The sequence below is a fragment of the Martinezella tropici genome (assembly GCF_003287875.1).
GTDB classification, from domain to species: domain Bacteria; phylum Pseudomonadota; class Alphaproteobacteria; order Rhizobiales; family Rhizobiaceae; genus Rhizobium; species Rhizobium tropici_C.
In genome coordinates, this window is sequence record NZ_QMKK01000048.1 from 1 (window position 1) to 56,154 (window position 56,154).

General features: G+C 60.1%; 51 protein-coding genes, 1 other RNA gene and 1 pseudogene (1 of these 53 only partly in view). 26 read left to right on the forward strand and 27 right to left on the reverse strand.

The genetic code is table 11. The features are described from left to right. Window positions 1-73: 73 nt before the first annotated feature. Both tnpA and DQ393_RS33515 read right to left on the reverse strand, forming a co-directional pair. Window positions 74-508 (reverse strand): IS200/IS605 family transposase, encoded by a 435-nt coding sequence (gene tnpA, locus DQ393_RS22095; protein ID WP_112340015.1) that lies wholly within the window; start codon window positions 506-508, stop codon window positions 74-76. Window positions 509-791: 283 nt separating this feature from the next. Next, entirely contained in the window at window positions 792-932 is a 141-nt protein-coding gene (locus DQ393_RS33515; RefSeq protein WP_169644998.1) for a hypothetical protein, read from the reverse strand. 344 nt (window positions 933-1,276) lie between these two features. On the opposite strand from DQ393_RS33515, the gene DQ393_RS22100 reads away from it, so the two are divergent. Further along, window positions 1,277-3,112, forward strand: a complete 1,836-nt coding sequence (locus DQ393_RS22100; RefSeq protein WP_112343866.1) for an aminopeptidase P family protein — start codon at window positions 1,277-1,279, stop codon at window positions 3,110-3,112. 45 nt (window positions 3,113-3,157) lie between these two features. Here DQ393_RS22100 and DQ393_RS22105 read toward each other — a convergent pair whose 3' ends face one another. Further along, window positions 3,158-3,469, reverse strand: a complete 312-nt coding sequence (locus DQ393_RS22105) for an AzlD family protein (RefSeq protein WP_112343867.1) — start codon at window positions 3,467-3,469, stop codon at window positions 3,158-3,160. A gap of 2 nt (window positions 3,470-3,471) precedes the next feature. Then, on the reverse strand, window positions 3,472-4,194 hold the full coding sequence (locus DQ393_RS22110) for an AzlC family ABC transporter permease (protein WP_112343868.1): 723 nt from the start codon (window positions 4,192-4,194) through the stop codon (window positions 3,472-3,474). A gap of 231 nt (window positions 4,195-4,425) precedes the next feature. Here DQ393_RS22110 and DQ393_RS22115 point away from each other — a divergent pair, with 231 nt between their 5' ends. Then, entirely contained in the window at window positions 4,426-4,677 is a 252-nt protein-coding gene (locus DQ393_RS22115) for a DUF2164 domain-containing protein (protein ID WP_112344054.1), read from the forward strand. Between the two features lie 6 nt (window positions 4,678-4,683). Here DQ393_RS22115 and panB read toward each other — a convergent pair whose 3' ends face one another. The 3 genes from panB to DQ393_RS22130 all read right to left on the reverse strand — a co-directional run bounded on the left by panB (window position 4,684) and on the right by DQ393_RS22130 (window position 7,304). Further along, the gene (gene panB, locus DQ393_RS22120) at window positions 4,684-5,505 is read right to left on the reverse strand and encodes a 3-methyl-2-oxobutanoate hydroxymethyltransferase (RefSeq protein ID WP_112343869.1); all 822 of its coding nucleotides are present in this window, start codon (window positions 5,503-5,505) and stop codon (window positions 4,684-4,686) included. A gap of 1 nt (window position 5,506) precedes the next feature. After that, on the reverse strand, window positions 5,507-6,382 hold the full coding sequence (gene panC, locus DQ393_RS22125; protein ID WP_112343870.1) for a pantoate--beta-alanine ligase: 876 nt from the start codon (window positions 6,380-6,382) through the stop codon (window positions 5,507-5,509). A gap of 217 nt (window positions 6,383-6,599) precedes the next feature. Then, window positions 6,600-7,304 carry an SDR family oxidoreductase gene (locus DQ393_RS22130; RefSeq protein ID WP_112343871.1) on the reverse strand — a complete coding sequence of 235 codons (705 nt, stop codon included), beginning with the start codon at window positions 7,302-7,304 and terminating at the stop codon, window positions 6,600-6,602. A gap of 124 nt (window positions 7,305-7,428) precedes the next feature. Between DQ393_RS22130 and gcvA the strand changes: the two genes are divergently transcribed. Beyond that, entirely contained in the window at window positions 7,429-8,319 is an 891-nt protein-coding gene (gene gcvA, locus DQ393_RS22135; protein WP_112343872.1) for a transcriptional regulator GcvA, read from the forward strand. Window positions 8,320-8,488: 169 nt separating this feature from the next. After that, a complete protein-coding gene (locus DQ393_RS22140) occupies window positions 8,489-9,874 on the forward strand; it encodes a hypothetical protein (protein WP_245430427.1) in 1,386 nt (461 codons plus the stop codon). A 6-nt stretch (window positions 9,875-9,880) separates the two neighbouring features. On the opposite strand, the gene DQ393_RS22145 is transcribed toward DQ393_RS22140, so the two are convergent. The 4 genes from DQ393_RS22145 to DQ393_RS22160 form a co-directional block, all read right to left on the reverse strand. Beyond that, complete coding sequence (locus DQ393_RS22145; protein ID WP_112343873.1) at window positions 9,881-10,966, reverse strand: glycosyltransferase family 4 protein; 1,086 nt, start codon at window positions 10,964-10,966, stop codon at window positions 9,881-9,883. Between the two features lie 81 nt (window positions 10,967-11,047). Further along, window positions 11,048-11,671: a bifunctional nicotinamidase/pyrazinamidase gene (gene pncA / locus DQ393_RS22150; RefSeq protein WP_112343874.1), complete on the reverse strand. Its 624-nt coding sequence runs from the start codon at window positions 11,669-11,671 to the stop codon at window positions 11,048-11,050. A gap of 111 nt (window positions 11,672-11,782) precedes the next feature. After that, window positions 11,783-13,066, reverse strand: coding sequence for a sugar MFS transporter (locus DQ393_RS22155; protein WP_112343875.1), 1,284 nt, complete (start codon window positions 13,064-13,066; stop codon window positions 11,783-11,785). Between the two features lie 270 nt (window positions 13,067-13,336). Then, a complete protein-coding gene (locus DQ393_RS22160; protein WP_112343876.1) occupies window positions 13,337-13,948 on the reverse strand; it encodes a TetR/AcrR family transcriptional regulator in 612 nt (203 codons plus the stop codon). Window positions 13,949-14,120: 172 nt separating this feature from the next. Here DQ393_RS22160 and DQ393_RS22165 point away from each other — a divergent pair, with 172 nt between their 5' ends. Next, the gene (locus tag DQ393_RS22165) at window positions 14,121-14,858 is read left to right on the forward strand and encodes an SDR family oxidoreductase (RefSeq protein WP_112343877.1); all 738 of its coding nucleotides are present in this window, start codon (window positions 14,121-14,123) and stop codon (window positions 14,856-14,858) included. A 30-nt stretch (window positions 14,859-14,888) separates the two neighbouring features. Here the strand turns inward: DQ393_RS22165 and DQ393_RS22170 are convergent, their stop codons facing one another. Further along, a complete protein-coding gene (locus DQ393_RS22170; RefSeq protein WP_112343878.1) occupies window positions 14,889-15,818 on the reverse strand; it encodes a LysR substrate-binding domain-containing protein in 930 nt (309 codons plus the stop codon). A gap of 106 nt (window positions 15,819-15,924) precedes the next feature. On the opposite strand from DQ393_RS22170, the gene DQ393_RS22175 reads away from it, so the two are divergent. Further along, window positions 15,925-16,650, forward strand: a complete 726-nt coding sequence (locus DQ393_RS22175; RefSeq protein ID WP_112343879.1) for an SDR family oxidoreductase — start codon at window positions 15,925-15,927, stop codon at window positions 16,648-16,650. Window positions 16,651-16,737: 87 nt separating this feature from the next. After that, on the forward strand, window positions 16,738-17,010 hold the full coding sequence (locus tag DQ393_RS22180) for an Atu4866 domain-containing protein (RefSeq protein WP_112344056.1): 273 nt from the start codon (window positions 16,738-16,740) through the stop codon (window positions 17,008-17,010). Window positions 17,011-17,172: 162 nt separating this feature from the next. On the opposite strand, the pseudogene DQ393_RS22185 reads toward DQ393_RS22180, so the two are convergent. Then, window positions 17,173-17,455 (reverse strand): annotated as a pseudogene (locus DQ393_RS22185) (GIY-YIG nuclease family protein). Window positions 17,456-17,934: 479 nt separating this feature from the next. On the opposite strand from DQ393_RS22185, the gene DQ393_RS22190 reads away from it, so the two are divergent. Beyond that, window positions 17,935-19,005, forward strand: a complete 1,071-nt coding sequence (locus DQ393_RS22190; RefSeq protein WP_112343880.1) for a type I restriction endonuclease — start codon at window positions 17,935-17,937, stop codon at window positions 19,003-19,005. Here DQ393_RS22190 and DQ393_RS22195 read toward each other — a convergent pair whose 3' ends face one another. Continuing rightward, the gene (locus tag DQ393_RS22195; RefSeq protein ID WP_112344057.1) at window positions 19,006-21,471 is read right to left on the reverse strand and encodes an ATP-dependent helicase; all 2,466 of its coding nucleotides are present in this window, start codon (window positions 21,469-21,471) and stop codon (window positions 19,006-19,008) included. Window positions 21,472-21,833: 362 nt separating this feature from the next. Between DQ393_RS22195 and DQ393_RS22200 the strand changes: the two genes are divergently transcribed. The 4 genes from DQ393_RS22200 to DQ393_RS22215 all read left to right on the forward strand — a co-directional run bounded on the left by DQ393_RS22200 (window position 21,834) and on the right by DQ393_RS22215 (window position 28,249). After that, window positions 21,834-23,000, forward strand: a complete 1,167-nt coding sequence (locus tag DQ393_RS22200; protein WP_112343881.1) for an efflux RND transporter periplasmic adaptor subunit — start codon at window positions 21,834-21,836, stop codon at window positions 22,998-23,000. Further along, the gene (locus DQ393_RS22205) at window positions 22,997-26,152 is read left to right on the forward strand and encodes an efflux RND transporter permease subunit (protein WP_112343882.1); all 3,156 of its coding nucleotides are present in this window, start codon (window positions 22,997-22,999) and stop codon (window positions 26,150-26,152) included. The genes DQ393_RS22200 and DQ393_RS22205 overlap by 4 nt, the downstream gene beginning before the upstream one ends. Before the next feature lie 227 nt (window positions 26,153-26,379). Further along, the gene (locus DQ393_RS22210; RefSeq protein WP_112343883.1) at window positions 26,380-27,393 is read left to right on the forward strand and encodes a flagellin; all 1,014 of its coding nucleotides are present in this window, start codon (window positions 26,380-26,382) and stop codon (window positions 27,391-27,393) included. Window positions 27,394-27,580: 187 nt separating this feature from the next. After that, entirely contained in the window at window positions 27,581-28,249 is a 669-nt protein-coding gene (locus DQ393_RS22215; RefSeq protein WP_112343884.1) for an OmpA family protein, read from the forward strand. Between the two features lie 57 nt (window positions 28,250-28,306). Here DQ393_RS22215 and DQ393_RS22220 read toward each other — a convergent pair whose 3' ends face one another. Further along, window positions 28,307-28,714 (reverse strand): DUF2000 family protein, encoded by a 408-nt coding sequence (locus tag DQ393_RS22220; protein ID WP_112343885.1) that lies wholly within the window; start codon window positions 28,712-28,714, stop codon window positions 28,307-28,309. Window positions 28,715-28,728: 14 nt separating this feature from the next. On the opposite strand from DQ393_RS22220, the gene DQ393_RS22225 reads away from it, so the two are divergent. Next, a complete protein-coding gene (locus DQ393_RS22225; protein WP_432422019.1) occupies window positions 28,729-29,616 on the forward strand; it encodes an AraC family transcriptional regulator in 888 nt (295 codons plus the stop codon). Between the two features lie 16 nt (window positions 29,617-29,632). Here the strand turns inward: DQ393_RS22225 and DQ393_RS22230 are convergent, their stop codons facing one another. The 4 genes from DQ393_RS22230 to DQ393_RS22245 form a co-directional block, all read right to left on the reverse strand. Next, window positions 29,633-30,358: an amino acid ABC transporter ATP-binding protein gene (locus DQ393_RS22230; RefSeq protein ID WP_112343887.1), complete on the reverse strand. Its 726-nt coding sequence runs from the start codon at window positions 30,356-30,358 to the stop codon at window positions 29,633-29,635. After that, window positions 30,336-30,995, reverse strand: a complete 660-nt coding sequence (locus tag DQ393_RS22235) for an amino acid ABC transporter permease (RefSeq protein ID WP_112343888.1) — start codon at window positions 30,993-30,995, stop codon at window positions 30,336-30,338. Before DQ393_RS22235 ends, DQ393_RS22230 begins: the two co-directional genes overlap by 23 nt. Further along, window positions 30,992-31,663 carry an amino acid ABC transporter permease gene (locus tag DQ393_RS22240; protein ID WP_112343889.1) on the reverse strand — a complete coding sequence of 224 codons (672 nt, stop codon included), beginning with the start codon at window positions 31,661-31,663 and terminating at the stop codon, window positions 30,992-30,994. The genes DQ393_RS22235 and DQ393_RS22240 overlap by 4 nt, the downstream gene beginning before the upstream one ends. A 63-nt stretch (window positions 31,664-31,726) precedes the next feature. After that, the gene (locus tag DQ393_RS22245; protein WP_245430431.1) at window positions 31,727-32,500 is read right to left on the reverse strand and encodes a transporter substrate-binding domain-containing protein; all 774 of its coding nucleotides are present in this window, start codon (window positions 32,498-32,500) and stop codon (window positions 31,727-31,729) included. A gap of 315 nt (window positions 32,501-32,815) precedes the next feature. Here DQ393_RS22245 and DQ393_RS22250 point away from each other — a divergent pair, with 315 nt between their 5' ends. Then, the gene (locus tag DQ393_RS22250; protein ID WP_112343891.1) at window positions 32,816-34,228 is read left to right on the forward strand and encodes an FAD-binding oxidoreductase; all 1,413 of its coding nucleotides are present in this window, start codon (window positions 32,816-32,818) and stop codon (window positions 34,226-34,228) included. A gap of 247 nt (window positions 34,229-34,475) precedes the next feature. Next, window positions 34,476-38,213, forward strand: a complete 3,738-nt coding sequence (locus DQ393_RS22255; RefSeq protein ID WP_112343892.1) for an AsmA family protein — start codon at window positions 34,476-34,478, stop codon at window positions 38,211-38,213. Window positions 38,214-38,387: 174 nt separating this feature from the next. On the opposite strand, the gene DQ393_RS22260 is transcribed toward DQ393_RS22255, so the two are convergent. The 4 genes from DQ393_RS22260 to ssrA form a co-directional block, all read right to left on the reverse strand. Further along, complete coding sequence (locus DQ393_RS22260) at window positions 38,388-38,600, reverse strand: ribbon-helix-helix domain-containing protein (protein WP_112344058.1); 213 nt, start codon at window positions 38,598-38,600, stop codon at window positions 38,388-38,390. Window positions 38,601-38,705: 105 nt separating this feature from the next. Beyond that, window positions 38,706-38,900, reverse strand: a complete 195-nt coding sequence (locus DQ393_RS22265; RefSeq protein ID WP_112343893.1) for a DUF4169 family protein — start codon at window positions 38,898-38,900, stop codon at window positions 38,706-38,708. A gap of 49 nt (window positions 38,901-38,949) precedes the next feature. After that, window positions 38,950-39,462: an SspB family protein gene (locus DQ393_RS22270; RefSeq protein ID WP_112343894.1), complete on the reverse strand. Its 513-nt coding sequence runs from the start codon at window positions 39,460-39,462 to the stop codon at window positions 38,950-38,952. Window positions 39,463-39,580: 118 nt separating this feature from the next. Further along, window positions 39,581-39,951, reverse strand: a transfer-messenger RNA (tmRNA) gene (gene ssrA, locus DQ393_RS22275). A gap of 181 nt (window positions 39,952-40,132) precedes the next feature. Between ssrA and thyA the strand changes: the two genes are divergently transcribed. Continuing rightward, entirely contained in the window at window positions 40,133-41,053 is a 921-nt protein-coding gene (gene thyA / locus DQ393_RS22280) for a thymidylate synthase (protein ID WP_112343895.1), read from the forward strand. On the opposite strand, the gene DQ393_RS22285 is transcribed toward thyA, so the two are convergent. Continuing rightward, entirely contained in the window at window positions 41,050-41,577 is a 528-nt protein-coding gene (locus DQ393_RS22285; RefSeq protein ID WP_112343896.1) for a GNAT family N-acetyltransferase, read from the reverse strand. The two genes, thyA and DQ393_RS22285, sit on opposite strands and share 4 nt — an antisense overlap. A 199-nt stretch (window positions 41,578-41,776) precedes the next feature. On the opposite strand from DQ393_RS22285, the gene DQ393_RS22290 reads away from it, so the two are divergent. The 6 genes from DQ393_RS22290 (at window position 41,777) to DQ393_RS22315 (ending at window position 48,044) form a co-directional block, all read left to right on the forward strand. Next, window positions 41,777-42,343, forward strand: a complete 567-nt coding sequence (locus DQ393_RS22290) for a helix-turn-helix domain-containing protein (protein ID WP_112343897.1) — start codon at window positions 41,777-41,779, stop codon at window positions 42,341-42,343. 101 nt (window positions 42,344-42,444) lie between these two features. Further along, window positions 42,445-43,281: an NAD(P)-dependent oxidoreductase gene (locus DQ393_RS22295; RefSeq protein WP_112343898.1), complete on the forward strand. Its 837-nt coding sequence runs from the start codon at window positions 42,445-42,447 to the stop codon at window positions 43,279-43,281. 89 nt (window positions 43,282-43,370) lie between these two features. Next, a complete protein-coding gene (locus DQ393_RS22300; protein WP_112343899.1) occupies window positions 43,371-43,889 on the forward strand; it encodes a dihydrofolate reductase in 519 nt (172 codons plus the stop codon). Window positions 43,890-44,065: 176 nt separating this feature from the next. Further along, window positions 44,066-45,190 (forward strand): FtsH protease activity modulator HflK, encoded by a 1,125-nt coding sequence (gene hflK / locus DQ393_RS22305; RefSeq protein WP_112343900.1) that lies wholly within the window; start codon window positions 44,066-44,068, stop codon window positions 45,188-45,190. After that, complete coding sequence (hflC, locus tag DQ393_RS22310; RefSeq protein WP_112343901.1) at window positions 45,190-46,128, forward strand: protease modulator HflC; 939 nt, start codon at window positions 45,190-45,192, stop codon at window positions 46,126-46,128. The genes hflK and hflC overlap by 1 nt, the downstream gene beginning before the upstream one ends. Window positions 46,129-46,319: 191 nt before the next feature. Then, the gene (locus tag DQ393_RS22315; RefSeq protein WP_112343902.1) at window positions 46,320-48,044 is read left to right on the forward strand and encodes a Do family serine endopeptidase; all 1,725 of its coding nucleotides are present in this window, start codon (window positions 46,320-46,322) and stop codon (window positions 48,042-48,044) included. 4 nt (window positions 48,045-48,048) lie between these two features. Here DQ393_RS22315 and DQ393_RS22320 read toward each other — a convergent pair whose 3' ends face one another. Together DQ393_RS22320 and serB are read right to left on the reverse strand one after the other, a co-directional pair. Beyond that, window positions 48,049-48,630 carry a GNAT family N-acetyltransferase gene (locus tag DQ393_RS22320; protein WP_112343903.1) on the reverse strand — a complete coding sequence of 194 codons (582 nt, stop codon included), beginning with the start codon at window positions 48,628-48,630 and terminating at the stop codon, window positions 48,049-48,051. Between the two features lie 31 nt (window positions 48,631-48,661). Continuing rightward, the gene (serB, locus tag DQ393_RS22325; RefSeq protein ID WP_112344059.1) at window positions 48,662-49,552 is read right to left on the reverse strand and encodes a phosphoserine phosphatase SerB; all 891 of its coding nucleotides are present in this window, start codon (window positions 49,550-49,552) and stop codon (window positions 48,662-48,664) included. On the opposite strand from serB, the gene miaA reads away from it, so the two are divergent. Further along, window positions 49,551-50,447: a tRNA (adenosine(37)-N6)-dimethylallyltransferase MiaA gene (miaA, locus tag DQ393_RS22330; protein WP_181592406.1), complete on the forward strand. Its 897-nt coding sequence runs from the start codon at window positions 49,551-49,553 to the stop codon at window positions 50,445-50,447. The two genes, serB and miaA, sit on opposite strands and share 2 nt — an antisense overlap. A gap of 10 nt (window positions 50,448-50,457) precedes the next feature. Here miaA and DQ393_RS22335 read toward each other — a convergent pair whose 3' ends face one another. Further along, the gene (locus tag DQ393_RS22335; protein WP_112343905.1) at window positions 50,458-52,488 is read right to left on the reverse strand and encodes a helicase HerA domain-containing protein; all 2,031 of its coding nucleotides are present in this window, start codon (window positions 52,486-52,488) and stop codon (window positions 50,458-50,460) included. Between the two features lie 342 nt (window positions 52,489-52,830). Between DQ393_RS22335 and DQ393_RS22340 the strand changes: the two genes are divergently transcribed. The 3 genes from DQ393_RS22340 to DQ393_RS22350 all read left to right on the forward strand — a co-directional run. Then, window positions 52,831-54,624 (forward strand): acetolactate synthase 3 large subunit, encoded by a 1,794-nt coding sequence (locus tag DQ393_RS22340; RefSeq protein ID WP_112343906.1) that lies wholly within the window; start codon window positions 52,831-52,833, stop codon window positions 54,622-54,624. A gap of 85 nt (window positions 54,625-54,709) precedes the next feature. Then, window positions 54,710-55,282, forward strand: a complete 573-nt coding sequence (gene ilvN, locus DQ393_RS22345; RefSeq protein ID WP_112343907.1) for an acetolactate synthase small subunit — start codon at window positions 54,710-54,712, stop codon at window positions 55,280-55,282. A gap of 91 nt (window positions 55,283-55,373) precedes the next feature. Next, a protein-coding gene (locus DQ393_RS22350) for a capsular biosynthesis protein (RefSeq protein ID WP_245430428.1) crosses the window boundary here: on the forward strand, window positions 55,374-56,154 show its 5' portion. Its footprint extends 227 nt past the window's final position; the window shows 781 of its 1,008 coding nt (coding positions 1-781); the start codon lies at window positions 55,374-55,376; the stop codon falls past the right edge of the window.

The window sequence follows — 56,154 nt, forward strand, 5'->3', positions numbered from 1 at the left end:
AAGTCATGACCTCCACCAGAGGTGGAGGTTTGAAACGCTGCGCTTGAACCGCTAGAAGCGGTATTGTTAGCGCTTAGTAGCTACGATTGAAGAGGTCGGCAAAGTCGGAAGCTTTGTCGGCCTTTTCCTGATTACGGATATATTGTCTGACGACCTGCTCGTTATAGCCCGTCGTCGATACGAAATACCCGCGTGCCCAAAAGTGATACCCTTTGTAGCGGCGCTTGCGCGCATATTTGTTCGCTACGTAAAGGGCCGTCTTGCCCTTCAAGAAGCCGACAATATGCGAAACCGAGTATTTCGGCGGGATCGAGATCAACATATGCACATGGTCGGGCATCAGATGACCCTCCTCGATCTGGCAGCCTTTCTGCTGTGCCAGCCGACGCAAGAGTTCTCCCAACTCACGCCGCACGTCCCCGTAAAGTCTTTTCGTGCGGTATTTGCTGCCAAAAACAATGTGATACTTGCAGTCCCACGTCGCATGCGAGAGCGTTTGCTCATCCATAAAACCTCCTTGTTCGAAGTCTGGGCCACCCCAGCGGTTCAAGCAGGAGGTCTCTCAACTACCGTGTAGAACTCGTCCAGTCCTCCACCGTAGGTGGAGGTTTATTTATCGATATAAAAAAGGCGGTGCCGAAGCACCGCCTTGAGATCAGCTTTCACCGATCTTGCCCGCGAGCGTGTGGAGGAGGAGTGCTCAAGCGGGCTCTAAGCGTTCCGACTGCGATCCGGGAGGGAGGAGGAGAACCGGATTGCGATCGATATAGAACGCGTAGCTCTTAAACTTCTTAGCGGCGACCGCCGCGGCTTGCGCCGATTGCCTTTGCGGTTTCGACTTCGAGCTGACGAAGCGAGCCGACGGAATGGCGTACGGTGCGACGCTCGCCAGCCAGCGCCGGGCTAACATATGCTGAGCGGGTGATAGGCATTGTCTTCAAGTCCTTGGTTCGTTCGGGTTCCTCGTGAACCCCGTTTGATGCGGCGGATATAGCGACTCGCTCGCCGGAGTGGCAGGGGGGCAGCTTCATGGGAGCTATGCACGATATGCATATTTCCTGCCGTGAAGTTGTCATATTCAAACGCCGATGCTCATGAAATGGGCGGATTCGTTAACGGGCAGAGGTGGGATAAACTGCTCTCATGTGGTGCGAGGTTGCGGTAATCGCGCATATCGTCTCAGGGATCGAAAATCACATCGCACTTCCGATCGTGATGCTCTAACATACTGGCAATATTCAGTTTCACGGAATCTCCACCAGTCTCGGATCTGCTCATGTTTCAGTCTTTCGACGTCACTTCCACCCCGCAATTCGGTCGCGAGCGTGTTGCCGGTTTGCGCGCTGCCTTCAGCGATCTCGGCATTGATGGCTTCCTCGTGCCACGTGCCGACGAGTATCAAGGCGAGTACGTACCCAAATGCTCGGAGCGTCTCGCATGGCTCACCGGCTTCACAGGATCGGCAGGTGTTGCGCTTATCACACACTCCCACGCCGTGATCTTTGTGGATGGCCGGTATGTGACGCAGCTTGCCGAACAGGTGGACCGCAGCGTCTTTACCGGAGGCGATCTGGTGAACGAGCCGCCGCATGTCTGGCTGCCGCGTCATGCAAAGAAAGGTTTCCGGCTCGGTATCGATCCGTGGCTGCATACGGGTGCCGAAGTACGCCGTCTGGAAAAGGCGCTGGCCGAGATCGACGGCAAGCTCGTCTTCCTGCCCCACAATCCGCTCGACAGGCTCTGGACGGACCGGCCACCCGAGCCGTTGGGCAATGTTATCATTCAGAACATCGCTCAGGCCGGTATCCTCGCCAAGGACAAGCTTGCGACGATTGCAAACGGCCTCAAGGAAAAGAATCTCAAGGCGGCGCTGATTACCGATCCGTCTTCTGTCGCCTGGATCTTAAATATCCGCGGCAGCGACGTGCCGCACACGCCACATCCCCTGGCGCGCGCCATCATCTATGCGGCGGGTGAGGCCGAACTCTTCCTCGACAAGCGCAAGACCAAGGTGGAAGCGGAAGCTTATCTCACACAGATCTGCAAGCAGCTGCCGCCGTCCGGACTTACAAAGCGTCTCGCCGCTGCGGCAGCGAATGGTGGGCGAATCCTGGTCGATCCGGATCTTGCCTCCTACGCTCTGACCGACATCATCCGTCGTGAAGGTGGAGAGGTCGTGGAGGGCAATGATCCCGCCAAGCTGCCGCGCGCCTGCAAGAATGCTGCCGAAATCAACGGCTCTGCGGCTGCCCACCTGCAGGATGGCGCCGCCATGGTCGAGTTCCTTTACTGGCTGGAGACAAGCAAGCCTGGAACGGTGACGGAAATCGCCGCGGCGGAACGGCTGGAAGCCTGCCGCGCCCGCATCGGCGAAAGCATGCAGAACCCGCTGAAGGACATCTCCTTCGACACGATCTCGGGTGCCGGCGAGCACGCGGCCATCATGCATTACCGCGTGACCACGGCGAGCGACCGGCGGATCCAGGCAGGCGAGCTGTTCCTGATCGATTCGGGCGCGCAATATATCAACGGCACGACCGACATTACGCGCACTGTCGGTATTGGCGCGGTTTCCGAAGAGCAGAAGCGCCTCTTCACGCTTGTCCTGAAGGGGATGATCGCCATCAGCACGGCGCGCTTCCCGAAGGGCACGCGCGGCTGCGATCTCGATCCGCTGGCGCGCATCGCGCTCTGGAAGGCGGGCGTTGATTTCGCGCATGGCACGGGCCACGGCGTCGGCTCCTATCTCTCCGTCCATGAAGGCCCGCAGCGCATTGCGCGCCTTGCCGTGCAGGAACTGCTTCCCGGGATGATTCTTTCCAACGAACCCGGCTATTACCGTCCGGGTCATTTCGGCATCCGCATCGAAAATCTGATCTACATCCGCGATCCGGAGGAGATCGAGGGCGGTGACATGCCGATGTTGGGCTTTGAGACGCTCACTTTCTGCCCTATCGATCGCAGCCTGGTGCTTGTCGAGCTGCTGACGCATGAAGAGCTAAACTGGTTGAACGATTATCACGCTAGGACGCGCGAGGCGCTGATGCCGCTGATTCATGATCACGACATACGGGCGTGGCTGGAAAATGCCACGCTCGAGCTCAGCCATTGAGAAATACGGACCTCATCCCAACTGGAAAAAGGGATGGGGTCCCTCTCAAGCGCCTATGGAATGGCGCCACGCCATGACGACCACCCATCCTGCGACCAGCATATAGGTCGACGGATAGCGCAGTCCGACGAGAAGGGCGGCAAGCATCGCCACCTTTGTGTCCCAGCCGCCGATGAAGAAGGCGGGTGCGACGAGGGTTGTCAGCACGGCGGCGGGTACGGCATTCAGCGCCGCCTCGACGTGTGGCGGAATGCGGGTCATCTTGACGATCAGGATATAGCCGCCGATGCGCGTCAGGAAGGTCACCACGGCTGCGGCCAGAATGAGCAAAACCATATGCGAATTGAAATCGAACATGGTCAGACCTCGTGGCTTTCGTGCGCGATATCAGGCTTGCGATTCGCCTTTACCGGCGGCAGCATTGCCGCAAGCGCGACGCCCGCCAATGCGCCGATGCTGACATGCCAGGGCGAGCCGACATAGCGATAGGCGATGGTTGATGCGACTGCGCTGACGGCGACAACAGGCAGGAAATTGTCTCGCGTGCGAAAGCCCATGACGATGCCGAGGAAATAGACCGGCAGCAGGATATCGAGACCGATGGCTTTGGGATCGCCGATCAGGCTGCCGAGCAGGCCGCCGATCAGGCTCACCACCACCCAGGGAACATAGATCACTGCGGCAAAGCCGATGTACCAGGCGAAGGTCACCGGCTTGCCGCTTTCATGGCGCTTGATCGTCTCGGCAAATTGCGGATCGACCAGCAGGAAGAAGGTGAAGAACTTCTCCACCGCAGAAAAGTGCCTGATATAGCGGGCGATCGCCGCCGAGTAGAGCACATGGCGGAAGTTCACGGCGAGGATCGACAGCACGATGAGCCAGGCCTGAACATTGTGGCCGAAGAGATCAATTCCCACCATCTGGCTGGCGCCGGCATAGACGGTCCCGCTCATCAGGGTCAGTTCGCCAAGGGACATGCCCTGGTCGCGCGCCAGCGCGCCGAACAGAGCACCGAAGGGCACTGCGGCAAGACCGACGGGAATGCCGCCCTTCAACCCGTCAAGAAATTCCGCGCGACTCATGGTCCGCTCTATCCTTTATGGAAAACCGGTTTTGCTCCGGATGCGGTGTCGAGGGCACGGATCCTGCAAGAGGTACGACGACGTTGCACCCTTGCGCATTTGCTTCCGCGCTATTCAATAGCGGGACGTGTAAGCTGTGTGCCCCGAACCAGCAATTGAATTTCCTTGATGGATCAATTGATTTCCTTGATCCAGCGTTTTGAGACCGCTCGCAAAATGAGAGATGGAAAGATGAAGAAGATCACCTTTTCGAAGGAGGAGAAGGCAGCGATGGTTGCACGCCTTCAGCGCTATTTCGCCGACGAGCTGGATCAGACGCTCGGCACCTTGCCCGCTGAATTCCTGCTCGATTTCTTCACCGCCGAGATCGGGCCGTATTATTACAATCAGGGTCTGCGGGATGCTCATGCTGCGCTGATGAGCAAGATGGAGGATTTCGGCGAGGCGATCTATCTGCTGGAGAAGGAACCCGCCAAGAGCTGATGCGCCTCATTTCTTCGGCTGGAACGTATGTTCCAGCGCGGGGAATGTGCGGGCCTTCACTTCCTCGGCATAGGCTTCGGCCGCCTTCGAGACCATGGGCGCCAGCTCCGCGAAATGCTTGACGAAGCGCGGCTTGAAATCGTTGAACAGGCCGAGCATGTCGTCGGAAACGAGGATCTGCCCATCGCAGGCGGCGGATGCGCCGATGCCGATGGTGGGAATGGCAACTGCGGCGGTGATCTCGCGGGCGAGCGGCTCGATCGTGCCTTCGATCACCATGGCGAAAGCGCCGGCCGCCGAGATCGCCTTGGCATCGCGCCGGATCTTGTCGGCTTCCTTGTCCGAGCGGCCGAGAGAGCGGTAGCCGCCGGTCGTGTTCACCTGCTGCGGCATCAGTCCGACATGGCCGAAGACCGGAATACCCCGAGAGGTAAGGAACGCCACGGTTTCAGCCATTTCCTCGCCGCCCTCCAGCTTCACGCCATCGCAGCCGGTTTCCTTCAGGATGCGTGCAGCACTGCGGAAGGCCTGTTCCTTCGATTCCTGGTAGGAGCCGAAGGGCAGATCGACGATGACGCAGGCATGCTTGGTGCCGCGTATGACGGCTTGGCCATGGGCGATCATCATATCAAGCGTGACGCCGACGGTCGTGTCCATGCCGTAGAGCACCATGCCAAGGGAATCACCGACCAGCAGCAGGTCGCAATGCGGATCGAGCAGGCGGGCAATCGGCGTCGTATAGGCCGTCAGGCTGACGATCGGACGCTGGCCCTTCATCGCTTCGATCGCAGCGGGCGTGATGCGCTTGGTGTGTCCGACAGTGCTCATCTCAGGCAGCCTTTTCGTTGTTTGACGGCTTGCGGCCGATGACCCGGTTGTCGAGCAGGCGGGTGGTGCCGATGCGCACGAAAAGCGCGATGAGGATAGGTTGTCCCTGCAAGGTCGTTAGCGGCTCCAATGTATCGGGATGACGAACGGCGGCGACTTCCACTGTCGCCAGCGGCTCTTTTTCCATGAAGGTGCGCAGGGCTTCCTCGAGCGCTGCGGGGTTATCCGCCCCGAGATCGTAGAGCCTTTCGGCCTCCGCCAATGCTTGAGGGACGATGGTGGCTGCGGCGCGTTCCTCTTTCGAGAGATAGACGTTGCGCGAGGAGAGGGCCAGGCCATCCACGTCGCGGACAGTCGGCACCGGCACGATACGAACGGGCTGCGCCAGGTCCTCGACCATGCGGCGGATGATCGCTACCTGTTGGTAGTCCTTCTCGCCGAAATAGGCGCTGTCGGGCTGGACGATGTTGAAGAGCTTGGTGACGACTGTGGCAACGCCGGCGAAGTGGCCCGGGCGAACCGCGCCCTCCAGCTCCGCACCGAGCTTCGGCACGTCGACGACGGTTTCCATCGGACGCGGATACATATCCGTCACGCCAGGTGCGAAGAGATAATCGACGCCGGCGTCGCGCAGCATGGCGCTGTCGCGTTCGAGATCGCGCGGATATTTCGCCAGATCCTCATTGGCGCCGAACTGTAGCGGGTTGACGAAAATGGAGGTGACGACGACGTCGTTCTCGGCCTTTGCACGGGAGACAAGCTCCATATGGCCGGCATGCAGATAGCCCATGGTCGGCACAAGGCCGATGCGCCTGCCAGCCCTAAGGTGTTCGGCAAGCCTTTCGCGCAGGGCCGCTATCGTGTTGATGACGTCCATCGTGGCACTCCTCCCGAGGCAGCGCCGCCTTACACTGCCCGTTTCATCCCTTTTTGCGGGCCCTTCTAACGTGTGCGGTGCAAAAAGGCAATTCAAGGGCAGCAGGCACCGCCGGGAGGATACCGTTGCTTGAGGCTGGCTCGATCTGATTTCATTGCCGTTCTCGGGAACATCATCCGAGGGAACGAACGCGGCATGAGCTCGATTTAGCCAGAATTCAGACCGAACGGGTCAGGCCGCCGTCAACCTTGAGGTTCTGGCCGGTGATGTAGCCAGCGCCATCGGAGGCCAGGAAGGCGACGGTGGCGGCGATCTCGGCGCTGGTGCCATAACGCCGCATCGGCACGCTGTCGCGGCGTTCTTCGGTCGCCGGCAGGCTGTCGATCCAGCCGGGCAGGACGTTATTCATCCGCACATTGTCGGCGGCGTAGGTGTCGGCGAAAATCTTCGTATAGGAGGCAAGGCCAGCCCGGAATACCCCCGAAGTGGGGAACATTGGCGACGGCTCGAATGCCCATGCCGTGGAAATGTTGATGATCGCGCCGGATTTCTGCTTCTGCATGATGGGGGCTATGAGGCGTGTCGGACGGATGACGTTCATGAGATAGACGTCGAGGCCGGTGTGCCATTGCTCGTCGGTGACCTCGAGGATCGGGGCGCGCGGACCGTGGCCGGCGCTGTTGACCAGCACATCGATGCGCCGCCATTTTTCCATCGTCGCATCGACCAGGCGCTTGAGATCGTCGTTGGACTGGTTGGAGCCGGTAACGCCGATGCCTCCAAGTTCCTGAGCCAACGCCTCACCCTTTCCGGAGGAGGAAAGGATGGCGACACGGAAGCCATCGGCCGCAAGCCGTCTGGCGCTTTCGGCGCCCATACCGCTGCCGCCCGCCGTGATTACGGCCACTTTTTCTATCGACATAGGTGCTTCCTCCTTCATCTCGTTCCACTGGAACCGATTGCTTCGAAATTACCGATGAAATATCATCATCGCCGCGCGAGAGCGAAGCAGATAAATTCCCATTTGCCAGTAGAAAAACTATCGCATGAACGGCTCGCCCGGTAAACTTCCCTCTCTGAACGGCCTGAAGGCATTCGAAGTGGCTGCACGCCATCGCAGCTTCAGGCTGGCGGCCGAGGAGCTCGGGGTTACGCAGGGTGCCGTTGCGCAGCAGGTTCGCGGGCTGGAAGCCGAGCTGGGCGTAAAGCTGTTCGAGCGGATGCCGCGGTCTTTGTTGCTGACGGGCGAAGGGCGGGGCTACATCGCCGATATCAGGCGCGCCTTTGAAATTATCGCTCAGGCAACCGGCAATCTCGAGCCGCAACCCGTCAGGCTCACCATCAGCACCACGCCGACATTCGCTTCGAAATGGCTGATTCCGCGCCTGCCGGATTTTACGGCTCGTCATCCCGATCTCGATCTTCATATCCTGGCGACGGAACGCATGTCGGGCTTTCAGGCGGACGGAGTGGATCTTGCAGTGCGCTACGGGCGACCACCTTTCGGGCCGGGATTGGCGACCGAACTGCTCTTCGAACAAGAGATCATCGCCGTTTGCAGCCCGGCGTTGCTGCAGGACCGAAAGCTGCCGAGGACTGCAGAGGAGCTCGCCGACTACGCGCTTCTCCATGACGCCCATAATTCCTGGCCCGAATTCATCGACAAGCATTTCGGGCGGGCGGCTCACGCCTCCTATAAAGGGATCAGCTTCAACCAGACATCGCATGCCATCGAAGCGGCGATCGCAGGGCAGGGAATCGTCCTCGCCAACCGTGATTTCGTGGCGCGAGATATGGTGGAAGGTCGTTTGACGCAGGTTATCCAGGGGTCGCTAAGCGGTCCATCCGATTTCTACCTCGTCTGGCCTCGTTATCGCAAATCCGCAGCCCTCGAGAAGGTCATTGCCTGGATGAGGGAAGAGGCGAGCAGGAGATAGCCCGTACCGTTCGCCTGATGTTGCGAGCAGGTTTTTCAGGAATGAAATGCCCGCCTGTTTTCAGAAGCGGCCCATCACGCGCGGTCGCGCTATCGAATGCTGCAATTGCCCCTTCGGGATTAGCGCTTTCCTCAATCTTTTTCTGTTAGCTGCAGTCATGGCGAAGATCGTGGCATTGGCTGCATATTTCTATCAGGCGGCGGTTGCCTTCGGGCTGCTGATCGTGGTGGCGCATCTGCTGGCTCCGGCGGACTACGCGGCCTATTCGCTGTTCATCTCGATCAGCCAGTTCGCGGCGATTTTCTGTTTCGAATGGGTTCGCTTTGCCTGCAGCCGCTTCTATCCGGGGCAGGGTCCGGGAAACGAGGCATTGGAGCGCAAGGCGCTGACCGTGGAATTTGCGGCCTGCTCGGCGATCTGCCTGATTGCTGCTTGTGCTTCGATCTTCTTTTCCGTCTCGGCGGAGATTGCCGTGCTTGGCGGTCTGGTCGCGATCTTCCAGGGCGGCAGCGACCTGCACCTCACCATGCTGCGCTTCCGCCAGGAATTTCGCGCCTTTTCGCGGCTGCAGGGCTCGCGCGCCACCATTCTCGCAGCCGGCACGCTCGCAGGTGCCGCCGTTGCCCCGACCTTCACATGTACTGTCATCGGCCTGATGGCGGGCTACGGCGCTTACGGTCTTCTGGCGCTCTTTCTGACCCGCAGCAGCTTGCGCGAGGCAGCACCATTCCAGCCATCGCTGCTTCGCAAGCACTTCGTCTATGGCAGCGTTGCGGCCAGTGCCTCCGTTATCGGCATGCTGACGCCGTTGGGATTGAAATCTATTCTCACGGCCACGTTGGGAGCGGGAGCTGCGGCCGGTGCGCTGCTGGCGCTCGATCTGTTGCAGCGGCCCTTCGTACTCATCGTCTCCGCCCTGCAGGCCATTCAATATCCCGATGTCGTCAATACCTTTGATCGCGACGGGGCAACGCCTGCCTTTGCCAGGCAACTCGGGGAATATTATTCGCTGCTTACCGGCCTTACGCTCATGACTGCCGCGGGTATCTTCGCGGTGCTGCAGCCCGTCGGCCAATTGGTCATTGCCTCCGGTTTGCGCCATGAATTTCTTGCCGTTGCTCCCTTCGTCATCGGTCTTGCGACATGCCGCGCCTTGACCGCCAACATGATGCCGACGCCAGCGCATCTGCAGCACCGGCTGCTGATGATCTTCCTTCTCGCGGTGCTGGACTGCGTGCTGCTGAATGCCGGCACGCTGGCCGGCGGTTACCTCGGTTCCCACAGCGATGCCGCGCTCATGGCCGGCGGCATGATCGGCGCCGTGTGCGCCATGGCGATTGGCGTGAAGGTGATGGCGTCTCTTTCCTTTGATTTTGTCTGGCCGCCGGTCGTCTTCTCCGCCATCGGGCTGGCGGTGCCGGTGCTGGCGACGGCTGGCTTTGGTTATTCGCTCTGGATATCGGTGTCGCTTGGCGTGGTCGGCGGCACGCTCTTTTGCCTGCTCGGCCTCTATAGCTACTTCGTTACCATGTTCCGGCCGCAGAACCGATCCTGAAGTCTCTCAGAGATCTTCGAGAATAGAGAGCACGCGGTCGGCGCTGGCATCCCAGGAGAAGCGGGTGACATTCTCATGGCCGCGCCGGCGCAGATCCTGGCGCAATACATTGTCCGTCGCGATCCGCCTCATGCCGGCAACGAGTTCATCCTGTCGGAATGGGTCGAAGTAGAGCGCGGCGTCGCCCGATGCCTCGCGCACGGCGGGGATATCAGCAGCGAGCACCGGACAACCCTGCGTCATCGCTTCCAGTGGCGGTATGCCGAAACCTTCATAGAGGCTCGGGAAGACGAAGGCAGTGGCATGTCGCTCCAGAGCGGCGATCTCAGCGTCCGTAAGCCTGCCTGGAAAGAGCATGCTGCCGTTTGACTGCTGGTCATCCGATTTGAAGACGGTCGGCGCGGAGCCGCCGACGACCACGAGCTTCTGGTTGTCATCTTTCAGCGCCTCGAAAGCGCGGATGGCGAAATCGAGGTTCTTGTTGGGTTTCATTGTTCCCACAAGAAGGAAGAAGCCGTTCGTCTTCAGACCAAGCCGCTGCATCACGGCCTCGTCCGGCTCGATCGTGGCATAATGATCGACGGCATTATAGACGACGTCGATGCCGCCTGAGGGAACACGGAATACGGAGGCGAGCTCCTGCCGCGAGAATTCGGAAACGGTACCGATCTTGGCGGTGCGCGTCAGCACTGTGCCGAGCGCACCATGCAGCAGGCGGTAGCTGCGCTTGAAGGATTGTGGATGGCGGAAGATCGTCACGTCATGGATGACGACCGCCTGGCGGCGATGAAGGAGCGGGCCGCTGCCGCCGAAGCCGATGAGCCGGCTGCCGCGCGAGTGTGAAAGCAGCGATGTCTGCTCCCATATATGCCCAGGGCCGGAGCCGAAGCGATCGATTTCTATTGCCGAGAGCCTGATATCGATGGGCGTGTTGCGCGGTACGGCCAGACGCCAGCGCGTGCCTTTCAGCGAGGCGGGCAGAGCACCCGAGGAGATCTTGCGATCGAGTGACAGCGTCAGTTCGCGCGCGAAGCGTTGCACGCCGGACAAAGGCTGGCCGAGGAAGCGCCCGTTGATGACAATAGACTGCACGCTAAGAGTCCCGATATCCTATTGATCGGTATTAGCTTGCACCATTTTGTTTAGAGAAGGTTTAGCTGGGCTCGCGCGATTTTACGCAAGCGCATCCTTGCTGCTGATCACGGCAACGCCGCGGGCTCGCATGTCGTCGATTGCCGCAGCGACGCCGGCAGGATCGATGCCGCGGCTCGCATCCTCAATGAAGCGGACGGTGACATTGGGTAGCATCTCGACGGCGTCGACCGCGGAGAACTTCACGCAATAATCCGTTGCCAGCCCGCAAAGATCGAGATCGGTGACGCCTTTGTCGCGCAGGTAAGCCGCCAGTCCGGTAAGGGCTGCCTGATCATTGTCACGGAAGGCGGAATAGCTGTCGACTGCGGGATTCTGGCCCTTCTGCTGGATGAAATCGACGTCATCGAGATGGAGGCCAGGGTGGAACTCGGCATCCTTGGTGTTCTGGATGCAATGGTCTGGCCACATCATCTGCGGTTTGCCCGAAAGCGTGCCGATTTCGAAGGGTTTCTTGCCGGGATGGGAGGAGGCGAAGCTGCCGTGGCCGGCCGGATGCCAGTCCTGCGAAGCGACGATCAGATCGTATTTGCCGCTGTCGATGAGTTTGTTGGCGATGGGCACGACTTGATCCCCATCCGGCACGGGGAGATTTCCGCCGGGGCAGAAGCCATTCTGGATGTCGATGAGCAGCAGCGCTTTCATGAGGCCTGTCCTTCCCGTTTTGTTGCGCCGCACGATGCCAAGCGGTGTGCCTCGGATCAAGCCCCTTGCGCTCCGCTTGGAAAACCGGCGGAGCGCAAGGCTCAGTCAGTTTCAGGCCGGCTTGTGGCCCTTGAGCCCGTAAAAGGCGATGTAGACGTAGCAGATGATCGGCATCAGGAAGGCGAGGTGAATACCGATCGTATCGGCAAGGCCGCCCTGGATAACAGGCAGGATCGCGCCGCCGACGATGGCAAGGCACAGAATGCCCGAGCCCCGGCTCGTATATTTGCCGAGGCCGTGCAGTGCCAGGCTGAAGATCGTCGGGAACATGATCGAGTTGAACAGGCCGATCGCCAATACCGACCACATGGCGACATGGCCCGTTGTCAGCACGGTGACCACGAGCAGGATGATGACCGCGGCAGCGTTGAACGCCAGCGCCTTGCCGTCATCGATATGACGCATGATCAGCGAACCGATGAAGCGTCCTACCATTGCGCCGCCCCAGAAGTAGGAGACGTAGTGCGCGGCATCGGCCTCGGAGAGATGGGCGATATCCGGCTGACTCAGGAAGTTGACCAGGAAACTGCCGACGCTGACTTCGGCGCCGACATAGAGAAAGATGCCGACAGCGCCGAGCACGAGATGGCGGTACTGCCAGGCGGAGCCGCCGCCGCGCATCGGCTCGATGGTCTCCTCATCTTCGACTTCGGGCAGCTTCAATGCGGCAAAGACGGCGGCGAGCACCAGGAAGGCTGCGGCAAGAAGCAGGTAGGGGAATTTGACCGCGCCGGCTTCGGCAAGCCGCATGGCGTCGAGCTGTTCCGGCGTAGCGTTGGTGGCTGCAACAGTCGCGGCAGACAGGATCAACATCGCGCCGAAATAGGGGGCAATCGTCGTGCCAAGGGAGTTGAAGGCCTGCGTCAGGTTCAGGCGGCTTGCAGCCGTATCCGGAGGTCCCAACACGGTGACATAGGGGTTGGCGGCAACCTGCAAGATCGTGATGCCGGTGGCGAGCACGAAGAGCGCGCCGAGGAACAGGGCGTAGACGCGGTAAGTGGCGGCCGGAATGAACAGGGCACAGCCGACAGCTGCGATCGCGAGGCCGACGACGATGCCCCATTTGTAGGTGATGCGCTTTACGAGCGTGCCGGCCGGCAGCGATATGATGGAATATGCGCCGAAAAAGCAAAGCTGGATGAGCATCGCTTGGGTGTAATTGAGCTGAAAGACGCTTTTGAGGTGCGGGACCAGAATATCGTTCAGGCAAGTGATGAAACCCCACATAAAAAAGAGTGAGGTGAGTGCGATAAGCGCGAATTGGTAATTGCCCTGGCCTTGGCGTGCGGATGCACGGGCGCTGGTGGGCGCAGAGCTTGTTGCTGAGCCAGCCACTTTTTATCCTCGGTTCTTGTTGTTGCCAGGCTTTGAGATTCGACCCGGGCGAAAAGCCCGAACGGGCCGGAAGGACTGGCAGCGGCTTGCCGAGATACCCGCAAGAAGCGCGGAATCCCGAAGTCGCTTCAATCGATATAATCGATTGGATCATTATTGGTAGCTTGCTAGGAATGCGGATTCTGCAATGCAGCAATGCGGTTTGCTGCAATCGCGAAGACGTTGAGGAAAGCAATCAGGTTTTCCTAGGTGCCTATCCGCCCGGGCGGGTCAGCCACCGTTCAGATAGCCGAGGACGGCACGCAGTACACGGCGAGTCAATTGGCTTTTGTCTTCGTCGCCATGTTCTCCGGCGGCGTCGACCATTCCCTTGATGATCGCCACCACATCCCGGCTTGCGATATCGATGTCAGCCTGCATCGGCAGGTCCGGCCGCAGCAACGCTGCACGCGTGAGTTCGAAGAAACGCATCTTCACCCTTTCGGTGGCGGTATCCAACGGCAGGCGTGCTTCTTCGAAGTCGAGCAGGCGGGCGAGAGCTGGCCGGCGAAGTTGCTGCTCGACACACGGGAGGATGAGTGCTGACAAAGCCTCCCTGCCGGTGGGCTTGCCTGCTGCGCTTTCCGCCTCCTCGACGAGGCGGCGCGTTTCCCTGAGGATCAGCGCTCCGATCAGCGCGTCCTTGCGCGGAAAATACTGATAGAGCGAACCGACGCTGACACCGGCCCTTTCCGCCACGGCATTGGTGGAGAAGGCTTCATGGCCGCGCTCCTCCAAAATGCGAGCCGCAGCCTCGACGATCGCCTCGACGGTCGCGAGCGAACGGGCTTGTTTCGGCGCTTTTCTCGGCGCGGGGCGGCTTTTCAGAAGGCTCTCGGACATGTCCGTGGAATGCGAGTAGTAAAAAGTGAATTATCGCTCATATTACTGGTCAAGGCTCAGCGAAACAAGTGTTTCCGCGAGATCCGAGGATCGAATTCCCTCGGCGTGTTCGCAAGCGCGTGCCTGCGTGACGCTTGCCGTTCGGGCCGGAGAGAGAAATGGAGACAAATGCATGTCCAGCGAAATCAAAACCGCAATCGTGACCGGAGCATCGAAGGGCATCGGCGCCGCCATTGCGAGGCAGCTTGCCGCCGATGGTTTCCAGACCGTCGTCAACTATGCATCGAGTTCCCGTGAGGCTGGGGATATCGTCTCCGGCATCGAAGCGACGGGCGGCCGTGCGATTGCGGTCCGTGCGGATGTGGCCGATGCTTCGGCTGTTACGGCATTGTTCGATCGTGCCGAAGCCGAGTTCGGCAAGGTCGACGTGCTCGTCAACAATGCCGGGATCGGCAAATTCTCGCCCCTGTCTGAAGTGAGCGATGAGGATTTTCAGCAGCAGATTGCCGTCAACCTCACAGGCACGTTCAACGGAATGCGTGAGGGGGCAAGCCGGGTGCGGGATGGTGGCCGCATCATCAACCTGTCAACGAGCATCATCGGCCATTACTCCCCAGGCAACGGCGTCTATGCAGCGACGAAGGCAGGTGTGGAAGCCATGACGCATACGCTCGCCAAGGAACTCGGCACGCGGGGCGTAACGGTCAATGCGGTCGCGCCCGGGCCGATCGCCACGGAGTTGTTGTTCAGGGGACGGTCGGAGGCGCTGATCCAGCGGCTGATCAACGACATCCCGCTCGGCCGTCTCGGCCTGCCGGAGGAGATCGCCCAGATCGTGTCGTTTCTCGCCAGCGTTCAAAGCGGTTGGATCAACGGCCAGGTCATCCGCGCGAATGGCGGGCGCAATTGAATCGGTCATCACTCGAGGTGGCAAACGAGCTTAGCCCATTCGTTTGCCGCTTTCGCGCGCTTCATCGCCGGCGGGAAAGCGCCTGACATGCTCGATCAGTGCGCGAAGCTTCGGAGCGGTGTTTCGCCGGCTCGGATAATAGAGATAGAAGCCCGCGAAATAGGGGCAGTAATCCTCCAGAATCGGCAGCAGTTCGCCGCGATCGATGAAGGGGCGAAAGCTTTCCTCCATCCCGAAGGAGATGCCGGCGCCGGCGACGGCAAGCTTGATCATCAGGCCCATGTCGTTGGTGGTGATCGTCGACGGCACCGCGACGCTGAATTCCTTGCCCGCTTCGGCGAACTCCCAGCGATAGGGCGCCGATTTCGGAGAAGGACGCCAGCCGATGCAGGCATGCCCGGCAAGGTCTGCCGGGTGTGACGGCACGCCGGAACGCTCGCGATAGGATGGGGCGCAGACAGCCAGTTGTCGCTCGGCGCCCGCGACCGGCACGGCGATCATATTCTGCGCGATGACTTCTCCGAGCCGCACGCCTGCGTCGTAGCCTTCCGCGACGATGTCGAATTCCTCGTCCGTGACGGTGATATCCAGCTCCACCTCAGGATATTGACGCACGAAACCGGCAAGGAGCGGCCCGGCCAGAAAGCGCTCGGCGATCGAGGAGACCGCAAGCCGCAGGCGGCCGCGCGGAAGCTCTGTCAGCGCCTCGGTCTTCTCCAGCGCCGCGCGCATCTCCGCCACGGCGGGAGCGACCCTCTCATAGAGCCGCTCGCCGGCTTCCGTGAGGCTGACGCTGCGTGTCGTGCGCAGCACGAGCGCGATGCCGAGATTTTCCTCAAGGCGGCGAATCGTCTGGCTGACGGCGGAGCGGGTCACGCCGAGCCGTGTCGCTGTCGCCCGAAAGCTCCGTTCTTCCGCAACGAGCGCGAAGACGGCGAGCGCATTCAGATCTGGCTCCATTGGTTATTTTTTCTTTCCAATTTGGCAAGGAGATGACGGCTTATCGAAACAATAACCGATCCTTACAGTCAAGGCCTCATGACATGCACGGAGAAGGGATGAGGTCATGCCGATGGATAAGGTCATTCTGATCACGGGCGCTTCGAGTGGAATCGGGGAGGGCATTGCTCGCGAACTTGCCGCCGCTGGCGCGAAAGTGGCGCTGGGTGCGAGGCGCGTGGAACGTCTGGAAGCGCTGGCCGCCGAGTTGCATGCGGCGGGCGGCACCGTGCTTGCCCATTCCCTCGATGTGACGGATCGCGGAAGCTTCGAGGCTTTCGTCAGCGCCGCTCGGCAGAAATGGGGACGCGTCGATGTCATCGTCAACAATGCCGGCGTGATGCCGCTCTCCCTCATGGCATCGCTGAAGGTGGAAGAATGGGACAGGATGATCGATGTCAACATCAAGGGCGTGCTGTACGGCATCGCTGCGGTTTTGCCTGAGATGATTGGACGTAACTCCGGCCAGATCATCAATATTGCGTCGATCGGAGCGCTTGCGGTCTCCCCGACTGCGACGGTCTATTGCGCCACGAAATATGCGGTGCGGGCGATCTCGGACGGACTACGGCAGGAGCACAAGACGCTGCGCGTCACCTGCATCCATCCCGGCGTCGTCGAAAGCGAGCTTGCCGATACGATCACCGATCCAATCGCGGCGGAAGCGATGAAGACTTATCGCGCCATCGCTCTCAAACCCGATGCCATTGCCCGCGCCGTACGTTTTGCCATCGAACAGCCCGAGGATGTCGACATCAACGAGATCGTCGTGCGTCCGACGGCCAACACGTAGGCGGCGGAGATGGCTTTGGTCCGAAGTTTCGCCCTGGCTCTTGCCGCCGGCGCCATATTTATCGTTACATCAAAGGTTTACGCTACCATGAACAACAAATCCAACGCATCCGCGACCATCCAGCAAAGTCATCCCTATGTCGGCATGTGGGTTACCGCCGATGGTTATGTGCGCCACAATCTGCTGCCGAACGGCCGCTATGACGAAGCGCGCGGCCGGCGCGAGAGCGCCTATCAGGGGCGCTATGAGGTTCGCGGCAATCACATCGATTACTGGGACGATACCGGCTTTACCGCCGATGGAGATTTCATCGACGACGTGCTTCATCACGGCGGTATGATCCTTTATCGTCAGAAGTAGCGCGATATCGAATGGCACCATCGCCAGACTATCTGTGTCTTGCGATGGCTTTCCTCTTACGGCGTGCCGGTCCCAGTCGAATGCCAATCCTTTTTCCGCGATGGATTTATGGGCTATGGCTGAAGGACCGGGATGCGCAAGCGACCGGGGGAGCGTCAGGCTTTACCAGAGCTCGTAGTATAAATCCCGCCAATTCGGATTTGTCTTTTCGATCAGCTCGATCTTCCACTGCCGATACCAGCGTTTCAGCGATTTTTCCCGTTGTATGGCTGAAACGATGTCGGCGTGGTCCTCATACCAGACCAACCGCGTGCCCCGTATTTCCAAGCAAACCAGGCGTCAGGCCTTCACGATGTTCGTAGATGCGGCGCTCTATATCGGCGGTGACGCCGATATAGAGCGTACCTCGCTTGTGGTTGGTGATGATGTAGGTATATCCACCTATGCGTGTAGGATGCGCATGGGAATGATGGGCGTCAAGGGCGGCTAGGGATACGGATGATCTATCGGTGCCGGATCGTAGTGCCCGTACTCACGTTTGCCACCAGCAGCAACCCACACTGCGTCATCCTCGGGCTTGACCCGAGGATCCAGACACAGGCTTCGTTGTTTGTGGAAATGAAATTGGCAGGCCAACGGCTTTTCACCAGTATCTGCGTGCATTTACGTTCACTAATTGGTCAATACAATGCGTTCGATCGGAACTCTTGGGCGTGGATTCTCGGGTCAAGTCCAAGGATGACGGCATTGGTTAAGAACTAAGTATGATAGATTAGCTCAGCTTTTTCCTATGATAAGAAATCAGCTATCAACTGAGGCGAGTCAGCAAAAAATAAACTCAATCAAAAATATGCACCCGCGTCGATTGCATCCAGCGACAAATATAATATTGTTTACTTGGGGATCGAATTTTGAGGGCTAATTATGTCGTTCAAGGAACAAGTTGCGGAACTATCGAAGCGCGCAATTGCTGCGCAAAATATTGCTCTTACTGAAGAGGCGACAAAAAATGCCCTTGTTATGCCCTTTTTGCGCACACTTGGTTTCGATGTTTTTGATCCCACGCAGATTGTACCGGAATTTATAGCGGATGTTGGCCTAAAAAAGGGAGAGAAGGTCGATTATGCCGTAAAAATAAACGACCGAATTGAATTTATTCTTGAAGCAAAGGCAGTTAGTGCGAATCTTTCGCAGGCGCAATACAGCCAACTTTATCGGTATTTTTCGACCACCGATTGCTCAATTGCAATTCTCACAAACGGCATACAAGTCTGGTTTTTTACTGATCTTGATGCACCCAATAAGCTTGATGGTAATCCGTTCTTTAAATTTGATCTTTTCGACTATGATGATAATGATCTGAAAGAGTTAGAGAAATTTCATAAAGAAAAATTTTCGATTGAAGACATTAAAAGTTCGGCTAGTACGCTGAAACGGATGAAAGCGACTATTAGCTGTATAGAAGCGCAATTTAATGATCCCGATGACGAATTCGTTCGGCTCATCTCTAAGGAAATACATGATGGTAAGCTTACTGCAGCAGTCGTTGCTGAGTTTAAACCGATAATAAAACGTGCCTTCGAAGATCTCGTTCGTCAAAAAATCCAAAAGAAATTGAGTGCTGCGTTCAATGAGAACGTGAATATTCCAACGATAAAGGACGTAGATTCGGTCACTCAAATCAACGACGATGGGGATGGTATAGAAACGACGCAAGAAGAGATTGACGGGTTCAACATTGTGCGCGCGATTGGAGCAGAACTCGCAGACGTCTCTCGAATTGTCATGCGTGATCAAAAGTCTTACTGTGGTATCAATTTCGATGACAATAATCGCAAACCGATTGTCAGATTACATTTTAATTCCAAGACTAAGTTTCTAACAATCTTCGATGCAGAAAAGGCTGGATCTCGGTTTGATATTACGCAGACTACAGATATCTTTAAAGCTAAAGCGCAAATTCAAGCTGTGATCCAGTCATACGTCGGCTCCTAATCAAACCCGCTCCACAAACCCATCAAGCACCCTTTTCTGCCCGGCGCGGTCGAATTCGATGGTCAGCTTGTTGCCCTCGATCTCCGAGACATTGCCGTTGCCGAACTTGATGTGGAAGACGCGGTCGCCGATTGAGAATTTGGAGGGTTCGGTGGAGGTGGATTTAGCCACCAGCTCGCCGTCGATGGTGCGCACTTTCGGGCCGCTTTCGCCGTAGCCGATGCGTTCGACGGCGTGGCCGGAGCGGCTGCCCCAGTTGTCGCGGGTCGCATCGTTGCGGTTGGCCTGCGCACGCTTCCATCCAGGCGTGGAATAGGTGTTGGCGAAGGGATCGGCCTTGTCGAAGCGTGACTGGCCGTAACCGCCGCGGCCATACCCGCCATAGGATTGCTCGACTTCGGCGACCTGGACATGCGTATCCGGCAGTTCGTCGAGAAAGCGGGAGGGGATTGTGGATTGCCACAGGCCGTGGATGCGGCGGTTGGAGACGAACCAGATGTGGCAGCGGCGCTTGGCGCGGGTGATGCCGACATAGGCGAGGCGACGCTCTTCTTCGAGACCGGCGCGGCCGCTTTCATCGAGCGAGCGCTGATGCGGGAACAGGCCTTCCTCCCAGCCGGGCAGGAACACCGTGTCGAATTCCAGACCCTTGGCCGAGTGCAGCGTCATGATGGAGACGGCGTCGAGATTTTCGTTCTGCTCAGCATCCATGACGAGGGCGACGTGTTCGAGGAAGCCGCGCATGGATTCGAAACTATCCATCGAGCGGATGAGCTCTTTCAGGTTTTCCAGGCGTCCAGGCGCTTCGGCCGATTTGTCGTTCTTCCACATGTCCGTATAGCCGGACTCTTCGAGGATCTGCTCGGCAAGCTCGGTATGCGGGGTGTTTTCGAGCAGGCCCTGCCAGCGGCGGAAGGATTGCACGACATCGAACAGCGCCTTGCGCGCCTTCGGCTTCATCTCATCCGTCTCGATGATATCGGCCGCTGCCGCCAACATCGGGATATCGCGCGCACGGGCGTAATCATGCAGCGCTCGAACGGTGGTGTCGCCGAGGCCGCGCTTCGGCGTATTGATGATGCGCTCGAAGGCGAGGTCGTCGGCCGGCTGGCAGACGAGACGGAAATAGGCCATGGCATCGCGGATTTCGAGGCGCTCGTAGAAGCGAGGGCCGCCGACGACGCGATAGTTCAAGCCGAGCGTGACGAAACGGTCTTCGAACTCGCGCATCTGGAAGGAGGCGCGCACGAGGATCGCCATGTCGTTCAGATTGTGCTTGTTGCGCTGCAGCTGCTCGATCTCTTCGCCGATCGCGCGTGCTTCCTCCTCGGAATCCCAGGAGGCATGCACCTGCACCTTGATGTCGTCGGGATCGGAGCGTTCGGTGAACAGCGTCTTGCCGAGCCGGCCTTCGTTATGGGCGATCAGATGCGCGGCGGCACCGAGAATATGCTCGGTGGAGCGGTAGTTGCGCTCGAGCTTGATCACCTTGGCGCCCGGAAAATCCTTCTCGAAGCGCAGGATGTTGTCCACTTCGGCGCCGCGCCAGCCATAGATCGACTGATCGTCGTCGCCGACGCAGCAGACATTCTGCGGCTCGCCCTTCTGCCTCTGCGCCAGCAGGCGAAGCCACATATATTGCGCCGTATTGGTATCCTGATACTCGTCGACCAGGATGTAGCGGAAGCGCTGGTGATAGTCCTTGAGGATATCAGGATTCTGCCGGAACATATTGATCGGATGGAGCAAAAGATCGCCGAAGTCACAGGCGTTCAGTGTCTTCAGGCGGTTCTGGTAGGCGGCATAGAGTTCGCGGCCCTTGCCGTTGGCGAAGGCCCGGGCATCGCCTTCCGGAATATCGGCGGGGCTGAGGCCCTTGTTCTTCCAAGTGTCGATCATGCCGGCGAACTGCTTGGCCGGCCAGCGCTTGTCGTCGAGCCCTTCCGCCTGGATGAGCTGCTTGATCAGGCGGACGACATCGTCGGTATCGAGAATGGTGAAGCTGGAGGTGAGGCCGACCAGCTCGGCATGACGGCGCAACAGCTTGACGCCGATCGAGTGGAAGGTGCCGAGCCAGGGCATGCCTTCGACGGCACCGCCGACGAGCAGCGCGATACGCTCCTTCATCTCGCGGGCCGCCTTGTTGGTGAAGGTGACGGCGAGAATCTGGCTGGGGAAGGCGCGATTGGTGGAGAGGATATGAGCGATGCGGGTTGTGAGCACGCGCGTCTTGCCAGTGCCGGCGCCCGCAAGCACCAGAACGGGGCCGTCAAGCGTTTCGACTGCTTCCGTCTGTTCCGGATTGAGGCCGGCGAGATAATCCGGCCGGCGGCCGCTATCGCGTGCCGCCATGGCGCGGGCAGCGATGCCGCCGCCGGTGCTGCCGGCAGCCGGCGCCGAACGGCGCGGCGCGATGTGCTCCGGCTCCTCGTCAAAGAAGGGGATATCGTCATGTCCAATGGTCATGCGGCCCAATGTAATGATTCTACCCCGAAAGGCAAAAGAAACGGGCCGAAACTAGAACAAAAAGTGCACATTCGCGGCATAAAGACGTTGATAACGCGGCACGTTCCGCGTCCAAACAGAGATGTGCGAATGCCAGTGAAACGTCTCGTTGTCACGGTCAAGATTACAACTTTGTCATAATATGCGTCGAAGCTTGCTGCTTATGCCCAAAAACACGATATTGCAGCAAATCGGGCACAATCTTGCATTATAGAGCCACCCGGACCGAATGAGGCCTCAATAAGTGCGCCGGGTGTGTGGGGGGCCTGTGCAAACCAACGACGCGATTTCATCGCCTCTGACATAACGAGCCGGAGACGTGCATGACCGCCTGGAAGCAGCTTTCCTTGTCTTTTCTGTTGCTGGTGGCAGGCATTGCCGCTGTCGTGGCCCTTGCGCCCGGCGCAGCCGGCATCTTGCGGAAGGCCGGTGTTCCCCAGACGATCGTCGCAGCAATCACACATGATGACAATGCCAAGGCGGAGAAGAGCGGCAATGCGGTCGAAGCCGGCGCTCGGCGCGCCCGGAATGTGCCGCTTGTCGTGACGAAAGCCGTCGTCAACGGCGTCGTCAACGATCGCCTGAGCGCGATCGGCACCGGTGACGCCATTCGCTCGGTCGTCGTCATGCCGCAGGCGACGGGCACGATCCGGGAAATCCTCATCAAGTCCGGCGACAGGGTCAGCCAAGGCCAGGTACTGGCTCGTCTCGACGACGACGAGCAGATCATTGCCCGCGGCCAGGCGGAGGTAGCGCTGAAGAGCGCAGCGGAGAAATCCCAGCTCTATCGCAACATCAAATCCAGCGTGTCGCGCATCGATGTTTTCGATGCCGAGATCGCAGAGCAGGGGGCGAAGCTGGCGCTGCAATCGGCGGAGCTGGCGCTGAAGCGCCGCGATATCGTCGCGCCGATCGACGGGATCGTCGGCATCGTGCCCGTTGTGGTCGGCGACAACGTAACCACGACCACCAATATCGTGATGCTGGACGATCGCTCGGAAATCCTGGTGGATTACTGGGTGCCAGAGCGCTTCGCCAACACTGTCAAGGTCGATCAGCCGGTGGAAGCGACCTCGGTCGCGCTGCCGGGGCGTATATTCTCTGGCGCCGTCGAGGCGGTCGACAATCGCGTCGATGGCGCCAGCCGGACGCTGCGCGTGCGCGCCCGCATCGACAATGCCTCCGACGAATTGCGGGCCGGCATGTCCTTCAATGTCGGCATGCGCTTTGCCGGCGAGACCTATCCTTCCGTCGATCCGCTCGCCGTGCAATGGGATGGCGCCGGTGCTCATGTCTGGCGCGTTGTCGACGGCAAGTCCTCGAAGGTGCGCGTCAGCATCGTGCAGCGCAATCCGGATGCGGTACTGGTCCGCGGCGATCTCCGCAATGGCGATCTCATCGTCATCGAAGGATTGCAGCGTATGACCGAAGGTGGCGAAGTCCGCTTTGCCCGTGATGTCGCCGAGGCCAGGGAGGTCATCACCCAATGACATCTCATAGTGATGACGCGACGGATGCCAGCTCGGCAGCGACCAGGCAATCCTTCACGGCACTTTTCGTGCGCCGGCCGATCCTGGCCCTGGTCTTCAATACGCTGCTGGTCGTTGCCGGTCTTGCAGCCTATTTCGGCGTCGAAGTGCGCGAACTGCCTGATGTCGATCGTCCCGTCGTGACGGTCAGAACCGTGTTTGACGGCGCTTCTCCCCAGACGGTGGATCAGGAGCTGACGAAGATCATCGAAGGGGCGGTCGCCCGCGTCAGCGGCCTGAAATCGGTCTCCTCCAGCTCGTCCTTCGGGCAGAGCCGCGTAACGCTCGAATTTTCCGACGCGACCGATCTTTCGGTTGCCGCCAACGATGTTCGCGATGCCATCGGTCGCATCGCCGAACAATTGCCCGATCAGGCGGATGCGCCACAGATCGTCAAGGCGGATTCGGATTCGCAGCCGATCATGCGCCTTGCCGTCACCTCGAGCACCATGACGATGGACGACCTGACGCAGCTGGTCGATAAGGAGATCACTGACCGGCTGGCTTCGGTCGAAGGCGTTGCCGATGTCGAGCTTTACGGCGATCAGGAGAAAATCTTCCGCATCGACGTCGATCAGGCCGCCCTTGCGAGCCGAGGCCTCACTATCGGCGACCTGACGACGGCGCTTGCGACCGCAGCGCTCGATGTACCGGCCGGATCGCTGAAGAGTGCGCGCCAGGATATCGTCGTGCGTGCCACGGCGGCGCTGCAGACGCCGGAGGATTTCTCCCGGCTGATCATCAAGAACCGCGTGCGGCTCTCCGATGTCGCGACCGTGACGCTCGGACCGAGGGACGGCACGACCGCGCTGCGCTCGAACGGCGTACAGGGCGTCGGCCTCGGCATCATCCGCCAGGCGCAGTCGAATACCTTGAATATTTCCGAAGGCGTGAAGGCCGTCGTCGCGCAGCTGTCGAAATCGCTGCCCGAGGGTACGCGTATCGTCATCACCAGCGACGATGCCTTATTCATTCAGGGCGCGATCCACGAAGTCGTGCTGGCGCTCGTCCTGTCGGCGCTGATCGTCACGGTGGTCATCTATCTCTTCCTGCGCGACTGGCGGGCGACGCTGATACCGGTCGTCACTATGCCGGTGGCGCTCATCGGCACGCTCGCCGCGCTTTATATGGTAGGCTTCTCGGTCAATATCCTGACGCTGCTGGCGATCGTACTTGCGACCGGCCTCGTGGTCGACGACGCCATCGTCGTGCTCGAAAATATCGTGCGTCGTAGAGCCGAGAAGATCGGGCCGCGCGCGGCTGCCGTACTCGGTACGCGCGAAGTCTTCTTCGCCGTCATTGCGACGACGGCAACGCTTGCCGCCGTGTTCATTCCGCTGTCCTTCCTGCCGGGGCAGGTGGGCGGCCTGTTCCGCGAATTCGGCTTCGTGCTTGCCTTCTCCGTCGGGCTGTCGTCGATCGTGGCGCTGACGCTCTGCCCGATGCTTGCGTCTCGCATGCTGACCAAGGAAATGCGCGAAGAGCATGGCGCACTCGGCCGTTTCGGTGAGCTTTTTGCCGGCGTCTATCGCCGCACGCTCCGGACATGTCTCAACGCACCGCTTGTCGTCATCGTCTTCTGCGCGCTGTTTTCGGCTGCTGCTGTTCTCGCCTTCGTGAATGTCAAAAGCGAGCTGACGCCGAGCGAGGACCGGGCGATGGTCATGCTGCGTCTCACCACGCCGCAGGGCGCTGGCCTGGATTACACGAAGGACCAGCTGCAGCGGGTCGAGGAGCGGCTGCAGCCGCTGATGGACAGCGGCGACATCAGAAATACCTACGCTATCTCAGGCATGAACAGCCAGAAAAACAGCGGCTTCATGGTCTTGACCCTGGCACCCTGGAGCGAGCGCCATCGCACGCAACAGGACATCGTCACCGATATCAACCGCGCCATGGCCGGCGTTCCTGCGCTCCGAGGCAACGTCATCCAGGCCAACAGCCTGCGTATCCGGGGCGCCGGCAGCGGCGTGCAGATGGCGCTTGTCGGCAACAATCATGAGGTGCTGACCGAGGCGGCACTGAAGCTGGTGCAGGAGCTCGACAGGACAGGGCAGTTCGACACGCCACGGCTCAACAACGAGCCGACGCAGGCCCAGGTCTCGGTCACCATCGACCGGGAGCGCGCTTCCGATCTCGGGATCGACATATCGGGGCTTTCGATGGCGCTGCAGTCGCTGCTCGAAGGCCGCTCCGTCGTCGACGTCTTTGTCGCGGGCGAATCCTATCCCGTGCTGCTGACCTCAACGATCCGGCCGATCGACGATCCGACGGATCTTGAAAACGTCTATCTGAAAACCGGCGACGGCAAGATCGTGCCGATGTCGGTCATCGCATCGCTGAAGGAGAACGCCGTCGCACCGCAATTGACCCGCGAGCAGCAATTGGCATCGGTCGCTATCACCGCCGGTCTCAAGAGCGGCATGTCGCTTGGGCAAGCCGTCGAGGAAGTCACGCGGATCGCCACGCCGCTGTTGCCGCCAGGTGCGCGGTTGATGCCGCTCGCTGAAGCCGCGACGCTGGAGGAGAATTCCAGCGGCATGGTGCTGACCTTCGGCTTTGCCATCGTTATCATCTTTCTGGTGCTCGCGGCGCAGTTCGAAAGCGTGCTGTCGTCGCTGATCATCATGTCCACGGTGCCGCTTGGTCTTGCCTGCGCCATCTTCGCGCTCGTCATCACCGGTTCGAGCCTCAACATCTACAGCCAGATCGGCCTGGTGCTGCTGGTCGGCGTCATGGCCAAGAACGGCATCCTGATCGTCGAATTCGCCAATCAGCTGCGCGACAAGGGCGAAAACGTGCGCGAGGCGATCGAAAAGGCCTGCGCGCTGCGCCTGCGTCCGGTCATGATGACGATGATCGCAACCATCCTCGGCGGCGTCCCGCTCGTCTTTGCGGAGGGTGCGGGCGCGGAAGCACGCATCGCGCTCGGCTGGGTGATCGTCGGCGGCCTTGGTTTCGCGACTCTCGTCACGCTTTACATCACGCCGGTCGCCTATCTGCTGATCGCCCGTTTTGCAAAACCGCAGACGCATGAGGAGCAGCGTCTGCACGACGAAATGTCCGACGCGGCGTTGCGCTCGAAGCTGACCAACCTTCGCGCGGCGGAATAGGCCGGGACAGGTAGGTTGTGCCCATTATGGTAAATCAGGCGTTTCGCTTAGCGTTTTTTTAAGCATGTTTGCTAATCATGGCGATTGTAACCGCTGGAGCGAAGGTGTTGTTTTTGCCTTGCTCCCCGTTCGCCGACACGCTCGGCCCGCGCGCATGAGCGCTCGCGGCAAGGTTCCGATGTCTCCTTGTATCTGTTGCGTATTGTTGCGTCCGGAGTTCATGTGCCGTGAGTATTTTTTCGACCTTCATCAGGGTCAGTCCCTCTGTGAACACAGCGCTGGAAGTGCTGAGGGACACCCAGACCAAGCTGGGCAATGCCCAACGCCAGATGTCGTCAGGCCTGCGGGTGCAGTCGGCGGAAGATAACGCCACATACTGGAAGATCTCGACTTTGACGCATACCGACATCGGCGCGATTTCGTCGGTTCAAGATGCGCTCGGTCTCGCCGTCTCGACCGTCAGCACCGCCTCCACGGGCGTCAGCAGTGCAATCGACGTCGTAACGGAAATCAGGACCAAGCTTGTCAGCGCCTATGAAACCAGTGTCGACAAGACGAAGCTCAACGACGAACTTACCCAGCTGAAAGAGCAACTGCGCAGCATCGGGGAATCGGCGACCTTCAACGGCGTGAACTGGACCGTGCTGCAGGACGGCGCGGATCCCACTGCGCCACATGAGATCCCTGGATCCCTTATTCGTGGTGCGAACGGAACCGTCACGATCGGCATGCTGAGTTATGAAGGCGTAAGCTCGACGACCGGCCCCATCACCTCGAGCGATGCGCGTTATCTGATAGACGATCAGTCAAGCGGCGCCGGCGGTTATGGTGTTCTGACTTCGACTGCTTTCGCAACCGCGGCCGGTGCCGCGCAAAATTATGTGCTGCTCAACAGCAAGAACGGCAATACCACCGGCCAGGCGGAGATCTCGCTCGATGCGAATACGACGCAAGGCGCCGTCGTCGACATGGTCAATACCGTGACGGGAATGCTGAACCAGCTCAAGACGATCGGATCCGCCTTCGGCTCTTTGGAATCGCGCGTCAATCTCCAGACCGAGTTCGCCAAGAATCTGAGTGATTCCCTGACCAGCGGTGTCGGCAAGCTCGTGGATGCCGATATGGAGCAGCAGTCGAGCAAGGTTCTGGCGCTGCAGGCGCAGCAGCAGCTTGGATTGCAATCGCTCTCGATTGCCAATGCGAGCTACAATACGGTTCTGCAGCTCCTCAAGAGCTTTTGATCTCCTATGGGGTCTGAGGAGCCGTGTTGATGGACGGCTCCTCACATCCGGATTTCAATCAGCTTCATCGAAAGCGTCATTCCCGCTCTATGCACAGGGGACAAAGTCCCGATTAAGATTCCTCTTCATGATATTGCCGTAATGCTTCATATCTGCTGCGGCCATCGAACCGGAGAGCGACGATTCCATGATCAAGAAAATTGCCATTCTTGCCCTAGCGGCAGCCTTTTTGAACGCATGCACGACCACCGACCCTTATACGGGTGAGCAGAAGGTATCGAATACCGCAGGCGGTGCAGCGATCGGTGCCGGTGTCGGCGCCGTTGCCGGTCTTCTGATCGGTCATTCGCCGGCCTCGCGCCGCAATGCCGCGCTGATCGGCGCCGGCGTCGGTGCGCTCGCAGGCGCCGGTATCGGCAATTACATGGACCAGCAGGAATCCGAGCTGCGTGCACAGCTGCAGGGCACCGGCGTTTCGGTGACCCGCGTCGGCGACCGCATCATCCTCAACATGCCGTCGGCAATCACCTTCGATATCGACCAGGATGCGATCAAGCCGGAATTCTTCCCGACGCTCAATTCCGTCGCGATCGTTCTGCGCAAGTTCAACCGTACGCTGATCGACGTCAACGGTCACACGGATTCCACCGGCAGCCTGCAGCATAACCAGGATCTGTCCGAGCGCCGCGCCGGATCGGTTGCCTCCTACCTCGGCAGCCAGGGTATCGATCAGCGCCGCATGTCGGCCATCGGCTTCGGTCCGTCGCAGCCGGTCGCATCCAATGCCACCGAGGCCGGTCGCGCGCAGAACCGCCGCGTGGAGATCCAGATCGCACCGATCACGCAGAACGGCTAAACCTTTCTGGACAGAAACGGCCGGATCTCACGATCCGGCCGTTTTCTTTGCGTCCGATCACGCGTGCATGCTCGCGCCCTTCATGATCTTGTCGACGATTTTCTTGTCGGCGCGCAAGGCGATGCCGACGACCTTGGCATCTTCCGGCGCGAATTCGGAAAAGACGGCGCGGTTGGCCGCGTCATGGCCGGTTGAAAACATTTCTTCTATAAAGATGGAAGACGTGACGCCACGCTCCAGCGATCGGCGGTGGATCGCGGCGATACTCTCCTTGTCGGCCGAGAGCACGATGATGGGCTGGATCGACAAAGCGTTGTAGACGTTGCCGGTACGATCGCGATAGGCTTCTCCGATGATATCTGGATTTTGTCCGGCTATGCCTGTCGACAGGAAGGCCGTTACATTCAGCTTTTGCCAGGATTGGAGGTCGCTTCGCAAAACGATCGCGATTTTGGTATCGAACATCGATGGTCACTTTCATGCAGTCTGGAAATGGGACATTGCACGAGGATGTAGCCGGACAGATCTTCGAGGGTCTTGAACGTTTGTGCGTGACGCCGGAGAGCAACCGCATCCTGTCTGCGCCTGCCTATCCGGGCATCGAACGCATCCAGGCGCAGTTTCGCGGCGATGCCTTCGAACTGCACCGGCACGATACCTATGCGCTTGGCGTCACCATGCGCGGCGTGCAGACATTCCGCTATCGCGGCGAACAGCGCTACAGCCTGCCCGGGCGGGTGATCATTCTTCATCCGGACGAACTGCATGATGGCGGGGCAGCGACCGAAGCCGGGCTCGTGTACCGGATGCTGTATCTGGAACCATCGGTGCTGTTTCAATGCCTTGAGGCGGCGCGTGTCGGCCTGCCTTTCGTCGATGACCCCGTGGTGGAAGACAATCGTCTCGCCGGCTTGTTGCTGGCGGCGCTCGGCGAGCTCGATCGCGAGCTGGATGAGCTCTTCGTCGACGATTTCGTCTCGCGGCTCACCGACGGACTTGTCCAGCATGCCCGTTTGCCGCAACGGCCCTTGGGCAGCATTGCGTGGGGGCAGGTGAAGACTGCGCGGGACTATCTCGAGGCGCATGTCACGCGGGGTGTGCGCTCGCAGGAACTGGAGCGCATCACCGGTCTCGATCGCTTTGCACTGGCGCGGCATTTCCGCGCCGCCTTCGCAACAAGCCCGCATCGGTTCCTGCTGATGCGGCGGCTGCAGCAGGCAAAGGCGATGATCGGCGCGGGAGAGTCGATCGCGGAGGTGGCCGCCGCAACCGGCTTTGCCGATCAGAGCCATCTGACCCGGCATTTCAAGAAGGCATTCGGCATTGCTCCGGGTGCCTGGAACACCATGGTTCATAGAGCCGGTTAGCGGGGCCTGCCGCCTCTCAATGGATGCCGAGGAACTGCTTGAGCTCCGGCGTTTGCGGATTGGCAAAGACCTCGCCGGGCGGTCCGATCTCGTGCACGCGGCCCTGGTGCATGAAGACGACGCGCGAGCAGACGTCCCGGGCGAATTTCATCTCATGCGTCACCATCAGCAGTGTCATGCCTTCGCCGGCCAATTCGCGCACGACGGCAAGAACTTCCGCCACCAGCTCCGGGTCCAGCGCGGAGGTGATTTCATCGCAGAGAAGCGCGATCGGCTGCATGGCGAGTGCCCTGGCGATGGCGACGCGCTGCTGCTGGCCGCCGGAGAGTTCATCCGGATAAGCGTCGAACTTGTGCCCAAGGCCGACGCGATCGAGCATGCGCCGCGCCATGGCCTCGGCTTCGGCCTTGACGGTCTTCTTGACGACCATCTGTGAGAGCATGACGTTGCGCCCCGCGCTCAGATGCGGGAAGAGATTGAATTGCTGGAAGATCATGCCGACCTTCAGCCGGAGCGCCTTCAGATGCAAGTCGTCAGGCAGAAGCTGCGCGCCGGCGACGGAGATCGAGCCGTCATTGATCGTTTCCAGGCCGTTGATGCAGCGCAGCAGCGTCGATTTTCCCGAACCGCTCTTGCCGATGATGGCGATGACTTCGCCAGGTTCGACATCGAGGTTGATGCCTTTGAGGACCTCGTTGGCGCCGAAGCTCTTGCGGACTTCAGTGATTTCGATGAGCGACATTGAGCTTCCTCTCCAGGATCTGGCTGCTTTTCGACAGCGGCCAGCACAGGGCAAAATAGATGAGCGCGACGAAGCCATAGACGGTGAACGGCTGGAAGGTCGCATTGGTGATGACGGTGCCGGCTTTGGACAGCTCGACGAAGCCGATGATGGAGGTCAGGGCCGTGCCCTTGACGACCTGCACCGAGAAGCCGACGGTCGGTGGCACGGCGATGCGCAGCGCCTGGGGCAGGATGACGTAGCGCATCTGCTGCAGGTAACCCATGCCAAGACTTGCCGAAGCCTCCCATTGCCCTTTGGCGACCGCCTCGACGCAGCCGCGCCAGATTTCCGTCAGGAAGGCTGATGACCAGAGGGTGAGCGCGACGCCAGCAGCCAACCAGGCCGGCACGTCGATGCCGAAGAGCCCGAGACCGAAGAAAGCCAGGAAGAGCTGCATCAGCAGCGGCGTGCCCTGGAACAGTTCGATGAAATATTTGACCGCGATGCGGCCGGCCCTGGCCTTGCCGATGCGCAGGAACAGCAGGATCGCGCCAACGATGGCGCCACCGGCAAAGGAGACAAGCGACAGCAATATCGTCCAGCGTGCCGCCAGCAGCAGGCCGCGCAGGATATCCCATGTGGTGAACTGGATCATTGGCGGACCCTGCGTGGAAAGATCATCTTGCCCACGGCCGCGAGTACCTGTCGAAGCAGGATCGCCAGCGTGAGGTAGATCGCCGTGGACACGAAATAGGCTTCGAAGGCGCGGAACGAGCGCGACTGGATGAAGTTTGCCGCGAAGGTCAGATCTTCGGCGGCGATCTGCGAGACGACGGCGGAGCCGAGCATGACGATGACGACTTGCGATGACAGCGCCGGCCAGATGCGCTGCAGGGACGGTACAAGAACGATATGCCGGAAGGTTTCGAACGGGGTCATGGCAAGGCTGGCGCCGGCTTCGAACTGGCCGCGGGGCGTGGCCTGTATGCCGGCGCGGATGATCTCGCAGCTATAGGCGCCGAGATTGATGATCATCGCGAGATTGGCGGCGGTCATCTCGTTCATCTGCACGCCGATACCGGGCAGGCCGAAGAAAATAAAGAAAAGCTGGATCAGAAACGGCGTGTTGCGGATCAGCTCGACATAAGCCGCGACGAAGGGTTTCAGCCAGCGTGGGCCGAGCGCGCGCGCCCAGGCGCAGGCAATTCCGAGGAGAATGCCGAGCACAGCGCCGATAAGGGTCAGCTCCACCGTGACGAGAACGCCCTTGATCAGCGTAGGATAGTATTCGGCAAGCCAGCCGAAATCGAAGTGATATCGCATGGGAGAAAGCCCTGCTTGGACCGATCCCGCTGCCGAATGACGGCAGGATCGGCCCTGCGTTGATCAGAAGCCGGCCGGCAGGTCGGCGCCCAGCCACTTCTGCGACATCTTGTTCAGTGTCCCGTCCGCCTTGGCGGCAGCAACGATGTCGTTGACCTTCTTCTGCAATGCCTGCTCGTTCTTGTTCAGGCCGATGAAGCAGGGGGAGTTGGTGATGAGGAATTTCATCTCGGGCTTCTTCGGCGGGTTCTTGGCGAGAATGGCCGCCGCAACGACATTGCCGGTCGCGACCAGCTGGACCTGGCCGGACAGGAAGGCGGAGATGGTGCCGTTATTGTCTTCGTAGCGCTTGATCGTCGCATCTTGCGGCGCGACCTTGGTCAACGCCAGATCCTCGATCGCGCCGCGGGTGACGCCGATCGTCTTGCCGGAAAGGTCTTCCGGTTTTGCCGCCGCGACATCTCCGGGACCGAAGACGCCGTTGAAGAAGGGCGCATAGGCTTCGGAGAAATCGATGACCTTTTCGCGGTCCGGATTCTTGCCGAGACTTGAGATCACGAGATCGACCTTGTTCGTCTGCAGATAGGGAATGCGGTTGGCGCTGGTGACAGGAACGAGTTCCGTTTTCACGCCGAGTTTTTCGCCGATCAGATTGGCCATATCGATGTCATAGCCCATGGGCGCCATGTCCGTGCCGACGCTGCCGAAGGGCGGGAAGTCCTGCGGGACGGCGACGCGGAGCGTGCCGCGCGAGGTTATGTCGCTCAAGGCATCCGCCCGAGCCATGTGCGGGGTCGAAAGCGAACCCACCGCCAGCATCGCGATACCCAGTGCCATGAGCAATTGTCTGCGCTTCATCGAATGTCCTTCCAATCGTGGCATGTTCAAGCTGGAAGGCAGAAGGCAAGACCTATGCCAGTCGGCGGTATGTTGCTCCCTGGCAGCTGATACCGTGACGGAGCGCTTCATCTCTGGCTGCGGACGGATCAGGCGTGATTAAAAAATAAGCAATTGCTATTGCGGTGCTTGTTTGCCGCCGAACCCGTGCGTCACGAATCGTTTACTTTCATGACTGGACAGCCTCGCCCCAAATGCCCCATAGAACCAATAAGAGGTTAACGCCTTTTATGACTGCGATGGGAGATTCGGACTATGGTTTTGGCTGATGCAAAGGCGGGAACACGCAACGAGGCCGGCATATCCGCCGTTCTCGGCATTCTGAAGCAGGCCTTCGGTGAACGTTTCCAGACCGGCGAAAGTTTTCGTGCCCAGCACGCCCACACCACCACCTATATCCCATCGCAGCTGCCGGACGGCGTGGTCTTTGCCGAAACGAGCGAGGACGTGCGGATTGTCGTGAAGGCATGTGCCGAACACAAGGTTCCGGTCATTCCCTTCGGCACTGGGTCTTCGTTGGAGGGACAGGTAAATGCGCCGCAGGGCGGGATTTCCATCGATTTCAGCCGCATGAACCGCATCCTTGAAGTCAATGCCGAGGATCTGGATTGCACGGTCGAGCCCGGCGTGACGCGCGAACAGCTCAATACCTATCTGCGCGACACCGGCCTGTTCTTCCCGATCGACCCCGGCGCCAATGCCTCGATCGGCGGCATGGCATCGACGCGCGCATCGGGTACCAATGCCGTGCGCTACGGCACGATGAAGGACAATGTGCTGTCCTTGACCGTGGTGACCGCCAGCGGTGAGGAAATCCGCACCGCCCGCCGCGCCAGGAAATCATCCGCCGGCTACGATCTGACGCGGCTCTTCGTCGGAGCGGAAGGCACGCTCGGCGTGCTGACGTCGATCACCCTGCGCCTGCAGGGCATTCCCCAGAAGATCGCCGGCGGCGCCTGCGCCTTTCCGGATGTCAAGGCGGCATGCGATGCCGTCATCATGACGATCCAGATGGGCGTGCCCGTCGCGCGCATCGAGCTGCTCGATGCCATGCAGATGCGGGCCTGCAACCGTTATTCCGGCCTGACCTATGACGAGAAGCCGACACTCTTCCTTGAATTTCACGGCACGGATGAGACCGTCGCGCTGCAATCGGAGCAGTTTGCCGAGATCGCAGCCGAATGCGGCGGCGGCGAATTCCTTTGGACCAGCAATGCGGAGGAGCGCAACAAGCTCTGGAAGGCCCGCCACGATGCCTATTGGGCCTGCCGGGCGTTGGCACCGGAGCTGGCTGCCTTGTCGACGGATGTCTGCGTGCCGATCTCGCGTTTGGCCGAATGTGTCGCGGAAACCCAGGCCGATATCGATGCGCATGGCCTGCTGGCGCCGATCGTGGGCCATGCCGGCGACGGCAATTTCCACGTGCTCGTGCTGTTCGACGACAAGACCCCGGAAGGGATCGCGGTTGTCGAGGAATTCGTCGCGCGCCTGAATGCGCGGGCACTGGCCATGGACGGCACCTGCACGGGCGAGCATGGGATAGGGCAGGGCAAGATGGCATTCCTCGAACAGGAACTCGGCAATGCCGTCGATCTGATGCGCCAGGTCAAGGAGTCGCTCGACCCGGATGCCATCTTCAATCCCGGAAAGATATTCCGCGGGCACTGAAAGACGGAATATTTTCATGATCTTGGCTTGCCACGCATGCGAATGACGCTAGGCTGCAGCCGCTCTTTTCCGGCTTTTGTCATGAAAAGCTGCATGCATGCGCTAGATGGGGTGGCATCCCTCTTAAAAAGGGCTGCTTTCACAGGCAGGGATCAGGTAGAACTGTGCTTGTTCCAACCTATGTCGCGAATGCGCTCTGACGTCGGGTTTGGCATGGGTTGGGAATGAAGATTGGAGACAGTGCGCATTGTTAGGTAAGGTCCTGGTTTTTCTGGGTGGATTGCTCGTGGTGGTGCTATTCGTGGCGCTGCTCGCTCCGCTCTTCATAGACTGGACCGATTTTCGCAAGAATTTCGAGGATCAGGCGAGCCGCATCATCGGCAAGAAGGTGACCGTTCACGGCACCGTCGATGCCCGCCTTCTGCCGTTTCCGTCGGTAACGCTGCACGATGTCCGCGTCGGCCAGGAGGCCGATGGCACGCCGCTGGTGCAGATCGCCGAATTCTCGATGGACGCCGAGCTTGCCCCTTTCCTTTCCGGTGAAGCGTTGATCTTCGATATGCGCGTATCGAAGCCGAATGTACGGCTGCGCCTGTTGAAGGATGGGACGCTCGACTGGATGCGCGGCAGCCGGCCTGAGATTCCGGCTAAATCGGTGGTGCTCGAAAGCGTCCATGTGGAAGAGGGCGATATCCTCTTCATTGACGAGCAGACGGGCCGTACCCGGCATGTCACCGGCCTGAATGCTCAAATGTCGGCTAAGTCGCTGGCGGGGCCCTGGCGTATGGAAGGCGATGCGGCGCTGGATGGCGAGCATGGCAACTTCACCGTTTCCAGCAGCCAGCCCGATGACAATGGCGTCCTGCGTGTGCGCACGCGACTGATGCCCGACCGCCATCCCCTGAATGTCGATCTCGACGGCGAGCTGAAGCTCGTCAACAGCAAGCCGGACTATATGGGCTCCTTCACGGCTGACGTCAGCGACAAGCAGGCCCAGAATTCCGCCGATCAGAAGGCACAGCCCCGCATCAAGGGGCGGTTCGAACTGACGAATGATCGCATTCGCGTTCCGGAATATCGCCTCGAAGTCGGCGCCGACAACGATCCCTATGTGGTCACCGGCGAGGCGACCCTGGATACGGGCTCCAAGCCGGAGTTTCTGTTGACCGCCGATGGTCAGCAGATCGACGTCAATCGGCTCGGCAACAACAAAGGCGTCAACGGCAAGACGAACCGGAATCCGACGGTCTCCGCGCGTCAGCGGCTGAACAGCCTGATTGCGATCGCTGCCGAAGTCCCGGTACCGCAGGTGCCGGGCAAAGCGACCTTCCGGCTGCCGGCGATCGTAGCCGGCGATACGACGATCCGCGACGTGCAGCTCGATCTCGAACCAGCGGGAACGGGATGGAAGATCGACCATGCGATCGGCACGCTGCCGGGGCGTACGCAGGTCGAGGCGCGCGGCAACCTGATGCTGCAGGGCGAGCCGAATTTCATCGGAAACCTGGTGGTCGCCTCCAACCAGCCTTCCGGGCTGGCCTCCTGGCTGGTGGGCTCGGTGGACCCGTCGATCCGTCAGCTGCGTCAGGCCGGTTTTTCCGCCGATGTCAGCCTGCGGCACGAAGAGCAACGTTTCGAGAATTTGGAGATCGCCGTCGGTTCGGCAACCCTCAAGGGTCGGCTCGACCGACAGGCTCCGAATGACAAGGATCCGCCGAGACTTGCCGTCGATCTTGCCGGCGATGCACTCGATCTCGACGCATTGCGGGCGCTGACCGGGCTTTTCACCGGCCAAGACAGCGACGAGACCCTGTTCGGTCACCGGATCACTGCGCATCTGCAGGCCGGGAAGTTCACGGCCTTCGGTGTGCCGGCCGATAAAGTCGATACGTCGTTTTCCATCGCTGGCGGCGCGCTGACGCTCGATAAGCTTTCAGTGCGCAATGTCGCCGGCGCTGAAATCACCGCCACCGGCCGCGCCGACGGCGAGCCTTCGCACTATAGGGGCTCGGGTGAAATCACCTTCAAGGCCGCCGATCCCGGTCCATTCTTCGAAATGCTGCGCCAGCATCTGCCACATCATCCCGTCATGGATCGATTGGTGCGCAATGCTGCCTGGTATGGAAATACAGCCCTTCGCGGAGCGGTTACGCTTGGCGGCGACCAGGACAGCGCTTTGACGGTGACGCTGGCCGGCGTTTCCAATGGCAGCCGCGTCAATTTTGATTATCGTATGTCCGATCTCTCGGCCTTCGCGGGCAAGGGCACGACGACGCTAGAGGGGACGCTGGAAAATTCCATCACCTCCATCCTCTTCGGCCAGGCCGGCCTTGATCCGCTGCCGGTCGAAGCCGATGCCAATGGCCGCTTGACGCTGAAAGTCTCCGCCAACGGCACCGATCCGGCTGATGCGGCATTGACCTTTGCCACGGACAAGACCTCGTTCACCGCGAACGGCAAGGTCGACGTGCGTCCCGACACCTTTCTCAACGGGAATATTGCGCTGTCGCTCGAAAGCGCCGATCTGGATCCCTATTTCGTGATGAACGGCATAGGCATCCCCCAGACCGGCGCGGGCTTGCCGGTGAAATTCCAGGCCAATGCCGCGCTGAGCCAGGACAAGATCGTATTCTCGGACATGAAGGGGGTGCTTGCCGACAATACCGTGTCGGGCGCGCTCACCGTCGACCGCAAGGCGCCGAACATCAAGGCATCGGGCGAATTCTCGCTCGACAAGGCGGATTTCGGCTGGCTGGCCGAGGCGATCTACGGACCGATTGAAGACACGAAGACGGGTGGCCTTGTCAAGGACAAGCTTGGCCTGCCGGCCTTCACCGGGCTCGACATCGGCGTCAAGCTTTCAGCCAAGCAGGTTTGGCCCGGCATATTCGGGCCTGTCTCGAATTTTACCGCCAATGCCTCATACAAGGGCGAGGAATTGCGGCTTAGCGATCTGACCGGCGGATGGAACGGGGGAACGCTGAGCGGCAGCATCATGCTTGCCAATTCCGACGGCACGGGCTTGCTGCAGACCAAGCTCAGTCTTGCCGATGGCGATCTGGCGGCCGTCGCCTGGCAGCGCGATGGTGCACCGCTCGCCAGTGGTCGTTTCGGCTTCGCCGTGAATGCCGAGGCGAGCGGAAGGAGCGTTGCCGAGCTTGCGGCCAATGCCAGCGGCTCGGGAGAACTCAAGCTTGGCGAAACACATGTGCGCGGTCTCAATCTCGGTATCCTGTCGCCCCTGCTTTCGGCGACAGATCAGATCCAGGGCGATATTACTGCCACCAAGGTGCTGCCGATCGTGCAGACGCTGCTCAACAATGGCGAAGCCGTGCTTCCGGCCACGGGCATACCCTTCAATATTTCCGCGGGCGTGGTGCGCGCGACGAATATTGCAACCGGCAATGACGTCGCAAAGCTCTCCGGCAACGCGGAAATGAGCCTGCCGGACGAGCGCATGCGCGGATCCCTCGGCATCGATTTCAATGCCGGGACCGAGGCGCAGAGTGGCGCCGAGCCGGCCTTGCGTCTCGATTTTGCCGGGCCGCTTACGGCACCTGGACGAACGATGGATGTGACCGACGTCACCAGCTTCCTGTCGGTGCGCGCCTTCGAGCGCGAGCGCCGGCGTGTCGAACGCCTGCAGGCCAACGTGCTAGAGAAGCAGCGGCTCCGGCGCGAGGTGGCGCTCTATAAATTTACGGCCGTCGCGCGCGAAGCTCAACGTCAGCGTGATGCCGCCATCGAACAGCAGCGCCGTGCCGAGGAAAATCGCCTGCGCGATCTGGCGCGGCAAGCTGCCGCCCAAAAGCAAGCACAGGAAGAGGCAAGGGCCAAGCAGCAGGCGGAAGAGGAAGCCAAGGCCAGAGCAGCCGCCGAAGCGCGGGCAAGGGCCGAAACGCAGCGCGCGCCGGCACTCAACGGCCAAGCGCCGCAAACGAATGCGCCGTTGAATTTCAATGAATTGCCGGGGGTTGCGCAATAGCATATGCCTTTGCGGGCAAGGCGGGATTGCCCAACCTTCGAAGCGTCTGCGTCCTTCCGGCGCCTGCCAAAATTCGCCAGAGCAGTTCAGCACTTCGCGGGATCGCCAACTGCCCTATTTGCTCCATGCAATCCCGGACGGGAACAACCGCTATGCACTTTTCCTGAAATTGCTCTACTTGCGATCCTTGAGCCATTTGAGGACATAGAGGCGGAGTGCGGAGGAGAGGTTGCTGCCGGCCTCGCGGCCGTCGTCGATCTCGGAGATCAGTGCCGCCAGCGAGGTGCCGCGCGCATTGGCAATGGCCTTCAGTTCTGTCCAGAAGGCATCTTCCAGGGAAAAGCTTGTGCGATGGCCATGCAGCGTCGCGGAATGTTTACGGATCATCGGCGGATCGATCAAAAATCGGAAATGGCGGGATAATGTCTGAAAGTGATTCAAAATGCGGAAGTAAGCAACTGATTTCTGAAGTTTTTTATCTCGAGACCAAAACTAGTCTTCACTCTCCGTCGTCTCGATTCGGCCCGCTTCGTGCGTCTTTACGTTCTTCTCGTTGAGTGCTTTCGCCAGGCTCTTTTCTGCCTTGGTCCGCCCGAAGGTGATGCGGTTCTGCTCCGCCTGCTTTTCCTTGACCGAACGGGCTTGCTTCTTGCGAAACTGACGCAGATTGACGATTTCGGCGCTCATCGATCCCCCGTGATATGCGAAGGGGAGGCGAATGCCTCCCCGGTTAGGCCTACTGCTTCTTGCGGAACGCGTCGAGAGAGACGACCGATCCCGGTTTCTTTTCCTCACCTTCCTTGGCCGCAGCCACCGGAGCTTCCTCTCCCTCGACCGGCACCGGATAGGCCGTAATCTCGCTGGAGGAGGTATCCTCTTCCTCGTCGGCCAGCGGCACGTCGAACTCCAGTTCGAAATTTACCGAAGGGTCGTAGAAGCCGCGGATGGCGTTGAAAGGGATGACCAGCTTTTCCGGAACGTCGGAGAAGGAAAGGCCGATCTCGAACTGGCTTTCCGTGATCTTCAGATCCCAGAACTGATGCTGGATGACGATGGTCATCTGCTCGGGATACTTCGCTTTCAGGTGCTGCGAGATGCGCACGCCCGGAGCGCCCGTCAGAAAGGTGATGAAGAAATGATGGTCACCGGGCAGGCGACCCGTGGCGCCGACCTCGGTCAACACCTTGCGGATGACTCCACGCAAGGCGTCCTGTGCCAAAATGTCGTAGCGGATATGATCCTGCCCCATGCTTTCCTGTCTTTCGTTGGCCATGTTTTTTATAGGCTTATGCCACGCTGAACGCCGCCGGAAAAGCCCTATGCGCGAGTCATCGCCTGTCGACCTATAATATAGCACTGGAGAAGAAGGTGAAGGCTTCTGTTGCCAGGTGCCTTCGAACCCCGCCTAAGAGTGCGACCCCTTAGGACTTTATTTGAAGTGTCACACCGCGATTAAGCAGCGAGACGAGCTTCCGCATAGTTGTCGTTTGCAACTACAATTTTAGCCCGATAACGGCGGTACAATGCCGAGCGAAAAGTCGATCTTTACACCCTTGTCGATCCTGTTTCGCCCCCATCAAAAGCCGGTCTGGCGTCAGTCCTGCCGGCCGGTTTTTGGTGGAGGCGCCGGGTACCGCCCCCGGGTCCAATAGGTTTATTACACCGCTCATTTATCGCCATAGCCGGCCCGAAGACCGGCAAGGCTGATATAGTGTTTTCCGCAGCCGAAGGGAAGGGCAATTGTCATAATTACGTCGCGGAAACATCGGTTTGTCCGCGAAGCCCGGAGATTTGCCTGAATTACGCTTGGCCGCGGTTGGTTTCTCAGCGGCTTGTCATTAAAATTGCGAAAAAGGAATCGGCAGGCGGCCGTTCGACCGCTGTTAGGGCCGGAAATTCAAGCGATTTCGGAGCGGAAGATGGCTCGTCACCCGGAGTATCAATATCTCGACCTGATGGAGCACCTGCTCGAGCATGGTGATCGCCGGATCGACCGCACGGGCGTCGGCACCTTGAGCGGCCTCGGTGCGATGATGCGCTTCGACCTTTCGAAGGGGCAGATCCCGATCTTCACGACGAAGCGCGTCTATTGGAAACTGGCCGTCAAGGAGATGCTCTGGTTTCTGACCGGCGACACCAATATCCGCAATCTCCTGAAAGAGAACGTGCGGATCTGGACCGACTGGCCGCTGGCGAAATATCGCAAGGCAACGGGCGAGGATATCGATCAGCTCGCTTTCGAGAAGCGGATTCTCGAGGACGAAGCTTTCGCACTCCAATGGGGCGACCTTGGCCCGGTTTACGGCAAGCAGTGGCGGCAATGGCGCGATGCGGAGGGCCGGGTGCATGACCAACTCGCATCGGTCATCCGCGATCTGAAAAACAATCCCGGCAGCCGGCGTATGATATTCCATGCCTGGAATGTCGGCGAGCTGGCCGATATGGCGCTGCCTCCCTGCCATATGGTTTATCAGTTTCACGTATCGAATATCTCGGCCGAAGGGGGCAAGCGCCCGCGCCTCAGCCTGATGGTCTTTCAGCGCTCATGCGATCTGTTCCTCGGCAATCCATTCAATATTTGCCAGCAGGCGGCTTTGCTCGCCATGGTCGCGCAGCAGGTCGGTATGGATATGGGCGAGCTGGTCTGGTCTGGTGGTGACGTCCACCTCTATCTCAACCATCTGGATGCCATCAGGGAGCAGCTCAGCCGCGAGCCGAAGCCGTTTCCAACCTTGCGCCTGCTGCGCCATCCGGACAGCATCGATGATTATCGCATCGAGGATTTCGAGGTTCTCGGATATGAGCCGCACGCGGCGATCGCGGCCGAAGTGGCGGTTTAGGCTCTCGGCTTAGCGTCCGGATCGCTGCGCTGATCGAGGAGCAGTTGCAGGAAGGCAAGATCCAGCCACCGCCCGAACTTCGTGCCGACCTGCGGAAGAAGGCCGACTTGCCGGAAGCCGAGCTTTTCATGCAATCGGATCGAAGCTTCGTTGCCGGCCTCGATGCCTGCGATCATCGCATGCTTGCCAATCGCCCGGGCGCGCTCGATCAGCTCGATCATCAGCGCCTTGCCGATGCCGCCGCGATATTGATCGTTGCGGACATAGACGGAGTGTTCGACCGTATGCCGATAGCCGTCGAAGGCGCGCCAGTCGCCGAAGGAGGCATAGCCGATGACGTCGCCGTGATCGTCGGTCGCAACGAGGACCGGATAGCCGAGCTTGTGCCGATCCTGCAGCCATTGCCTGCGGTTGGCGATATCGACAAGCGTCTCGTTCCAGATCGCCGCCGTGTTGGCGACGGCGTCATTGTAGATTGCGGTTATCCCGGCGAGATCTTCATCTTTCGCATCGTGAATTTGCATCGGCGGCTCCGTAGACACCATCCATGAAATTGAATGGCCGTGTCGTTTGTTTTTCATGCTGTCATACACTGATTTCGGCAACTGTCTACTATGTTGGTACAGGACTGCAGCGGAGCGCAGACGAAGATACCCATAAACCCAGGTTTTACGACGACATGTGTCGATTGTCACTCTCGTGAAAGTCCACTATAGTAAACGCATGTCTCAACTTGATGATATGGACAAGCGCATAGGCGCGCGGATTCGCATTGAACGGGAAAGCCGCGGCTGGTCGTTGACGGAGCTGGCGGAGCGCTCGGCCGTTTCCCGGGCCATGATCCACAAGATCGAGCGTGGCGAGAGCAGCCCAACGGCGGCGCTGCTCGGCAAGCTCTCCGGCGCCTTCAGCTTGAGCATGTCGACCTTGATGGCGCGCGCCGAGATGCAGCAGGGCCGCTTTCTCCGGAAGGAAGAACAGCCCGTCTGGGTCGATCCGCAGACGGGTTACAAGCGGCGGCACGTCTCGCCGAAATCGGATCTGCCGCTGGATCTCGTGCGCATCGAATTGCCTGCGGGAGCGGAAGTTCCGATGCCGGCATCGGCCTATGCCTTCATGCGGCAGCTCATCTGGGTATTGGAGGGGCGGCTGACGTTTATCGAAGGAGATGCTAGGCACTCGATGTCCGCAGGCGATTGCCTCGAGCTCGGCCCACCGACGGATTGCGTCTTCAAGAACGAAAGCGGAGAGCCTTGCACCTATGCCGTCCTCGTGCTGCGCAACGCATGACAGGTGGCGTTAAACTTGGCGTTACCGCGCGGCATTGCGCTCGTCCGGTCGAGCGATAGGCGATATGCTGCCGCCTTCCTATGCGGAGAAGGAGATCGACCTTGCAGATCGCAGTCATTGGAGCCGGGGCGATGGGGAGTGCCGTTGGCCGGCGTTTGGTCGAGAATGGGGCGAGGGTGGTCACCTATCTCGAGGGTCGTTCGGCTTCGACCATCGAGCGGGCGAAAGCAGCTGGCATGGAGCCGGTCGATCTGGCCGCAATCGCTGCTTCCTCTCTCATTCTTTCTATCGTTCCGCCTGCTGAAGCAGTGACCGTCGCCTGGCAAATTGCCGGCGAGCTTCGGCGGAGCGGAAGCAAGGCCACATTCATGGACTGCAACGCGATCTCGCCGAAGACCATGGCCGAGGTCGCGTCGATCTTTGGCAGCGACTGCGGCGTGGTTCTCGACGGCTCCATCACCGGCGGTCCGCCGAAGCCCGGCCAGAAGGGACCGAGACTCTATGTGAGCGGCGATACGGCGAACGACAGCGGCGTGCTGGTCGAATACGGACTGCAGGTCCGCCGCATCGATGGGGCGATCGGCGCGGCCTCGGCACTGAAGATGTGCTACGCCGGCATCAACAAAGGCGTGACGGGCCTCGGCACCGCCATGCTGCTTGCCGCGATCCGTTCGGGTGCCGATGCTGCCCTGAAACGCGAACTTCAAGAAAGCCTGCCGGACCTCGATGCGAAATTCGTCCACGGCATTCCGGACATGTATCCCAAAGCCTATCGCTGGGTCGCGGAGATGGAGGAGATTTCCGAATTCCTCGGGGAGGACGATCCCGCCGCCCTGATCTTCAAAGGCATGGCCGGGCTCTATCGGAAGATGGCCAGGGATCGGGAAGATGGAGGTCCTTTGGCCGGCCAGCTCGACAGGCTCAATAATGGAGGGTGAGGCGTCTTCCGCCTCCCAAGACCGCCATCCTGATGTAAAGTCGTCGCGCCGACTCGATTGGTGTCGGTGACAAGGACTGAGGGAGACGCATGACCCAGCCGATCAGGACCATCGTCGTTGCCGTATCGCGCAACGGCATCATCGGGCGCGAAGGCGACATGCCCTGGCGTTTGTCATCCGATCTCAAACGCTTCAAGGCAGTGACGCTCGGCAAGCCCGTCATCATGGGCCGCAAGACGTTCCAGTCGATCGGCAGGCCCTTGCCCGGCCGGCCGAATGTCGTCATCAGCCGTGACGCCGGCTTTTCAGCCGAGGGAATAACGATGGCGCATTCGCTCGATGAAGCGATCTCTGTTGCATCGCGTCTGGCGAACGAGAGCAATGTCGACGAAATCTGCATCCTCGGCGGCGGCGAAATCTATCGGCAGGCAATCGGTCTGGCAGACCGGCTGCTGATCACCCATGTCGAGGCGGATGTAGAGGGCGACACGTCCTTTCCAGCGATCGATCCCGCCATATGGCAAGCCGAAAGTGAGCTTGCGGTGCCGGCCGGCGAGAAGGACACTTATCCGACACGTTTCGTTCGCTATTTCAGGCGAAAAGCATAAAAGCTGCCCCCGGAAAGCAAATATTTCCAATGAATCCGACGAACTTCCTCAAGTCTCGTTGAAAGCAGGTGCTTCGATACCTATAACGGGAAACAATCGCTGCCACCCGCGGATATCGAGCCAAGAATTCCGCGGGATCGGCGTGATATCGGGAGTCAACAAACAAAGAGGTTTTGATGCCTTGGAGCAATCAGAATGGCGGCGGCGGCGGCCCATGGGGCGGCGGTGGCGGCGGAAATAATCAGGGACCTTGGGGGCAAGGACCAAACCGGCCGCGGGGAAGCGGCAATGGAGGGCCTCCGGACCTTGAGGATATCATTCGCCGCGGTCAGGACCGATTGAAAGGTTTCGTGCCAGGTGGCTTCAATGCAGGCGTCGTCCTCATCATCATCGCGGTGATCGCCGTTTTCTGGCTGATCCAGTGCATCTATACCGTGCAGCCGGACGAGCGCGGCGTGGAACTTCGGTTCGGCAAGCCGCGCGAAGAAGTCTCGATGCCCGGCCTGCACTTCCACATCTGGCCGATGGACCGCATCGAATTCGTCAAGGTGACTGAGCAGCAGCGCAACATCGGCGGCCGCTCGACCGCCGGCTCGACCGCCGGCCTGATGCTGACGGGCGATCAGAATATCGTCAACGTGCAGTTCTCGGTTCTGTATACAGTGACCAATCCGCAATCCTATCTGTTCCATCTCGAAACCCCCGACGAGACGCTACAGCAGGTTGCCGAAAGCGCCATGCGCGAGGTCGTCGGTCGCCGTCCCGCCCAGGACATCTATCGTGACAAGCGTCAGGAAATCGCAACCGAGGTGAGGAGCATCATCCAGGATACGATGGATCGCTATGGTTCGGGCATCTCCATCAACGCAATTCCGATCGAGGATGTTTCGCCGCCGCGCGAAGTGGCAGACGCCTTCGACGAAGTGCAGCGTGCCGAACAGAATGAAGACCAGCAGGTGGAAGAGGCCAACCAATACGCCAACCAGAGGCTCGGTCAGGCGCGCGGTCGTGCGGCTCAAATCCGCGAAGAAGCAGCCGCCTATAAGGACCGTGTCGTGAAGGAAGCTCAGGGTGAGGCACAGCGCTTCATCTCGATCTACGACGAATACGTCAAGGCGCCGGAAGTCACCCGCAAGCGTCTGTTTCTCGAAACCATGGAGTCCGTCATCGGCAATTCCAACAGCATCATCATCGACGACAAGCAGGGTGTCGTGCCTTACCTGCCGCTGAATGACATCGGCAAGCAGTCTACGACGCCGACGGGCAAGCCCGCCGCTGCAACTCAGCCGGAGGCCAAATAATGACGTCCAGCCGTTTGCCAGCCATTCTCATCGCCCTCGCGGTAGTGCTGCTGCTCATCTATTCGTCGGTGTTCGTGGTCAATGCCCGTGAACAGGCGATCGTCCTGCGCTTCGGGCAGATCCGCGAGGTCAAGACGGAACCGGGTCTCTACTTCAAGCTGCCTTTCGCCTTCATGGATGCCGATCGGGTCCAGTATGTGCAGCTGCAGGAGCTTCGCTTCGATCTGGACAATATTCGCGTCCAGGTCTCTGGCGGCAAGTTCTATGAAGTCGATGCCTTCGTCGTCTACAAGATCATGGATGCACGCAAGTTCCGCGAGACCGTTTCAGGCGACCGCGACGCGGCTGAATCGCGCCTCAGAACCCGCCTCGACGCTGCCCTGCGCCGTGTCTACGGTCTGCGCGGCTTCGAAGCGGCGCTTTCCGACGAGCGTGCCTCGATGATGACGGAAGTGCGCAACGATCTGCATCGCGATGCCGAATCGCTCGGCCTCAACATCGAGGACGTCCGCATCCGCCGCACCGATCTGACCCAGGAAGTGTCGCAGCAGACCTACGACCGCATGAAGGCCGAGCGTCTGGCTGAAGCCGAACTGATCCGCGCTCGCGGTAACGAGGAAGGCCAGAAGCGCCGTGCAATCGCGGACCGTCAGGTCGTCGAGATCGTTGCGGACGCGCAGAAAGATTCCGAAGTGCTGCGCGGTGAGGGCGAAGCCGAGCGAAACGGCATCTTCGCCGATGCCTCGAAGCGCGATCCGAACTTCTACGAGTTCTACCGCTCGATGGCCGCTTACACCAAGGCGCTCGCCTCGGGCGGCAAGACGCTTGTCCTGCCGCCGAACCAGTCGGACTTCTTCAAGTACTTCGACAGTCCCGTGGGTTCCGCGCCCAATTCCGGGGCGCCGGCGCTTGCCAATCCGACGTCGCCCGCGAATTAAGGTGTCAAATCAAGGAATGGAAGGGCTGCCTCACGGCGGCCCTTTTCCTAATTGCGGATCGCATCGCCTTTACCATGCCGTATCGCCGGCGGGGAGTGCGGGGATTTCGCAAAAAGGTGATTTCACGCTTCATCATTCCGCCTTATGTTGATGCTTATACAAGATTTCCCCTTTCCTGATGAGGATGCCTGATGGCTTCGACCAATCGCCTGCCTTTCAGCCGTTCGTTTGCCTTGCTGGCCAGCATCGCACTGATTGCCGGCCCCGTTGCGGGCGTTACCGAACAGGCTTATGCGCAGACGCAGAATAGCGGTGCGACGGCGGGCGCCCAGGCGCCGGCCACCAACAACCAGACGCCTCCGGCCGCATCGCCGACGGCTACGTTGAACCCTGGCGCGATAAACCCGGCAGTGAATGCCGGCCCGGCTTCGGTTGCCGATCTTGCTTCCGGATTGCTGGATGCCGTCGTCAATATTTCCACATCGCAGAAGGTGAAGGACGAGGGCGATGGGCCGGCGACGCCGAAGGTGCCGGATAACTCGCCGTATCAGGATTACTTCAACGATTTCTTCAACAACAAGAAAGACGACAACAGCAATCGCAAGGTGAGCTCGCTTGGCTCCGGCTTCGTCATCGATCCCTCCGGCTACATCGTAACGAACAATCACGTCATCGAAGGCGCCGACGATATCGAGGCGATCTTCCCGAACGGCACCAAGCTGAAGGCAAAATTGATCGGCACGGATACGAAGACCGATCTTTCCGTGCTTAAGGTCGAGCCGAAGCATCCGCTGACGGCGGTGAAGTTCGGCGATTCCTCCAAGATGCGGATTGGCGACTGGGTGATGGCGATCGGCAATCCCTTCGGCCTCGGCGGATCCGTGACCGTCGGTATCGTTTCGGCCCGCGGGCGCAACATCAATGCCGGTCCCTATGACAACTTCATCCAGACGGATGCGGCGATCAACAAGGGCAATTCCGGCGGCCCGCTCTTCAACATGAAGGGCGAGGTGATCGGCATCAACACCGCCATCATCTCCCCGAGCGGCGGCTCGATCGGTATCGGTTTTGCCGTCCCGTCGGAACTGGCGGAGGGCGTCGTCAATCAGCTCCGGGATTTCGGCGAGACGCGCCGCGGCTGGCTCGGCGTACGCATTCAGCCGGTAACGGATGATGTCGCCAACAGTCTTGGGCTGGCCGGAGCCAAGGGCGCGCTCGTGGCCGGTATCATCAAGGGTGGCCCTGTCGATAACGGCTCGATAAAGGCGGGCGATGTCATCCTCAAATTTGACGGCAAGGATGTGGAAGAGATGCGCGACTTGCCGCGCGTCGTCGCCGAAAGCCCCGTCGGCAAGGAAGTCGATGTCGTCATTTTCCGTGAGGGCAAGGAACAGACCGTCAAGGTGACCCTCGGCCGGCTGGAAGACAGCGACCAGGCGGCAGCCGCCAGCACCGACAAGACCAAGAAGCCGCAGCTTGCGCCCGACGATAATGGCAATAATGGCGGCGTCATCAACCCCGACGAGGGCGATGAGGGTGGCGATGACAGCATGGATGGGCAGGACCAGGGCGCCGATCCGCAGCAATCGCCGCAGGCTCAGCCACCGGTGCAGGCGACCTCGAACATACTGGGCATGAAGCTCGCGACGCTGACATCGGAGAACCGCAAAAGCTTCGGCATCGCCGATAGCGTCGATGGCGTCGTCATCACTGAAGTGGCGCCCGGTTCGGCAGCGGCGGACAAGGGTCTGAAACCCGGCGACGTCGTCGTGGAAGTGGCGCAGGAATTCGTCCAGACGCCGAGTGCCGCCTCGGAGAAGGTGGCGTCTCTGAAGCGCGAGGGACGTCGCAATGCGCAGATGATGGTTGCGTCTCCGAACGGTGACTTGCGCTTCATCGCCGTTGCGTTGGAGTAGAGGGTCAGCGCCCGGCTTGCTTTGCCTGCCGGGCCCGCCACTCGGCTGCCGTCAGGCGGTAGAGCACATGCCGCTTCAGATGGGGATGGGTGTCGGGCACGTTGGGATGATCGAAATCACCGCCTTCGACACGACGCATGCCGATACGTTCCATGACAGCGGTCGACCTGACATTATTGTGCACCGCAAAGGAGACGATCTGGTCCAGGCCGAGCCTGTCAAAACCGTGGGCAAGCAGGGCTCGCGCCGCTTCGCTGACGAATCCCTTGCCCCATTGCCGTGCCACCAGGCGCCAGCCGATCTCGATCGTCCCCGCCGGCACGAAGGGTTCCAGATGATCTGTCCGCATCAATCCGCAATAACCGATCGCTTCTCCGCTTTCTTTGAGCTCAAGGGCATAGAGGCCAAACCCGGTTTCTGAAATCATCGCATGAACGCGATCGAAGAAAGCGTCGGCTTCCGCACGATTGCGGCGGAACGGAAAGAATTCCATGACGGCTTCGTCGGAATTGATCTCGTAGGCCAGATCACGATCCGTCTCGCGCCAGTTGCGGATGATGAGGCGGTCGGTTTCGGTGATGATCATCCAAAGCCCCGATCCCGGCGATTGCGCCGTTCTATGGTTTGATGAAGTCCGTCTTGCGATAGCCCTGGATGTAGAGGAGGGCGGTGAGATCGCCATGGTCGATGCGCATTCCGGCCTGTGCCGAGACCGTCGGCTTGGCGTGAAGTGCGACGCCGGAGCCGGCAAGCTGCAGCATGCCGAGGTCATTTGCGCCGTCGCCGACGGCGAGCGCGTCATCGGTGGAAATGCCGAGCTTGCCGGCGATATCGTTCAGCGCATCCACCTTGGCTTGCTTGCCGAGGATCGGTTCCTCGACGAGCCCGGTCAGGATGCCGTTTTCTTCCAGCAGGATATTGGCGCGGTTCTCGTCGAAGCCGAGGGTGGTGCCGATGCGGCTGGTAAAGACGGTGAAGCCGCCGGAGACGAGGGCGGTGTAGTAGCCCTTCGCCTTCATCGTCGCGATGAGTTCGGGGCCGCCAGGCGTCAGCGTGATGCGCTTGGCAATGACATCGTCGACGACGGAAATGGGCAATCCCTTCAGCAGCGCCACGCGCTCGCGCAGCGCCGGCTCGAAGGCGATTTCGCCATTCATGGCGCGAGCCGTAATGTCTGCGACTTTCTCCTTGATGCCGACTTCGGCGGCAAGCTCGTCGATGCATTCCTGGCCGATCATGGTGGAGTCCATATCGGCAATCAGCAACTTCTTGCGGCGGGTGTCGGCATCCTGAATCACGAGATCGATCGGCTCGCTGCCGATCACGGCCAATATATTGGCCTCTGCGGCCCCGATATCAGTCCCGTCGCGAAGCGCGATATCGCAGGCAATGCCATCGGCTAGCCAATAGAGCCCGGACGCTTTGACAGCATCAGCCGCCTGTTCAGCGATGGCCGGAACAAGAACAGGGTTTGACGGATTGGCAATAAGCGTGGCAACGAGGGCCATGAGCAGAAACCTTGTGAGCGATATCGACGCGATCCTGATAACCGGGCCGACCGCCAGCGGCAAGTCCGCGCTGGCGGTAGAATTGGCCCGTTTGCATGGCGGCGTCGTCATCAATGCCGACAGCATGCAGGTCTACGACACCCTGCGCGTGCTGACTGCGCGGCCCTCGGAGGCCGAGATGGAAGGCATTCAGCATCATCTCTACGGTCATGTGCCGGCGGGACAGGCCTATTCGACCGGCGCTTGGCTGCGTGAGGCAGGCGTCTTGGTCGAGCGCCTGCGCGACGAGGGGCGATTGCCTGTCTTCGTCGGTGGTACCGGGCTCTATTTCAAAGCGCTGGCTGGCGGGCTCTCCGACATGCCCGAGATTCCACCTGACATCCGTAGCCGGCTTCGCAGTCGGCTGTTGGCGGAAGGGGCGGAGGCGCTGTATGGCGAGCTTGCAGAACGTGATAGCGCTATTGCTGAAACCCTCAACCCGCAGGATGGCCAGCGCATTGTCCGCGCCCTGGAGGTGATGGAGGCGACGGGCCGTTCGATTGCGGCCTTTCAGGGCAAGACCGGGCCAATGGTCATCGATCCAGATCGTGCTCGGAAAATCGTTGTCCTGCCCGAGCGCGCGCTGTTGCACCAGCGCATCAACAGCCGCTTCGAGACGATGCTGGCAATGGGAGCGGAGGAGGAGGTGCGGGCTTTGCTGGCATTGGACCTGTCGCCGGAGATGCCGGTCATGAAGGCGATCGGGGTATCGCAGATCGCCGCGATGCTGAAGGGTGAGATGACGCGGGAAGAGGTCATCGAAACCGGAGCAGCGGCAACGCGGCAATATGCCAAGCGGCAGATGACCTGGTTTCGCAATCAGATGGACGAGAGCTGGGAGCGTCTGAGCCCGTGAGCCTGCTGCCTCAATCCTTGTCGTAGAGGCTGCTCAGCGGCTTTTTCAGTATGCTGTCCCGCAGCGAAAGGCCGGGTTCCCGTTTGAGCGACGGTAAGGGTTCTCTCGGCGGCACTGGTCGTGCGGCCGTATCGTCGCTGCGAAATTCGCGGCGCAGGTCCGCAAGCCTGCTGTCGATCGATGTCTGCGGCGGCTGCGCTGTCTGCGGGGTGGCCGCGCGAGGCAGCATGTCGGGGCGATAGGGTTCGATCGATGGCGCATCGGCTTCCGCCACACGTTGCGATGTCTGCTCTATAGGTAGATCGTCGAAATCATTCCTGCTCTCGGTTACCGCATCCGCTGCGGCACCGTAGTTCTGTTGCAAAGCGCTGATATCTGGACCTGTAATCGAACGCATGCGGCTGATGATCGTGCGCAGATCGACCGTATCCGGCGAATCCTCGCTGACCTTCGCCGTGCCGCCGCTGGCTTTCGGCAGCAAATGCCGCTCGACCTGGGAAAAGCGCATGCGCATCGGAACTGCGATGGCCTCGCCGAAGGCGATAGCTTCACCGTTGCCGATCGATGACAGAAAGCTCGTTGTCGAGATCGAGGAGTTCGGGATGGCCGAGCGAATGATTTCCTGGTCGCGATCATTGGCGAGACGCATGGCGAAGAGCGTCGAACACTGCGACAGGATCGTTTGATCGAGTTCGCCCGGCCGCTGCGTGATGATGCCGAGCGATACGCCGTATTTGCGGCCCTCCTTGGCGATGCGGGCGATGGCCTGGCGCGTCGGGAAGAAGCCGAGCGTCGGATCGGCGGGAATGTAGCGATGCGCTTCCTCGCAGACGACCAGCATATGGATCGCACCGTCGCTCCAGAGCGCCAGCTCGAACGCCATACGGCAGAGGACGGACGCCACGGAGTTGATGACTTCCGAGGGGATGCCGGCGAGCTGGAACGTGCAGATCGGCTTACCGTCGCCCGGAACGCGGAAGATCTTGGCGATGGTCTCCATGATCGTATCGGTGATCGTGTTGTTGGAGAACATGAAATGATAGCGCGGATCGTTGATCGCCGAGATGATGCGCATTTTCAGGGAGCGCAGATGCGGCTTTTCCTGCCGGCCCTCCAGCCGGCCGATGCGCTCGTCGATCAGCGCCAGCAGATCGGCCATGCGGTAGGGAACCGGCGTATCCGCCGTCACGGAAGACTTTTCCGTCTGGCGGCGCATCAGGCTTGAATCGCTGCCGCGGAAGGCGCGTCTTGCTTCCGGAATAAGATCGCGCAGCGCATCGAGCTCCTCCGGTATCGCCGGTCGGCCGCGGAAGACGACTTCGCTGAATTCTTCCAGCCGCATCAGCCAGAAGGGCAGGTCGAGCGTATCGGTGTCGATGACGACGGCGTGCTTCGGAAAGGCGGCGGCAAATTCATTATGCGGATCGAGGATCAGTACGCGCAGTTTCGGATCGGTGCTGATCGCCTTGTGCAGCAACAGCGAGACGGCGGTGGATTTGCCGACGCCGGTCGAGCCGACGACGGCGAAATGCTTCGACAGCATGGAGGGAATATGGATGGCGGCGTCGATGCTTTCATCCTGCGTCAGCTTGCCGATGACGCAGCTATTGCCCTTGCCGGCATCGAAGATGCGCATGAGATCGGCGGCACGGATGCGATGCGCGATCGCGCCGAGATAAGGATAGGCGGTGATGCCGCTCGAAAATTCCTCGCGGCCATCCGGCCCGACATGGACCTCGCCCAAAAGTTCGACCTCGATGCGGAACAGATTGTCCTGTCCTTCGCCCCAGCCGACGCTTTGCGTGTTCATCGAATAGACGAGGGCGGCCACGCGGTTCTTTCCGACACTGATGGAAATCAGCCGACCGACCGACCAGAGTTCGGTAAGGTCCGTGCCACCGGCCTCGGCGACGGCGGCGATCGTTGCTCTCGAGCCGTTGCACGCAACTACACGGCCGAGGAAGCGATTTCCCGGCTTCAGCTTGTCGCGACGATCAAAATCCCCAGCTTTGCCGGACGTCTGCAGATCATTGTTCAGCAAACAGCTACCCCAACTAGTCCATGCCGGAGCATAGAGATGGCGGCTTAACAAAATCCTGTCGGTCATCCATGCATTTAAAGGGTTTCAGCTGATAGGGTTTCGGCGACACCGCGATTTTTTATTGCTTCACGCGTTGACGCTTCGAAATTTTCTGTCTATCACTTCGCCCCATGAAAAACTCGATCGTTCTTATCGTGGTGGGAAAGCGCATGGGCAGGATGGTGTAACCATCCGGCGATAGCCACCCATGCGCTAGATGACAGGCTCCCCAAGGGGCCTTTTTTTATGCCCGAAATCGAGATTTCATTCTTCCAAACCTCCAGCAGACAGCGGAACAAACGTATGACCGGCACAGATAATCAGGCGAGCGGCAATCGAATGACAGGCGCGGAGATCGTGTTGCAGGCGCTCAAGGACAACGGCGTCGAACACATCTTCGGTTATCCGGGCGGTGCCGTGCTTCCGATCTACGACGAGATCTTCCAGCAGGACGACATCAAGCACATCCTCGTTCGCCACGAGCAGGGCGCCGGCCATGCGGCCGAGGGCTATGCCCGCTCCACCGGCAAGGTCGGCGTCATGCTGGTTACCTCCGGCCCGGGCGCGACCAATGCGGTCACGCCGCTGCAGGACGCCTTGATGGATTCCGTCCCGCTTGTCTGCCTCAGCGGCCAGGTCCCGACAACTCTGATCGGCTCCGACGCCTTCCAGGAATGCGATACCGTCGGCATCACGCGGCCCTGCACCAAGCACAACTGGCTGGTCAAGGACGTCAACGAGCTGGCTGCTGTCATTCATGAAGCCTTCCGCATCGCCCAGTCGGGTCGTCCAGGCCCCGTCGTCGTCGACATTCCGAAGGACATTCAGTTCGCGACCGGCACCTATACGCCGCCGGAAGCCCATCATGTCCAGAAGAGCTATCAGCCGAAGATCCAGGGCGATCTCAACAAGATCACGCAGGCGATCGAGCTGATGAAGAATGCCCGTCGTCCGGTCATCTATTCCGGCGGCGGCGTCGTCAATTCCGGTCCGGAAGCCTCCAAGCTGCTGCGCGAATTGGTCGAGCTGACCGATTTCCCGATCACGTCGACGCTGATGGGCCTCGGCGCCTATCCGGCTTCCGGCAAGAACTGGCTCGGCATGCTCGGCATGCATGGTTCCTACGAGGCCAACATGGCGATGCATGATTGCGACGTCATGGTCTGCATCGGCGCGCGCTTCGACGACCGCATTACCGGCCGCCTGAATGCCTTCTCGCCGAATTCGAAGAAGATCCATATCGACATCGATCCGTCTTCGATCAACAAGAATGTCCGCGTCGATGTCGGCATCCTCGGCGATGTCGGCAATGTTCTGGAAGACATGGTTCGCCTGTGGCGCGCCTTGCCGCAGAAGCCGGCGGCAGAGCGTTTGGGCGACTGGTGGGCCGACATCACCCGCTGGCGCGCGCGCAATTCCTTTGCTTACAAGGCGAGCGACGACGTCATCATGCCGCAATATGCGATCCAGCGCCTCTATGAGCTGACGAAGCATCGCGATACCTACATCACCACCGAAGTCGGCCAGCACCAGATGTGGGCGGCGCAGTTCTACGGCTTCGAACAGCCGAACCGCTGGATGACCTCGGGTGGTCTCGGAACAATGGGCTACGGCCTGCCGGCAGCGCTCGGCGTGCAGATCGCCCATCCGGAGAGCCTTGTTATCGACATTGCCGGCGATGCCTCTATTCAGATGTGCATTCAGGAAATGTCGGCTGCGATTCAGCACAATGCGCCGATCAAGATCTTCATCCTCAACAACCAGTACATGGGCATGGTTCGCCAGTGGCAGCAACTGCTGCATGGCAATCGTCTGTCCAATTCCTACACGGAAGCGATGCCTGATTTCGTCAAGCTTGCGGAAGCCTATGGTGCCGTCGGCCTGCGTTGCGAGAAGCCGGGTGAGCTCGATGCCGCTATCCAGGAAATGATCGACGTCAACAAGCCGGTCATCTTCGATTGCCGCGTCGCCAATCTCGCCAACTGCTTCCCGATGATCCCCTCGGGCAAGGCGCACAACGAAATGCTGCTGCCGGACGAAGCAACCGACGAGGCCGTCGCCAATGCCATCGACGCCAAGGGGCGCCAGCTGGTTTGATCGATAGCTGGGGTGCTGCAGACGCCGCGCCCCAGCCGATCCCGCCGGCATGCCGAACAAGAACCGAGGAAACGGAACAAGGATCATGAACGCACACCTTCAAGCCACGGGCTCCGCCTACTTCATTTCGCCCGAAACCGCGGCGGCCGAGAGCCATACGCTTTCGGTGCTCGTCGACAATGAGCCCGGCGTTCTCGCCCGCGTCATCGGCCTCTTCTCCGGCCGTGGCTACAATATCGAAAGCCTCACCGTTTCGGAGACGGAGCATCAGGCGCATCTGTCGCGCATCACCATCGTCACGCGCGGCACGCCGCAGGTGCTGGAGCAGATCAAGGCGCAGCTTGAGCGCATCGTTCCCGTTCACCGCGTCGTCGATCTGACGGTGCGTGCCCGCGAACTCGGCCAGGAGCGGCCGATCGAGCGCGAAGTGGCACTGCTGAAGGTCACCGGAAACGGCGAGACGCGCGCCGAGACGCTGCGGCTCGCCGACGCCTTCCACGCGAAGGTCGTGGATGCGACCGTCGAGCACTTCATTTTCGAGATCACCGGCAAGTCCTCGAAAATCGATCAGTTCATCGCCATCGTCAAGCCGCTCGGCCTTATCGAAGTCTGCCGCACCGGCATTGCTGCGATGAACCGCGGCTCACAGGGGATGTAAGAGCCTGCGGCGTTGAGGGGTAATCGCATATGAGGCAAATCGGCGCTGCAAATTCCTTCTCCCCGAGGGGAGAAGGGGAAACGCGGCAATAATGGCCGACACCGGCGAAAAGCCGTGGCATCCGCCGGCCGGCATGCGCCTCGGTGCCGCACCTTTCGTCCGTGGTGATTTTCCCTGGCTTGAGCATTATTTCGATTCGCAGAAGCTGGCTTCGATCCTTTCTTCTGGAATAGGCGGCATCGTGTCCTGGGGTGGCCGCGCGCCGGCCAAGGTGGCAGCCAGGTTTGCGCGGTTTCGCGGATTGCGCCACTGGCATCTCGAGGACGGTTTCCTGCGGTCGATGGGGCTTGGCAAGTCCGGCGCCATTCCGCTGTCCATCGTTATCGACGATCTTGGCCTGCCCGTCGATGCAAACAGGCCGTCGCGGCTTGAGCAGCTGATAGAGGGGGCGGGAGAGGCAGGAGAGCTCGGCCGCGCTATCCGCGAGCAGATCGTTCTCAACAAGCTCTCGAAATACAATCATCTCCCTCATCGACAGCTCAATATCGAGCGGACTGCAAAGCGCCGCATTCTGCTGGTGGATCAGGTCGTTGGCGACGTTTCCGTCGACAGGGCGCTCGGCTCAAAAGCCTCCTTCGAGAAGATGCTTGCCGATGGGCTGGCGAGCGATTCGCAATGCCTCATCCGCACCCATCCGGATGTCATGGCCGGGCTTCGTAAGGGATATCTTACGGGGCCGGCTTCCAAGGGCGATGTGGTCATGATCGACGATGCCGTGTCGGTGGCCTCCATCCTCGAAGTCGTCGACGAGGTTTGGACGGTTTCGAGCCAGTTCGGCTTCGATGCGCTGCTGCGCGGCATTCCGGTCCGCT

What these genes read in the sequence shown, in the direction of transcription:
- DQ393_RS22100 (WP_112343866.1), top strand. Translation starts at nt 1,277, where the DNA reads ATGTTTCAGTCTTTCGACGTCACTTCCACCCCGCAATTCGGTCGCGAG.
- DQ393_RS22235 (WP_112343888.1), bottom strand. Translation starts at nt 30,995, where the DNA reads ATGATCCAGTTCACCACATGGGATATCCTGCGCGGCCTGCTGCTGGCG.
- serB (WP_112344059.1), bottom strand. Translation starts at nt 49,552, where the DNA reads ATGGCCCTCGTTGCCACGCTTATTGCCAATCCGTCAAACCCTGTTCTT.
- DQ393_RS22165 (WP_112343877.1), top strand. Translation starts at nt 14,121, where the DNA reads ATGTCCAGCGAAATCAAAACCGCAATCGTGACCGGAGCATCGAAGGGC.
- panC (WP_112343870.1), bottom strand. Translation starts at nt 6,382, where the DNA reads ATGGACGTCATCAACACGATAGCGGCCCTGCGCGAAAGGCTTGCCGAA.
- DQ393_RS22300 (WP_112343899.1), top strand. Translation starts at nt 43,371, where the DNA reads ATGACCCAGCCGATCAGGACCATCGTCGTTGCCGTATCGCGCAACGGC.
- DQ393_RS22285 (WP_112343896.1), bottom strand. Translation starts at nt 41,577, where the DNA reads ATGCAAATTCACGATGCGAAAGATGAAGATCTCGCCGGGATAACCGCA.
- DQ393_RS22240 (WP_112343889.1), bottom strand. Translation starts at nt 31,663, where the DNA reads ATGCGATATCACTTCGATTTCGGCTGGCTTGCCGAATACTATCCTACG.
- DQ393_RS22290 (WP_112343897.1), top strand. Translation starts at nt 41,777, where the DNA reads ATGTCTCAACTTGATGATATGGACAAGCGCATAGGCGCGCGGATTCGC.
- DQ393_RS22110 (WP_112343868.1), bottom strand. Translation starts at nt 4,194, where the DNA reads ATGAGTCGCGCGGAATTTCTTGACGGGTTGAAGGGCGGCATTCCCGTC.
- panB (WP_112343869.1), bottom strand. Translation starts at nt 5,505, where the DNA reads ATGAGCACTGTCGGACACACCAAGCGCATCACGCCCGCTGCGATCGAA.
- thyA (WP_112343895.1), top strand. Translation starts at nt 40,133, where the DNA reads ATGGCTCGTCACCCGGAGTATCAATATCTCGACCTGATGGAGCACCTG.
- DQ393_RS22225 (WP_432422019.1), top strand. Translation starts at nt 28,729, where the DNA reads ATGCAGTCTGGAAATGGGACATTGCACGAGGATGTAGCCGGACAGATC.
- hflC (WP_112343901.1), top strand. Translation starts at nt 45,190, where the DNA reads ATGACGTCCAGCCGTTTGCCAGCCATTCTCATCGCCCTCGCGGTAGTG.
- DQ393_RS22315 (WP_112343902.1), top strand. Translation starts at nt 46,320, where the DNA reads ATGGCTTCGACCAATCGCCTGCCTTTCAGCCGTTCGTTTGCCTTGCTG.
- gcvA (WP_112343872.1), top strand. Translation starts at nt 7,429, where the DNA reads ATGAACGGCTCGCCCGGTAAACTTCCCTCTCTGAACGGCCTGAAGGCA.
- DQ393_RS22115 (WP_112344054.1), top strand. Translation starts at nt 4,426, where the DNA reads ATGAAGAAGATCACCTTTTCGAAGGAGGAGAAGGCAGCGATGGTTGCA.
- DQ393_RS22175 (WP_112343879.1), top strand. Translation starts at nt 15,925, where the DNA reads ATGCCGATGGATAAGGTCATTCTGATCACGGGCGCTTCGAGTGGAATC.
- DQ393_RS22340 (WP_112343906.1), top strand. Translation starts at nt 52,831, where the DNA reads ATGACCGGCACAGATAATCAGGCGAGCGGCAATCGAATGACAGGCGCG.
- DQ393_RS22200 (WP_112343881.1), top strand. Translation starts at nt 21,834, where the DNA reads ATGACCGCCTGGAAGCAGCTTTCCTTGTCTTTTCTGTTGCTGGTGGCA.
- DQ393_RS22245 (WP_245430431.1), bottom strand. Translation starts at nt 32,500, where the DNA reads ATGGCACTGGGTATCGCGATGCTGGCGGTGGGTTCGCTTTCGACCCCG.
- DQ393_RS22260 (WP_112344058.1), bottom strand. Translation starts at nt 38,600, where the DNA reads ATGATCCGTAAACATTCCGCGACGCTGCATGGCCATCGCACAAGCTTT.
- DQ393_RS22220 (WP_112343885.1), bottom strand. Translation starts at nt 28,714, where the DNA reads ATGTTCGATACCAAAATCGCGATCGTTTTGCGAAGCGACCTCCAATCC.
- DQ393_RS22265 (WP_112343893.1), bottom strand. Translation starts at nt 38,900, where the DNA reads ATGAGCGCCGAAATCGTCAATCTGCGTCAGTTTCGCAAGAAGCAAGCC.
- DQ393_RS22195 (WP_112344057.1), bottom strand. Translation starts at nt 21,471, where the DNA reads ATGACCATTGGACATGACGATATCCCCTTCTTTGACGAGGAGCCGGAG.
- DQ393_RS22230 (WP_112343887.1), bottom strand. Translation starts at nt 30,358, where the DNA reads ATGTCGCTCATCGAAATCACTGAAGTCCGCAAGAGCTTCGGCGCCAAC.
- hflK (WP_112343900.1), top strand. Translation starts at nt 44,066, where the DNA reads ATGCCTTGGAGCAATCAGAATGGCGGCGGCGGCGGCCCATGGGGCGGC.
- DQ393_RS22180 (WP_112344056.1), top strand. Translation starts at nt 16,738, where the DNA reads ATGAACAACAAATCCAACGCATCCGCGACCATCCAGCAAAGTCATCCC.
- DQ393_RS22320 (WP_112343903.1), bottom strand. Translation starts at nt 48,630, where the DNA reads ATGATCATCACCGAAACCGACCGCCTCATCATCCGCAACTGGCGCGAG.
- DQ393_RS22130 (WP_112343871.1), bottom strand. Translation starts at nt 7,304, where the DNA reads ATGTCGATAGAAAAAGTGGCCGTAATCACGGCGGGCGGCAGCGGTATG.
- miaA (WP_181592406.1), top strand. Translation starts at nt 49,551, where the DNA reads ATGAGCAGAAACCTTGTGAGCGATATCGACGCGATCCTGATAACCGGG.
- DQ393_RS22190 (WP_112343880.1), top strand. Translation starts at nt 17,935, where the DNA reads ATGTCGTTCAAGGAACAAGTTGCGGAACTATCGAAGCGCGCAATTGCT.
- tnpA (WP_112340015.1), bottom strand. Translation starts at nt 508, where the DNA reads ATGGATGAGCAAACGCTCTCGCATGCGACGTGGGACTGCAAGTATCAC.
- ilvN (WP_112343907.1), top strand. Translation starts at nt 54,710, where the DNA reads ATGAACGCACACCTTCAAGCCACGGGCTCCGCCTACTTCATTTCGCCC.
- DQ393_RS22170 (WP_112343878.1), bottom strand. Translation starts at nt 15,818, where the DNA reads ATGGAGCCAGATCTGAATGCGCTCGCCGTCTTCGCGCTCGTTGCGGAA.
- pncA (WP_112343874.1), bottom strand. Translation starts at nt 11,671, where the DNA reads ATGAAAGCGCTGCTGCTCATCGACATCCAGAATGGCTTCTGCCCCGGC.
- DQ393_RS22270 (WP_112343894.1), bottom strand. Translation starts at nt 39,462, where the DNA reads ATGGGGCAGGATCATATCCGCTACGACATTTTGGCACAGGACGCCTTG.
- DQ393_RS22160 (WP_112343876.1), bottom strand. Translation starts at nt 13,948, where the DNA reads ATGTCCGAGAGCCTTCTGAAAAGCCGCCCCGCGCCGAGAAAAGCGCCG.
- DQ393_RS22250 (WP_112343891.1), top strand. Translation starts at nt 32,816, where the DNA reads ATGGTTTTGGCTGATGCAAAGGCGGGAACACGCAACGAGGCCGGCATA.
- DQ393_RS22105 (WP_112343867.1), bottom strand. Translation starts at nt 3,469, where the DNA reads ATGTTCGATTTCAATTCGCATATGGTTTTGCTCATTCTGGCCGCAGCC.
- DQ393_RS33515 (WP_169644998.1), bottom strand. Translation starts at nt 932, where the DNA reads ATGCCTATCACCCGCTCAGCATATGTTAGCCCGGCGCTGGCTGGCGAG.
- DQ393_RS22205 (WP_112343882.1), top strand. Translation starts at nt 22,997, where the DNA reads ATGACATCTCATAGTGATGACGCGACGGATGCCAGCTCGGCAGCGACC.
- DQ393_RS22215 (WP_112343884.1), top strand. Translation starts at nt 27,581, where the DNA reads ATGATCAAGAAAATTGCCATTCTTGCCCTAGCGGCAGCCTTTTTGAAC.